This window comes from Streptomyces sp. NPDC090083 (genome assembly GCF_044747445.1).
Lineage (GTDB): Bacteria > Actinomycetota > Actinomycetes > Streptomycetales > Streptomycetaceae > Streptomyces.
In genome coordinates this window covers 115343-171619 of the sequence record NZ_JBIVED010000004.1, presented here as the reverse complement: position 1 = coordinate 171619, position 56277 = coordinate 115343, and the positions used below count along the sequence as shown (strand labels likewise).

The 56277-nt window shown below is 70.4% G+C and carries 50 protein-coding genes and 1 pseudogene (2 of these 51 only partly in view); 27 read left to right on the top strand and 24 right to left on the bottom strand.

From position 1 onward, the window contains the following. From ACIPTO_RS16150 to ACIPTO_RS16120, 7 genes are all read right to left on the bottom strand, one after another. A protein-coding gene (locus ACIPTO_RS16150; protein ID WP_401192322.1) for an ATP-binding protein crosses the window boundary here: on the bottom strand, positions 1 to 1774 show its 5' portion. It extends 1166 nt beyond the left edge of the window; 1774 of the gene's 2940 nt are visible here — the first part of the coding sequence; the start codon lies at positions 1772 to 1774; its stop codon lies off the left edge, out of view. A gap of 169 nt (positions 1775 to 1943) precedes the next feature. Further along, positions 1944 to 2519 carry a GAF domain-containing protein gene (locus ACIPTO_RS16145; protein ID WP_366326912.1) on the bottom strand — a complete coding sequence of 192 codons (576 nt, stop codon included), beginning with the start codon at positions 2517 to 2519 and terminating at the stop codon, positions 1944 to 1946. A 65-nt stretch (positions 2520 to 2584) separates the two neighbouring features. Beyond that, on the bottom strand, positions 2585 to 3427 hold the full coding sequence (locus ACIPTO_RS16140; RefSeq protein WP_401192319.1) for a S8 family peptidase: 843 nt from the start codon (positions 3425 to 3427) through the stop codon (positions 2585 to 2587). Further along, positions 3424 to 6462 (bottom strand): adenylate/guanylate cyclase domain-containing protein, encoded by a 3039-nt coding sequence (locus ACIPTO_RS16135; protein ID WP_401192316.1) that lies wholly within the window; start codon positions 6460 to 6462, stop codon positions 3424 to 3426. Before ACIPTO_RS16135 ends, ACIPTO_RS16140 begins: the two co-directional genes overlap by 4 nt. Before the next feature lie 28 nt (positions 6463 to 6490). Continuing rightward, positions 6491 to 6688, bottom strand: coding sequence for an aroma-sacti cluster domain-containing protein (locus tag ACIPTO_RS16130; protein ID WP_366326918.1), 198 nt, complete (start codon positions 6686 to 6688; stop codon positions 6491 to 6493). Continuing rightward, positions 6685 to 7383 (bottom strand): iron-containing redox enzyme family protein, encoded by a 699-nt coding sequence (locus tag ACIPTO_RS16125; RefSeq protein WP_401192313.1) that lies wholly within the window; start codon positions 7381 to 7383, stop codon positions 6685 to 6687. Before ACIPTO_RS16125 ends, ACIPTO_RS16130 begins: the two co-directional genes overlap by 4 nt. Continuing rightward, positions 7380 to 8459 (bottom strand): radical SAM protein, encoded by a 1080-nt coding sequence (locus ACIPTO_RS16120; RefSeq protein WP_401192310.1) that lies wholly within the window; start codon positions 8457 to 8459, stop codon positions 7380 to 7382. The genes ACIPTO_RS16125 and ACIPTO_RS16120 overlap by 4 nt, the downstream gene beginning before the upstream one ends. Positions 8460 to 8753: 294 nt before the next feature. Here ACIPTO_RS16120 and ACIPTO_RS16115 point away from each other — a divergent pair, with 294 nt between their 5' ends. From ACIPTO_RS16115 to lanKC (ACIPTO_RS16100), 4 genes are all read left to right on the top strand, one after another. Further along, the gene (locus ACIPTO_RS16115) at positions 8754 to 8918 is read left to right on the top strand and encodes a hypothetical protein (RefSeq protein ID WP_366326924.1); all 165 of its coding nucleotides are present in this window, start codon (positions 8754 to 8756) and stop codon (positions 8916 to 8918) included. A 35-nt stretch (positions 8919 to 8953) separates the two neighbouring features. Then, positions 8954 to 9085 (top strand): hypothetical protein, encoded by a 132-nt coding sequence (locus ACIPTO_RS16110; RefSeq protein WP_366326926.1) that lies wholly within the window; start codon positions 8954 to 8956, stop codon positions 9083 to 9085. Positions 9086 to 9345: 260 nt separating this feature from the next. After that, on the top strand, positions 9346 to 10623 hold the full coding sequence (locus tag ACIPTO_RS16105; protein WP_401192307.1) for an MFS transporter: 1278 nt from the start codon (positions 9346 to 9348) through the stop codon (positions 10621 to 10623). A gap of 133 nt (positions 10624 to 10756) precedes the next feature. Next, positions 10757 to 13300, top strand: a complete 2544-nt coding sequence (gene lanKC / locus ACIPTO_RS16100; protein ID WP_401192305.1) for a class III lanthionine synthetase LanKC — start codon at positions 10757 to 10759, stop codon at positions 13298 to 13300. A 29-nt stretch (positions 13301 to 13329) separates the two neighbouring features. Here lanKC (ACIPTO_RS16100) and ACIPTO_RS16095 read toward each other — a convergent pair whose 3' ends face one another. The 4 genes from ACIPTO_RS16095 to ACIPTO_RS16080 all read right to left on the bottom strand — a co-directional run bounded on the left by ACIPTO_RS16095 (position 13330) and on the right by ACIPTO_RS16080 (position 18352). After that, positions 13330 to 15138 carry a BTAD domain-containing putative transcriptional regulator gene (locus ACIPTO_RS16095; protein WP_401192302.1) on the bottom strand — a complete coding sequence of 603 codons (1809 nt, stop codon included), beginning with the start codon at positions 15136 to 15138 and terminating at the stop codon, positions 13330 to 13332. Positions 15139 to 15320: 182 nt separating this feature from the next. After that, on the bottom strand, positions 15321 to 15428 hold the full coding sequence (locus tag ACIPTO_RS16090; RefSeq protein WP_365830375.1) for a class III lanthipeptide: 108 nt from the start codon (positions 15426 to 15428) through the stop codon (positions 15321 to 15323). Between the two features lie 139 nt (positions 15429 to 15567). After that, positions 15568 to 18183, bottom strand: coding sequence for a class III lanthionine synthetase LanKC (gene lanKC / locus ACIPTO_RS16085; RefSeq protein WP_401192299.1), 2616 nt, complete (start codon positions 18181 to 18183; stop codon positions 15568 to 15570). Between the two features lie 37 nt (positions 18184 to 18220). Then, complete coding sequence (locus tag ACIPTO_RS16080) at positions 18221 to 18352, bottom strand: hypothetical protein (protein ID WP_401192297.1); 132 nt, start codon at positions 18350 to 18352, stop codon at positions 18221 to 18223. Positions 18353 to 18751: 399 nt separating this feature from the next. Between ACIPTO_RS16080 and ACIPTO_RS16075 the strand changes: the two genes are divergently transcribed. Beyond that, a complete protein-coding gene (locus ACIPTO_RS16075; protein ID WP_401192294.1) occupies positions 18752 to 19027 on the top strand; it encodes a hypothetical protein in 276 nt (91 codons plus the stop codon). Positions 19028 to 19243: 216 nt separating this feature from the next. Next, entirely contained in the window at positions 19244 to 19918 is a 675-nt protein-coding gene (locus ACIPTO_RS16070) for an SMI1/KNR4 family protein (protein ID WP_401192291.1), read from the top strand. Positions 19919 to 20099: 181 nt separating this feature from the next. Here the strand turns inward: ACIPTO_RS16070 and ACIPTO_RS16065 are convergent, their stop codons facing one another. Beyond that, complete coding sequence (locus tag ACIPTO_RS16065) at positions 20100 to 20996, bottom strand: helix-turn-helix transcriptional regulator (RefSeq protein WP_366327107.1); 897 nt, start codon at positions 20994 to 20996, stop codon at positions 20100 to 20102. 224 nt (positions 20997 to 21220) lie between these two features. Here ACIPTO_RS16065 and ACIPTO_RS16060 point away from each other — a divergent pair, with 224 nt between their 5' ends. The 4 genes from ACIPTO_RS16060 to ACIPTO_RS16045 all read left to right on the top strand — a co-directional run bounded on the left by ACIPTO_RS16060 (position 21221) and on the right by ACIPTO_RS16045 (position 24607). Further along, positions 21221 to 22198 carry an aldo/keto reductase gene (locus tag ACIPTO_RS16060; protein WP_401192288.1) on the top strand — a complete coding sequence of 326 codons (978 nt, stop codon included), beginning with the start codon at positions 21221 to 21223 and terminating at the stop codon, positions 22196 to 22198. Between the two features lie 49 nt (positions 22199 to 22247). Then, a complete protein-coding gene (locus tag ACIPTO_RS16055; protein WP_401192285.1) occupies positions 22248 to 23276 on the top strand; it encodes a zinc-binding dehydrogenase in 1029 nt (342 codons plus the stop codon). 39 nt (positions 23277 to 23315) lie between these two features. Continuing rightward, complete coding sequence (locus ACIPTO_RS16050; protein WP_366327071.1) at positions 23316 to 24167, top strand: aldo/keto reductase; 852 nt, start codon at positions 23316 to 23318, stop codon at positions 24165 to 24167. A gap of 218 nt (positions 24168 to 24385) precedes the next feature. After that, positions 24386 to 24607 carry a hypothetical protein gene (locus ACIPTO_RS16045; protein ID WP_401192283.1) on the top strand — a complete coding sequence of 74 codons (222 nt, stop codon included), beginning with the start codon at positions 24386 to 24388 and terminating at the stop codon, positions 24605 to 24607. A 210-nt stretch (positions 24608 to 24817) separates the two neighbouring features. Here the strand turns inward: ACIPTO_RS16045 and ACIPTO_RS16040 are convergent, their stop codons facing one another. Continuing rightward, positions 24818 to 25795, bottom strand: coding sequence for an Lrp/AsnC family transcriptional regulator (locus tag ACIPTO_RS16040; protein ID WP_401192280.1), 978 nt, complete (start codon positions 25793 to 25795; stop codon positions 24818 to 24820). A 131-nt stretch (positions 25796 to 25926) separates the two neighbouring features. Here ACIPTO_RS16040 and ACIPTO_RS16035 point away from each other — a divergent pair, with 131 nt between their 5' ends. The 11 genes from ACIPTO_RS16035 (at position 25927) to ACIPTO_RS15985 (ending at position 35002) form a co-directional block, all read left to right on the top strand. Beyond that, complete coding sequence (locus ACIPTO_RS16035; RefSeq protein ID WP_401192277.1) at positions 25927 to 26622, top strand: SDR family NAD(P)-dependent oxidoreductase; 696 nt, start codon at positions 25927 to 25929, stop codon at positions 26620 to 26622. 274 nt (positions 26623 to 26896) lie between these two features. Next, entirely contained in the window at positions 26897 to 27313 is a 417-nt protein-coding gene (locus ACIPTO_RS16030) for a hypothetical protein (protein WP_401192274.1), read from the top strand. Between the two features lie 32 nt (positions 27314 to 27345). Next, positions 27346 to 27588, top strand: a complete 243-nt coding sequence (locus ACIPTO_RS16025; RefSeq protein WP_401192272.1) for a hypothetical protein — start codon at positions 27346 to 27348, stop codon at positions 27586 to 27588. Between the two features lie 106 nt (positions 27589 to 27694). Further along, the gene (locus tag ACIPTO_RS16020) at positions 27695 to 27895 is read left to right on the top strand and encodes a hypothetical protein (protein ID WP_401192269.1); all 201 of its coding nucleotides are present in this window, start codon (positions 27695 to 27697) and stop codon (positions 27893 to 27895) included. Between the two features lie 258 nt (positions 27896 to 28153). Next, positions 28154 to 29071 (top strand): ribokinase, encoded by a 918-nt coding sequence (locus tag ACIPTO_RS16015; protein WP_401192267.1) that lies wholly within the window; start codon positions 28154 to 28156, stop codon positions 29069 to 29071. After that, positions 29068 to 30105 carry an ABC transporter permease gene (locus ACIPTO_RS16010; RefSeq protein WP_401192264.1) on the top strand — a complete coding sequence of 346 codons (1038 nt, stop codon included), beginning with the start codon at positions 29068 to 29070 and terminating at the stop codon, positions 30103 to 30105. The genes ACIPTO_RS16015 and ACIPTO_RS16010 overlap by 4 nt, the downstream gene beginning before the upstream one ends. Positions 30106 to 30267: 162 nt before the next feature. Then, positions 30268 to 31293, top strand: a complete 1026-nt coding sequence (locus ACIPTO_RS16005; RefSeq protein WP_401192261.1) for a substrate-binding domain-containing protein — start codon at positions 30268 to 30270, stop codon at positions 31291 to 31293. Then, positions 31293 to 32843 (top strand): sugar ABC transporter ATP-binding protein, encoded by a 1551-nt coding sequence (locus tag ACIPTO_RS16000; RefSeq protein ID WP_401192258.1) that lies wholly within the window; start codon positions 31293 to 31295, stop codon positions 32841 to 32843. The genes ACIPTO_RS16005 and ACIPTO_RS16000 overlap by 1 nt, the downstream gene beginning before the upstream one ends. A gap of 58 nt (positions 32844 to 32901) precedes the next feature. Continuing rightward, a complete protein-coding gene (gene rbsD / locus ACIPTO_RS15995) occupies positions 32902 to 33357 on the top strand; it encodes a D-ribose pyranase (protein ID WP_401192255.1) in 456 nt (151 codons plus the stop codon). A 63-nt stretch (positions 33358 to 33420) separates the two neighbouring features. Continuing rightward, a complete protein-coding gene (gene deoC, locus ACIPTO_RS15990; protein ID WP_366327093.1) occupies positions 33421 to 34134 on the top strand; it encodes a deoxyribose-phosphate aldolase in 714 nt (237 codons plus the stop codon). Between the two features lie 109 nt (positions 34135 to 34243). After that, the gene (locus ACIPTO_RS15985; protein ID WP_401192253.1) at positions 34244 to 35002 is read left to right on the top strand and encodes a GntR family transcriptional regulator; all 759 of its coding nucleotides are present in this window, start codon (positions 34244 to 34246) and stop codon (positions 35000 to 35002) included. 53 nt (positions 35003 to 35055) lie between these two features. On the opposite strand, the gene ACIPTO_RS15980 is transcribed toward ACIPTO_RS15985, so the two are convergent. From ACIPTO_RS15980 to ACIPTO_RS15955, 6 genes are all read right to left on the bottom strand, one after another. Continuing rightward, a complete protein-coding gene (locus ACIPTO_RS15980) occupies positions 35056 to 38511 on the bottom strand; it encodes an Ig domain-containing protein (RefSeq protein WP_401192250.1) in 3456 nt (1151 codons plus the stop codon). Positions 38512 to 38694: 183 nt separating this feature from the next. Beyond that, a complete protein-coding gene (locus tag ACIPTO_RS15975) occupies positions 38695 to 39600 on the bottom strand; it encodes a carbohydrate ABC transporter permease (RefSeq protein WP_401192248.1) in 906 nt (301 codons plus the stop codon). Continuing rightward, a complete protein-coding gene (locus ACIPTO_RS15970; RefSeq protein ID WP_401192245.1) occupies positions 39597 to 40484 on the bottom strand; it encodes a carbohydrate ABC transporter permease in 888 nt (295 codons plus the stop codon). Before ACIPTO_RS15970 ends, ACIPTO_RS15975 begins: the two co-directional genes overlap by 4 nt. 10 nt (positions 40485 to 40494) lie before the next feature. Then, complete coding sequence (locus ACIPTO_RS15965) at positions 40495 to 41829, bottom strand: ABC transporter substrate-binding protein (protein WP_401192242.1); 1335 nt, start codon at positions 41827 to 41829, stop codon at positions 40495 to 40497. 427 nt (positions 41830 to 42256) lie between these two features. Further along, positions 42257 to 43270 (bottom strand): hydroxyacid dehydrogenase, encoded by a 1014-nt coding sequence (locus ACIPTO_RS15960; RefSeq protein WP_401192240.1) that lies wholly within the window; start codon positions 43268 to 43270, stop codon positions 42257 to 42259. A gap of 183 nt (positions 43271 to 43453) precedes the next feature. Further along, on the bottom strand, positions 43454 to 44473 hold the full coding sequence (locus tag ACIPTO_RS15955) for a LacI family DNA-binding transcriptional regulator (RefSeq protein ID WP_401193619.1): 1020 nt from the start codon (positions 44471 to 44473) through the stop codon (positions 43454 to 43456). A 245-nt stretch (positions 44474 to 44718) separates the two neighbouring features. Between ACIPTO_RS15955 and ACIPTO_RS15950 the strand changes: the two genes are divergently transcribed. Beyond that, positions 44719 to 46560, top strand: coding sequence for a glycoside hydrolase family 36 protein (locus ACIPTO_RS15950; RefSeq protein ID WP_401192237.1), 1842 nt, complete (start codon positions 44719 to 44721; stop codon positions 46558 to 46560). 15 nt (positions 46561 to 46575) lie between these two features. Beyond that, positions 46576 to 46929, top strand: a complete 354-nt coding sequence (locus ACIPTO_RS15945) for a hypothetical protein (protein ID WP_401192234.1) — start codon at positions 46576 to 46578, stop codon at positions 46927 to 46929. A 52-nt stretch (positions 46930 to 46981) separates the two neighbouring features. Here the strand turns inward: ACIPTO_RS15945 and ACIPTO_RS15940 are convergent, their stop codons facing one another. Continuing rightward, entirely contained in the window at positions 46982 to 47611 is a 630-nt protein-coding gene (locus tag ACIPTO_RS15940; RefSeq protein ID WP_401192231.1) for an SMI1/KNR4 family protein, read from the bottom strand. Positions 47612 to 47900: 289 nt separating this feature from the next. On the opposite strand from ACIPTO_RS15940, the gene ACIPTO_RS15935 reads away from it, so the two are divergent. After that, positions 47901 to 48401 carry a hypothetical protein gene (locus ACIPTO_RS15935; protein ID WP_401192229.1) on the top strand — a complete coding sequence of 167 codons (501 nt, stop codon included), beginning with the start codon at positions 47901 to 47903 and terminating at the stop codon, positions 48399 to 48401. 279 nt (positions 48402 to 48680) lie between these two features. On the opposite strand, the gene ACIPTO_RS15930 is transcribed toward ACIPTO_RS15935, so the two are convergent. The 3 genes from ACIPTO_RS15930 to ACIPTO_RS15920 all read right to left on the bottom strand — a co-directional run bounded on the left by ACIPTO_RS15930 (position 48681) and on the right by ACIPTO_RS15920 (position 52737). Beyond that, the gene (locus tag ACIPTO_RS15930; protein ID WP_401193617.1) at positions 48681 to 49394 is read right to left on the bottom strand and encodes a DUF4142 domain-containing protein; all 714 of its coding nucleotides are present in this window, start codon (positions 49392 to 49394) and stop codon (positions 48681 to 48683) included. Between the two features lie 650 nt (positions 49395 to 50044). After that, positions 50045 to 51787 (bottom strand): endo-1,4-beta-xylanase, encoded by a 1743-nt coding sequence (locus tag ACIPTO_RS15925; RefSeq protein WP_401192226.1) that lies wholly within the window; start codon positions 51785 to 51787, stop codon positions 50045 to 50047. A gap of 383 nt (positions 51788 to 52170) precedes the next feature. Continuing rightward, positions 52171 to 52737, bottom strand: coding sequence for a DUF4232 domain-containing protein (locus tag ACIPTO_RS15920; RefSeq protein WP_401192224.1), 567 nt, complete (start codon positions 52735 to 52737; stop codon positions 52171 to 52173). A 608-nt stretch (positions 52738 to 53345) separates the two neighbouring features. Between ACIPTO_RS15920 and ACIPTO_RS15915 the strand changes: the two genes are divergently transcribed. Together ACIPTO_RS15915 and ACIPTO_RS15910 are read left to right on the top strand one after the other, a co-directional pair. Next, positions 53346 to 53690, top strand: coding sequence for a hypothetical protein (locus ACIPTO_RS15915; RefSeq protein WP_366325757.1), 345 nt, complete (start codon positions 53346 to 53348; stop codon positions 53688 to 53690). Between the two features lie 563 nt (positions 53691 to 54253). Further along, positions 54254 to 54634 (top strand): hypothetical protein, encoded by a 381-nt coding sequence (locus ACIPTO_RS15910; RefSeq protein ID WP_366325755.1) that lies wholly within the window; start codon positions 54254 to 54256, stop codon positions 54632 to 54634. Positions 54635 to 55079: 445 nt separating this feature from the next. Here the strand turns inward: ACIPTO_RS15910 and ACIPTO_RS15905 are convergent, their stop codons facing one another. Then, positions 55080 to 55865 carry a hypothetical protein gene (locus tag ACIPTO_RS15905; protein WP_401193614.1) on the bottom strand — a complete coding sequence of 262 codons (786 nt, stop codon included), beginning with the start codon at positions 55863 to 55865 and terminating at the stop codon, positions 55080 to 55082. A gap of 210 nt (positions 55866 to 56075) precedes the next feature. On the opposite strand from ACIPTO_RS15905, the pseudogene ACIPTO_RS15900 reads away from it, so the two are divergent. After that, positions 56076 to 56277 (top strand): annotated as a pseudogene (locus ACIPTO_RS15900) (hypothetical protein); its annotated part runs 23 nt beyond the window's last position; the annotation flags it as partial.

Sequence of the window (56277 nt, the reverse complement as noted above, 5' to 3'; positions counted from 1 at the left end):
AGGCCGCCATCGGCCCCGTCCGTCCGCTGTAGGCGGCGCCCAGGGCGCGGCAGGCCGCGACCGAGGTGAGGATCCCGCTGTCGACCGGCGGGGGAGTGAGGGCGAGGACGGTGTCGAGATGCCCGGCCGCCTCCTCGAAGTTCCCCTGCGCCATGCCCACGGTGGCGAGCTGGAGGCGCAGCGGATTGACCTCGGCCTCGGTCTTCGGCCAGCGGGCCAGCTCGTCGTCGAGCGCCCGCTTGGCGGCCTTCGGGCTGCCGAGGATCCGCTCGATCACCGACCGCAGCGCCACGACGGGGATGCGCTGGTCGAGCCGGTCCGCCGGGACGAGGTCCAGGGCCTGGGACAGGGCGTCCCGGCAGGAGGCGAGGTCGCCGGTCGTGCCGCAGGTGCGAGCCAGGCCGAGCAGCATCTCCCGCCGCTGCCGGGCCGCTTCGCCCGAGGGGTCCTGGGGGGAGAGCCGCAGTGCCGCACGCAGCCAGGCGGCGGCGGTGGCGGGCGCGGAGCGGGTGGTGAGGGCGGCGGCCTCGACGAGGACGCGCACGGCGTCGAGGTCGCCCGCCTGCGCCGAGCGGGCGACAAAGGGCGCGCGTTCCACCGCGCTCGCCCCGCTCCCGTGCAGCGCCTCGTCGGCCCGCGCGTTGGCGCCGAGGAACCAGCCCGGCGGGGTCTCACGGGACACGATCTCCCGGAGCAACGGGTGCCTGAACTGGAGTAGTTGGCGTGTTTCGTGGGGCGGGCCGCCCGGTCCGCAGGAGCGGACCAGGTCCATCCCCGCGAGGACGTCGAGGGCCTCCAGCGCGGGCCCGTGGCCGAGTCCCGCGACCTGGCCCAGCAGCATCGGGTCGAACGGGTCGCCCAGGACGGCCGCGGCACGCAGCGCGGAGAGTTCGTCACCGGTCAGCGACGCGATCTCGCGGGCCAGCGCCGCCCGTAAGGTGTCCGGCAGATCGGTCTGGCTCCCGGCCGCGCCGTCGCCGTCCAGGGTGAGTTCGGTGAGCACTTCGAGATAGAGCGGGTTGCCGCCGCTCACCGTGCAGAGCCGGTCGCGGCGGGCCGGCGGATGGGTGGCGCCGAGCAGACTGCGGCACGCCTGCCGGTCAAGGACCGACAGTGGCAGCCGCTCGACGCGGTAGTCCGCGACGGCGTACCGGAAGGACGCCCGCAGTCGGGCCGCCGCCTGCCGGGGTCTGAGCCCGCAGGCGAGGAGCAGCGGGGTGCCGGGTGGCTGCCGGAGGAGGTAGTGGAGCAGTTCCAGGGAGCCCTCGTCGGCCCAGTGCAGATCGTCGAGGCAGAGGAGGATGCCACGGTCCTGGCCGACCGCGGCCAGCAGGCGGCCCAGCGCGTGGTGCAGCCGGGAGCGGTCCACCTGGGCGAACCCGTGGCGTCCGGGTCCGGAGCCGCGCGGCTGCACCAGTTCCAGCAGCGCGGCCGTCTCCTCGTCGAGCGGACCGTGCCGGGAGTCCGTGAGGAGGCCGAAGCAGCTCCGGACGGGCCCGGCGAACACCCCGAAGGAGCGCTGCTGTTCGAACTCCGAAGCGCGGCCCGACAGGACCGTCAGCCCCTCCGCCGCCGCCAGATCGCCCAGTTCGGACAGCAGTCTGGTCTTGCCGAGTCCTGGATCGCCGGTGATCTCCACGACGGTGGAGCGCCCGTCCGCGCAGGCCGTGACGGCGGACCGCAGGACGGCCATCTCGTCCTCCCGGCCCACCAGCGGCCCCGAGCGGGTCCGGTGGGCCGCCGCGTGTGCCTGGTGCGCGCTCTGCTCGCTCATGGGCCTCCTCGGTTCTGGCTGCCGGGCACCGGACCGTCGGGTGAACCCGGTCTCCCTCCGGCCAGAACCGATCCTGCTGCGGAACGTGACCCACGGCGTCCGCAAAACTACGCAAGCCCGTACCGAACCTCGTTGCGTAAGGGCGCACCGGAACCCCGCCGGACCGGCCCTAGCCGAGCAGGCTCCCCAACTCGCCCAGCAGCCGTGTCGCCTCCGCGCGACGACGCGACGGCAGTCCCAAGTCGTCCTCCTCCGTGGCGAGTTGCTGCCGTACGACGAACCGCAGGGCGGTGGCAGCCTGCCGGGCGAACAGGGACAGCAGATCGAGTTCGGGCAGGCTGGAGCGGGCCTGCTCGGCGGGGTCGAGCACCTCCAGTACGCCCACGACCCGGCCGTCGTGGATCAGCGGGGCCGCCATGAGCGCGTTGGGCACATACGCGGTGGACTCCGCCAGGCCGCGGTCGAAGGAGGAGTTGGCGGTGAGATCGTCGACCACCATCGGCTCCCCGGAGACCGCCACCCACCCGGCGATGCCCCGGCCGGCCGGGAAGCGGCGGCCGATCAGGAAGTCCTGGCCCCGGCCGGACACGGCCTGGAAGACCAGTTCCCCGGCCTCCTCCTCCAACAGGAAGACCGAGCTGGCCTGGGCACCGAAGATCGCCCGGGCGACGTCGACGACGGACTGGAGCAGTTCGGACGCCAGCGGGTCACGGGACGCGGCGGCGGGTTGCAGGTCGAGGGACACGGCGACACCTTCGCTAGAGGACGGACAAGAGGTACGAGGGAGCAGTGCGGCAAGTGGCCTGTGGGTCAGGGCAGTTCGCCCTCGGCGGCGGGCGTGGGCCGGTCACGGACGTTGGCGGCGGAGGCGTAGAGCGCGCTCTTGAGCTGGAAGGGCGTCATCCGGGGGCTCGCCGACAGGAGCCGGGCGCACAGGCCGGTGATGTACGGGGTGGCGAAGCTGTTGCCGGTGGTGCGGATGGTGCTGCCGCCGAGCCAGCCGACCTCGACGTTCTGGCCGGGCGCGAAGAACTCCACCGGTGGGCGCGGGTTGTACAGATGCAGTCCGCTGTCGTCCTCGCCGTGGCTGCCCACCGAGATGACCGAGGCGAACCGCCAAGGGAAGCTCTCCACCGGGGAGTTGTGCGCGGCGGCGACGATGACCGACCCGTTGAAGTAGGCCTCGTCGGTCAGCGCGTGCAGATCCTCGGCGAAGCGCGTCCTGGTCGTCGACAGGCTCATGTTGATCAGGTCGAAGCCCTGGCGCACGGCCCAGCGCAGCCCTTCGAGGAGGATGTCCCCGGTGCCGGAGAACCGCTCGCCCAGCACCCGCACACTGTGCAGTTCACAGTCCGGCGCGACCTTGCGCACGATGCTCGCGCACGCCGTGCCGTGGCCGCACGGGTCGTCGGGCCCGGTCCGTTCGACCCTGAGCCCGTCCGCGTCCTTGACGACCACCCACGAACCGTCCACCGGCCCGATCCGGGGATGGCCGCCCTCGATGCCGGAGTCCACCACGCACACCCGTACGCCGTGACCGGTGGCCCCCGCCAGGGCGGCAGGCGCCGGGGTCTCGCCGGCCGCGACCGGGATGTCGTCGGGGCGTCTGCCCAGGAGGCCCCAGGTCAGGCCCTGGGGCGGCGCTGTCGTCATCGTCGCTCGTTTCCGTTCTCGGGTAGGAGTTCCTCGGCCCATCGCACGCCGGGCAGATGACCCTTGGCGGCGAAGACCGCCCGGGCCCGCGCCGCTGCCCGTCCGGCCCGCTCGGTGTGGCCGAGCAGGGCGAGTGCGTGCGCCCGGTCGAGCAGGGCGCCGCCGCGTACGACGGGCGAGTCGGTCTGTGCGGCGGCGCTGACCGCGCGGGCGGTCAGCCGCAGGGACTCCTCGTGCCGTCCCTCGGCAGCCGCGACCCGGCCGAGCAGGCCGTTGAGCTCGACCGCCTCGGCGTGCGGACACGCGTCCTCGCCCTCCATCCGGGCGAGCACGCCGGCCGCCTCGGCCACCTCCCCGCACTCCAGGTGCAGCCGGGCCGACTCCAGTGCCACGCTGTCGCGCAGCGCCGTGACGCCGAGCTCCGCCGCCGCGTCGGCCGCCGTGTCCAACAGGGCGCGGGCCCGCGCCAGTTGCCCCGCGAGCAGCTCCACGGTCGCGCCGAACAGCGGGAGGACGACCCGTGTCTCGGCGTAGCCCAGTTCGGCGGCCGGCCGTGCCGCCTCGGCCAGGCACGCGCGGGCGTCGGTCCACCGTTCCTGGAGCGCGGACAGTACGGCCAGCGGGCAGTTGAGGGTGATCCGCACGGCCCGCCGTCCGCCGCCGTGCTCGTCGAGGAGAGTGCGGCAGCGCGCCGAGGCCGCCGGCACGGGCACCGGGCCGCGCCACAGCGAGATGCCGGTCGCGCCCAGGGCGGCGGCCCGCTCCGGCTCGCCGTCGGCGCGGACTGCGTGCGCCAGCCCCCTGGTGAGCCATGCGTCGGCGGCTCCGTGCCGGCCCTGGGACTGGTGGCGCTGGGCGAGCCGCAGGCACGCGCGGGCCTGGCCCAACTCGTCCCCGGCCCGCTCGAACACGGTCAGCACGGCCGCCGCGGCCTCGGCGGGAGCCTCCTCCTCCGGGGCCACGGAGGCCAGCGCGAGCCGGGCGTGCGCGGCCTCCAACGGGTCGGCGGGGGAGGCCAGTACGTCCTTGAGCAGCGCATGGCCCTCCGCGGTCCGGCCGAGAGCGGCCCGCACCTCACCGAGCCGGCGGACCGCCGCAGCACCGCCGGGTTCCCCCGGCCGGTGCAGGGCCGCCGACCGGGTCAGCAGGTCGTCGGCCCAGGGCAGGTCGGACCGGGCCAGTGCCAGCGCCCCGGCCCGCCCGAGGGCCTCGGCGGCCCCCGCGCGCAGCGACTCCGCACCGGCATCGAGCCCGCCCAGCTCCCCCCGGTAGCCGTAGGCCCGCTCCAGATGACCGCCGACGGCCGCCGGCCCGGCGGACCGCACCGACGGCAGTACGGCGGCCCTCTCGTGCCCCTCGGCGCGGGCACGCTTGGACATGGAGGCGTACGTCACCTCCTGCACCAGCCCGCTGCTGAACCGGAACGAGGCCCGCGGCCCCGGCTCCACCAGCCGCCGCCCGCTCAGCCGCAGCAGCGCCGACCGGACCTCCGCACCGGTACCGCGGGGCCCGGTCAGCTCGTCCGCGGTGAACTCCCGGCCGATCACCGACGCCTGGTCCAGCACCCCGCGCTCACGCGGCTCCAGCGCGTCGATCCGGGCACCGAGCAACGCCTGAACGGTCGGCGGGAGTTCGTCCTCGGAGCCGGTGTCCGGCGCGGCAGCCAGCAGCTGTTCGAGGTGCAGCGGATTGCCGCCGGCCCGCTCCAGCAGCCGCCTCGGTGCCGCGTCCCGGTGGGCGGTCACCTCGGTCAGTCCCGCGGCCAGCAGCGCGGACTCGTCGTACGACAGACCCGCCAGCGCCAGCACCGAAGACGCGGCCAGGTCGCCCCTGGCGTCCAGGAGTTCGGGCCGGGCCAGCAGGACCACCAGGACCGCGTCCCGGTCCAGTTCGCGCACGAGCCGGTCCACCACGTCCAGCAGCAGCGGGCCGGCCCAGTGGCAGTCGTCGATCGCCAGCACCACCGGGCCGCGTGCGGACAGCGCGCCCAGGACGCCGACCAGGGCCGCACAGGTCTCCGCCACGGTCGGGTTCGGTGTCCCGTCGAGGAGCAGACCGGCGGAGAGCACCGCCAGGGCCTCGGTGACGCCCTGCGGCGCGGGCGCGGTCGCCAGGACCGATGTCACCGCATCGGCCAGCGGGCCCAGGCTGCCCCGGTCGCCGTAGGGGCGGCAGCGGCCGGTGCCGCTGAGCGGTGCGCGGGAGTGCAGCCACTCGCGCAGCAGGCGGGTCTTGCCGAGGCCGGCCTCGCCGTGCACCAGGACGCGGCGGGCGCCCCGGCCGTCCCTGACCGCCGCCAACGAGGCGTCCAGCGCGGCCAGTTCGGGATCCCGGCCGACGAAGCGCACGTCGAAGCGGCGCATCAGCTCCGGGTCGTCCTCGCCGAGCCCCAACAGCCGGTAGGCGGCGACGGGTTCGGCCTTGCCCTTGAGGGAGAGCGGCCCGACGGGTTCCGCGCGCACCGCGGCGCCGGCCGACCGCAGGGTGTCGGGGCCGATGAGGATCCGGCCCGGTCCCGCGTTCTGCTCCAGCCGGGCCGCCACGTTGACGGTCTCGCCCGAGACCAGCGCCTGGCGCGCCGAGGAGTCCGAACCCGACACCACCTGACCGGTGTTGACGCCGATCCGCACCTCCAGACGTACCCCGAGGGCGCTGTCGAGTTCGGTGTTGAGGCCGTCGAGCGCGGCCAGCATGCCCAGCGCGGCGGCGAGCGCGCGCCGGGCGTCGTCCTCGTGCACGACGGGAACGCCGAACACCGCCATCACCGCGTCCCCGATGAACTTCTCCACCGTCCCGCCGTGGAACTCGATCTGACGTCTCATCAGGTCGAAGTAGCGCAGGGTCACCGAGCGCAGCGTCTCCGGGTCGAGACCGCCCGACAGCGCGGTGGAGCCCACCAGATCGCAGAAGAGCACGGTGACGACCTTGCGGGACTCGGTCGCCTCGGCGGCCGGTCCGTCCGCGCACGGCGCCCCGCACGAGGGGCAGAAGCGCGCCCCGGACGGCAGAGCACGGCCGCAGGGTGAACAGTTCATGGTCCAGCTCCCTCCGCGGGCCCTGTTCTCAGAACAGGGCCCCGCCCGCGAACTCGCTGTGCGCCCGCACCTCGGGCTCCGCCTCGTCCAGCCGTCCCTTGATGTCCTCCAGCACGTCCAGCTCGTGCGGCGACAGCGCGCCGAGCACCTCCAACTGCTCCGGGGTGAGCGAGTCGACGGTGAATCCCGCCGCGCGCAGCCGGTCGAGTGCGTGGTCGTCGGTCACAGGGAGCCTCCTGGGGCGGTGGCGAGATACGAGAACAGACGGGTGATCCCGTCCGCCGTACGAAGGGCGCTGACCGCCAGCGCGGTCCGGTGCGCGGAGGTCAGGGGCAGCGAGTCGAGGAGGGCGTCCAGGTCGGCCAGATGCCCGCCGTCCAGCTCCGCGTGGGCGCGGACGGTACGGAACGCGGCGGCCGGCAGGCCCGTGCGCGCGGCGAGCCGGTCCGCCAGCCAGGGCGTGGGGGCGTTGCCCTCCAGCACCCGGATGTAGCCGAGCAGCGCGACGGGGTGATGGTGCTCGATCCAGTAGTACTGCGCGCCCGCCAGCTCCGCGACGACGGGCGAGGGCAGCCGGCCGGCCGCCCGTTCCGGGTCGCCGCCGGCCGCGGCGAGGTCTTCGAGCAGCCACGCGTCATGGCCGCGCTCCTCCTCGATGTGCCGCTCCAGATACGACCCGAGCGGTCCCGCCACGGGATCGCCGGATGCCGTCCGCGCGCACCGGAGCGCCGCCCGTTCCATCAACGGCACCGAGGCCCGTATCAGCGCGTGCATCTCGTGCAGGTACGCGAGGTAACGGCTGCGCGGGAAGGCCGCCCCGGGACGCCAGAGCGCGGCGAAGGCGGCACCCAACGCCGGTGCGGCGAGGGCGAGTTTGATGTCCAGGGCGGCGGAGGGAGTCGTCGCGCGGACCGGGGTCATCGCGTGCTCCCCGTCCGGGCGGGCAGCGCCACCAGGTCCGCGTAGCGCGAGCAGCCGTAGCGGCGCAGCAGTGCCACCGGCCCCGCGTCGGCCTGCATGCGTGCGGCCTCGCGGTCCAGGAGTTCACCGGCCGGGCCCGCGGCGTCCCGCAGCGCGCCCTCGGTCACGGCGGGGTGCGCGGACAGCTCCCGGCATCCGGCGCAGTAGCCGGGGCCGTCCGCCGCGGGGGCGTACCGGGCGCGCAGATGGTCCGGGCCGACGGCACGCACCATCCGCAGCAGCGGAGAGGAGAGCGAACGGCGGCGCACGGTCGGCCAGTCGTCGTCGGCGATGTGTCCCAGCCGCAGATGCGGCGGGACGGGCCTGAGGTCCACCACACGCTGGTTGCAGCAGGCCAGCACCGTGCCGTCGAAGGCCACCACCGGCCATGCGGCCATCGCGCACGGTGACACCCGGCCCGGGTCCGGACGGTGGGCGGTCGCGGTGGCCCAGGAGGCCGCGCGTCCCACCGCGCGCACCTCGTTGACCAGCATGGGCACCCGGTCCGCGAACTCCCTGCGGATGTGCGCGGTCACGTCCGCCAGATACGGGTCGACCGGACCGGTGCCGGTGAGATGGAAGCTGACGGGCGTGCCCGCGTCCAGCACCTGGTGCAGCGCGCGGAAGACGCTCCGGCGCGGCACCTCCCGCTCGTGGTGGGCGTCCAGACTCGCCGAGAAGTGGTCGACCGCGCCGATGGCCCGCAGCACGGGCCCGGGTATCCGGTCGGGGCGCGCGAAGAACATCCCGCTCAGCAGCACGCTCCGGGTGCCGGCCGTCCCGGCCCGGACCGCCAGTTCACTCACCAGCGCCGGCCGCAGAAGGGGTTCACCGCCGGTCAGCAGCATCACGTCGGGCCGGTCGCCGGAGGTGAACGACCCGACGAAGTCCAGCAGTCGCGCCGCGCCGGGCTCCTCACCCGTCGACGTGGACGAGGTCGAGCAGTGCGCGCAGCTCAGCGGACACCGCCGGGTGAGCGTGATCAGCAGGCCCGCACACGGGACGGGCCGCAGCCCGATGAACTCGGCCAGTTCCACGAAGCCCCCCCGCTCGCCCTGCGCACCGCCCGTGTGCGGTCGCCCAGGAGCATGCTGTCCGGGCCCGTGCGGGGAACGGCACACTGACGGACCAGGACCGGTATATCCGCTGGCAGCCGCACTTCCGCGCCGCCGAAGGGCCCGGCCCGCGGCTCGGAAACCCCCGTTGACCTGGCCGCATACCGCTCCCATGGCGCTCGTCGGCCGGTGCTGGACCCCGCCCGCCTAGCTTTCGTGACGTCGGGCCGGAAGCCTCCGCCCGCATCCCGTCACCGGACTCCCTGGGAGAACACCATGGCTGAGAACATCGACCCCACCACCGACGAGACCGAGATCACGGAGACCGAGGCCGCCGAGGTCGAGGCGCACGGCGTCCCGGGCCTGCAGGGGCTCGGCAAGGACATGGACAAGTCCGAGAGCTCCTGCATCAGCACGGTCAGCTCCATCGAAGAGCGCTGACCGACCTCCTTCACGGAACCCTCCGGGAGAACACCATGATCAAGAACATCGAGCCCGTCGAGGTCGAGGTGCTGAGCGTGCTGGACCTCCAGACGCTCGGCAAGGACGTCTCGGCGCCCGAGGGAAACTGCGTCAGTCTGGCGAGCACGGTCGTCGAAGAGCGCTGACCGAGGACGCGGTCCGGGGTGGTGGCGCCGGTACGACCGGCGCGACCACCCCGGCCGGTCCGGCAGCGCCGACCGGCCCCCGGGACCGGGGCGCGAAGCCCGGCCCCCTCGCGGACACCCGCACCCGTGTCGGCATGACCGGCCTCGGCGACCACCGCCGACCGAAGCCCGGTTCCGGGGTGGTCGCGCCGATCCGCTCGGCGCGACCACCCCGGTCCGTCCCGTCCCACACCCGGTGGACCAGAACCTGGAGGGGCCTCATGCACGGCTCGCAACCCGGCGCCGCCACCGGCGCCGGCACGGTCAAGCTCAGCGGAATCAGGGACTTCCGGTTCCTGTGGATCAGCGGCCTGCTGGCCGGTCTGGGTTCGCAGATGTCGGCGATCGCGCTGCCCCTGCTGGTGCTGCGTCAGACCGGCTCCCCGGTGCAGGCCGGGGCAGTGGGCACGGTCTCGGTCGGAGCCCTGCTCGTCACCATGCTGCCCGGGGGCGCGCTGGCCGACACGGTCGAGCGGCGCCGGCTCATGCGCCTGTGCGACATCGGCAGCACCCTCGTGGTCGGCAGCCTGGCGCTGGCCGTCCTGCTCGGCCGCACCCCCTTCGTCCTCGTCCTGCTGGTCGCAGCGGTCGGCGCGGTCATCAACAGCTTCTACGGACCCGCCGCGTTGGGCCTGCTGCGCGCGGTGGTCTCCCGTGAGCACCTCGGCGCCGCCTCCTCCCGGATGCAGGCCAGAGCCGCCGCCGCGCGGCTGGTCGGCCCGATGGCGGGCGGTGCGCTGTACGCGGTGCATCCCGCGCTTCCGTTCGCCGGCGAGGCCGTCTTCCTGCTGCTGTCCACCACCTGCCTCGCCTTCGTCCGCACCCGGTCGGCCCCCGACCCCGCGGCCCGATCCGCCTTCTCCAGAACGGAGTTCGCGGCCGGTGTCTCCTTCCTGTGGCGGCGGCCCTATCTGCGGACGGTGCTGCTGGTCTTCGGCCTGGGCGTGAACGGCGCGTTTGGCGCGATGATGTTCGTCGCGCTGGCGGTCACCTCGCACAGCGGCAGCTCCGGCCTGGGCAGCGGCACCGTCGTCTCCCTGACCGCCGTCGGCTCGCTCCTGGGCGCCTTGCTCGCCCCGCGTGTCCCCTCGCGATGGCGCTCCGCGACCCTCATCGCCCTGACCTGCTGGGTGTGCGGCATCGACGCCTTGTTGCTGACTATCAATCAGAGTCCTTTGTACGTAGGCGTGTTGTGTGCCGCCTGTGTCGCGATGGCCGCCGTCGCCGGCATCGGCTTCCTGACCTCCCTGCTGGAGTCGGCCCCGCAGCACATGGTCGGCCGGGTACAGAGCGCCGCCGGATTCATCTCCTCGCTCGTCCAGCCGCTCGGCCCGCTCGCCGGAGGCGCCCTGCTGGCCGCCCACGGTGCGCGAACGGCCTACACCGCGCTGGGAGCGGTGTTCCTGGTCTGCGCGCTCGTCCTGACCTGCGCGCCGTCGGTCCGCCGGACCGACGCCGTACCGGTCGTCGCCCCGACCGAGGCGCTGAGCGCCGAGTAGACGCTCCGCCGAAGGGCCGGGACACCCCGGCTGCCGGCCGCGGCACCGGCCCGGCCGGTCAAGCAGTGCCCCGTGCCCCCTTCGGAGCGCTTCACCTCGCCCCCTTCGACGACGACCGCCGGGAGAACCCACCATGGCCGAAGCACGCCAGTCCCTGACCTACTGCGCCGCCGACCGCGACTTCTTCGAGACGCCCGCCCGGCTCCCGGATGACGGCACCCGTTACCCGCTCGCGTGCGGCGAGGCGCCCGAGGGCTGGAGCCGTGCCACGCGGGGGCTGTGGAGCGTACTGACCCCGGACGGCGTCCGGTTGCCCGAGCAGGGCTGGAAGATCCATCTGTCGGCGACCCCGCGCGTGGCGGACATGACGCTGGACCGGGCCGCCGCCGTACTGCTGCGCCGCCGCGTCCCCTTCAAGTTCCTGCGCAGCCGCGAGGCACTGCTGCTGATGGCCGACAAGAACATGGCACGGGGCAGCAGCGGCAAGTTCGTCACCGTGTACCCCGCCGACGAGACCGAGTTGGCGGCGGTCCTGGCCGAACTCCGGTCCGCCGTCGACGGGTTGCCGGGCCCGCACATCCTCAGCGACCTGCGGATCGGCCGGGGCCCGGTGCACGTCCGCTACGGGGCGTTCGTGGAACGCTGGTGCGCCGACGAGGACGGGCGACAGGTCCCCGCACTGCGCGACCCCTCCGGCACCCTTGTGCCCGACGTACGCTCGCCGGTCTTCACCCTGCCCGACTGGGTGACCCCGCCCGCGTTCCTGGACGAGCCGCTCGCGGCCCTGCGCGCGGCCGGCTTCGGCGACTTCCCCTACCGGGTCGTCAAGGCACTGCACTTCACCAACGCCGGCGGCATCTACCTCGCCCGCCACCGGGTCGGCGGGCAGACGGTGGTGCTGCGCGAGGCCCGGCCCTTCGCCGGACTCGACGGCACCGCCGCCGACGGCGTCGAGCGGCTGCACCGCGAGTACCGCGCGCTGACGGCCCTGCGCGGACTGGACTGCGTCCCCGAGGTGTACGGCCTGCACACCGCGTGGGAACACCACTTCCTCGCCGAGGAGTACATCGAGGGCCAGACCCTGCTGGACGCGGTGCTCAACCGCTATCCCGCCGTCGGCCGCGACACCGGCGAGGAGGCGACACGCGCCTACGCCCGCTGGGCCGGCACCGTCATCGACAACCTCGGCAGGGCGCTGGACGCCGTCCATGAACGCGGGCTGCGCTTCCGCGACGTGCACCCCCTGAACATCATCGTGCGGAGCGACGACTCCGTGGCCCTCGTGGACTTCGAGTACGCCGCCGACCTCGACGCGTCGGACGGCATGCGCGTCGGAGCCCGCGGCTTCGCGGCCCCGGCCGGCACGGCACCCCGTGACGTGGACGCCTACGGCCTCTGGGCCACCTGGCTGTTCACGCTGCTGCCCATGATGGAGATGGCGGACTTCGCCCCGGACAAGGCGCCCCTGCTCGAAGCGGTCGCCAGGGAACGCTTCGGCCTCTCACCCACCGAGGGCCCGCGCCGCCCCGACACGGCGCCGGCGCGGCCGGCCGCCCCCGCGACGACCGCCACGCACGCCGACGACGTCTTCGCCCCCGCCGAGTGGCCCGCGCTGCGCGACCGGCTCGCCGAGGGCATCCACGCCTGTGCCACCCCCGACCGGGAGGACCGTCTCTTCCCCGCCGACTGGGAGGTCTTCCACACCGGCGGCCACACCCTCGCCCACGGCGCCGCAGGTGTGCTCCTGGCCCTGCACCGGGCAGGCACCGCCGTACCCGACACCTACGTCGACTGGCTGATCGCGGCGGCCCGGCGGACCCGCCCCGAAGCGGCCGGCGGCCTGTACGACGGCCTGTACGGCGTGGCCGTCGTACTCGACGAACTCGGCCGCCCCGAGGCGGCTGCGGAGATCCTCGAACGGGCCCGTGCGGCCGGCGACCCGCACCGGGCCGGGCTCTTCGGCGGCCTGGCCGGAATCGCCCTCACGCTCTGCCACTTCGCCGTACGCACCGGGGACACGGCCCTGCTCGACGAGGCCGCGCACATCGCCGACCGCCTGGAGACGCTACGGCGCGACAGCTCGGCACCCGGACTCCGCCTGCCGGACCACGCGGGCCTCATGCACGGCCTCGGCGGCCCGGCGCTCCTCCAGCTCCGCCTGCATCACGTGACCGGTGAGAAGCACCGTCTGGACGCGGCACGGGCCGCTCTGGAGTGGGACATCCGGCAGTGCGTCACGATGGCCGACGAGACCGTGCAGGCCAAGCAGGGCCACCGGCATCTGCCCTACCTGGACCAAGGCAGCACCGGAATCGCCCTCGTGGCACGCGAGTACCTCACCCGCGCCGACGACCCCGCGCTCGCGGCCTTCGTCTCCGCCGCCACACCGTGCGGCGCCGCCCCGTTCGTGCGCGAACCGGGCCTGTTCCACGGCCGGGCGGGCCTGGTCGCCTCGTTCGCCCTGCTCGCTCCGGCGGACGAGGAGGAGCAACTGCTCGCCGCGGTACGGAACTTCTCCTGGCACGCGCTGCGCAAGGGCGAGGGGATGTACGTCCCCGGCGCCGGACTGCTGCGGCTGTCCGCCGACCTCGCGACCGGCTCGGCCGGCGTACTCCTCGCCCTGCACACGGTGTTCGAGGGCAAGGGCGACCTGGGCACACTGCTGCCGCTGACCTGACGGGGCCTCCGCCCGGGAGGCCCGCGGCCTCAGACGCCTGCCGCCTCCCGGGCGTAGAGATGCGTCAGATACGGCAGCGAGTACGCGGCGGTGTGCGCGGTGACCTCGCTGTCGGGCAGGACCACCGCGCCCGCCTCGATCATCAGCTCCAACTCCCGCTGCGCGCCCCGCCGGTCGCCGCCCAGCGCCGTGGCGGCCTCCGCCGCGGTGAACCAGCCGGACAGCGGCAGTCGCGCGAGGCGGCGCAGCGCGCCCCGGTGCCGGTCGGCCAACTGCGCCCATTCGTCGGCCACATGGGAGCGCACCTGGAGATCACCGACGGCCAGTTCGTCCAGGAGCGCCTCGGGATCGGCGAGCCGCTCCGCGTACTCGGCGAGCGGCAGATGCTGGAGCACGGCCAGTTTGAGACCCGCCGCCCGTACCGTCAGCGGCAGCGCGCCGCACGCGGCCACCACGCGTGCCGCCGCGGCCCGGTCGCACAGCATGCGACCGGTGCCGATCAGCCTGCCCAGCAGCTCCAGCGCCTCGGCCGTCGACAGCGGCGGCACCCGCACCCGGTGGGCCGGGGCCAGCCCCGCCAGTTGGGTACGGGCCGTGACGAGGACCGTGCTCCGGCCGGGGCCCGGCAGCAGCGGCCTGACCGCGGCCTCATGAGGCGCGTCGTCCAGCACCACGAGCACCCTGCGGTCGGCCAGCCAGTCCCGCCACTGCGCGGCGGCCAGCTCCGGGTCGGCGGGCGGGGCCCCGACCGGACCGGTGTACGCCAGCAGCTCCGTGGTCACCGACCCCAACGACCTGGCCCTGCCGTCCTGTTGCCGCAGTCCTACGAAGATCCGGCCGCCCGGGAACTCGCCCTCCAGCCGGTGGGCGGCCCGCACGGCCAGCGTGGTCTTGCCGACCCCGGCCGGGCCGACCAGGACGTGGGCGGCGCCGCCGACCCCGGTGGCCGTCTCCAGCAACTGGGCCAGGGTGTCCCCGCGACCGGTGAAGTCCGGTATGTCGGCGGGCAGTCCGACCGGTGCGGCGGAGCGGGTCGCCGGGGTGGGAGCGGCCCCCTCGTCGGCGAGGACCGTGCGGTACAGCGACTCCAGGGCCGGACTCGGGGACAGCCCCAACTCCCGTGACAGATGCTGCCGCAGCTCGTCGTAGGCGGCCATCGCCTCCCCTCGGCGGCCCGATCGGTGCAGGGCCGTCATCTGGGCGGCCCGCAGCCGCTCCCGCAGCGGATGCTCGTCCACCAGCTCGCCGACCGCGTCCGCGACCTCACCGGGCCGGCCCGCCGCCAACGAGGCCTCGGCCCAGTCCTCGCAGACACCCAGATGCCGGAGGGTCAGCCGGTCGGCCTCCGCCTCCAGCACCTCGGAGCAGCCGAGTCCGGGCAGCGGCGGCCCGTTCCACAGGGTCCGGGCCTCGTGCAGCAGCCGCGCCGCGCGCGCCGCGTCGCCGTCGGCGAGAGCCTCTCGCCCGGCCCGGGCCAGCGCCAGAAAGTCGAGGGAGTCCAGCTCCGAGGCGGCCACGCGGAGCACGTAGCCGCCGCAGTGCAGGGAGATCCGGTCACCCGTGCCCGCCAGGGCCAGCGTCTTGCGGAGTGCCGAGACATAGAGCTGAAGGTTCTTGCGGGCCGTGCGCGGCGGATCGTCGTCCCACACCGCCTTGGTCAACAACGCCACCGAGACAGGGGAGTTGGCGTGGCACAGCAGTGCTGCCAGGACGACACGCTGCTTGAGCGGGCCGAGCGGGAGGGCGTGCCCGTCCACCTCGGCGGAGAGCGGCCCGAGGACGGAGAACCGCAGCGGGGAGGTCACGGTGGTCGGGTTCGGGGGAGTGGTGTGCACCATGCGTTCCTGTCTCACGGGACGTGGGACAGGCTCCGGGCCGCGCAGGAACCGCGCGGCCCGGAGCCTGTCCGGGAGGCCGTGGACGACTGTGCCCCGATCCACGATCCCCAGCATCGGGGAAAACCCGACACCGCAACGGGGGGGACCCCAGGGCCCGACACCCTGCGATCCCCCCGCCGTCGTCACGCCGTGTGGATGCTCCAGCCGCTCCAACTGGCGCTGATGCAGAAGGCGGCGGTCTCGGTCTCCGTGTCGGTGTCCAGGGTCTGCAACGCGAGGATCTGGGTCATCAGGGGTCTCCTGTCCGATGGGTGCGATGAGTTGGATGGGTCCGGTGAGTTCGATGAGCGTCGGTGAGTTGGATGAGTTCGGTGAGTTGGATTGCTTCGAGGGGTTCGATGGGTTCGATGGTGCAGAGGGTCGTACGGACTACCCGCCCGGCGGACGACACCTGGTCGCTTCGCCGGGCGCCGTGGACCCGGCGGCGGGGCCCAGGGTGAACAGCTCGTCACCTGGGCCGTGCAGGACCCGGCGGAGTGCCAGCAGCACCCCGGCCGCGCCGCTCGACAGATCGGCACTGAACCGCTGCGCCCCCGACCCGAGGAAGCGAACTCCCCGGGTGTACGGCACGGCGTACTTGAGCAGACCGGTGGCGGCCCGCACGGCGGCCCCGCGAGCGTCGGCGCCGCCGTCGCTGTCGGCCCGGTCGGCGAGGAACCAGGCCAGCCCGGCGAGCCCCTGATACAGCCCGGCCTCGTTCGTCCAGCACGACACGGACGTCCCCGCCGCCACCAACGGGAGGGCCGCAGCGAGGCGTTCGTCGGCGCAGGAGGCCACGTACCGGGTGAGAACCGTGCCCACGCCGGCCGCTCCGACGGCGAGATAGGGCATGGCTCGTTTCAGGACCGCGTTGTCGGCGAAGGACAGGGTGCCGTCGTCCATGGGGATCGCACGGTCCAACTCCTCGTGCAGCAACCGCAGTCCGGCCGCGCGGTAGCGGTCCTCGCCGGTCTCGTCCGCCAAGTGGTGCAGGAAGAGGGCCAGTCCGGAACGGCCGTGGAACAGTCCGCGGGCATCGTCGCCGCCGAGCGCGGGCACGAGGTCCGAGGTGGCGAGGAGCGCGTCCCCGGCGGCGACGGCCCGCTCCAGGTGGTGCGCGTCGGCGGTGTGCCGGTGCAGGGCGAGCCAGGTCATGCCGACGCCGGCCCGGCCGCCCGCCAGGGTGGCGCAGGACGCGGTGAGAGGGTGGCCGTCGGCGTGCCGGGCGAGGTCGACGGCCTCGTCCAAGCGGCCGAGCGAGGCCAGGACGCGGGAGATCCCCGCGGTGCCGGTGTCGAGCCCCGGGGGCAGTTCGTCCCGACGGGTCAGCGCGTCGTGACGCAACCGCTTCTCCACCGCCTCCGGGACGGGCACTTCGGCCTGGTGCAGGGCGTGCACCACGCCCGCGGTGCCGTACGCCACACACACGGTGTTGGTGCGGAACGCCTGCGGTGAGGGAGGGAAGACCCAGTCCGGCCGGCCGGGGTCGGCACTCTCCAGCAGCCCGGCCACCACGTCGTCGGCGAGCCGGGCGACACAGCCCAGCGGATCCGCCGCCACCTCGGCCGGAGAGAACAGTGCCGGGCAAGTCGAGCTGTCTGTCAGGTAGTTGGAGACGGCCCGCGCCCACAGGTCGGCCGGGGGTGCGGCATCCGCCAGGTCGTGCCGGAGCAACGTGATCCCGGCGGGGGCCAGTTCGGCCGTCTCGTGGAAGGGCGCGAGGAAGGCGAGGGCGAGCGCGGCCGTGCCGTACCGGTCCGTCAACAGCGGATCGTCACTCGCTTTCCGCAGCGCGGCGGGTGGCGTGAAGCCCGTGGTGCCCATGGGCGCCGGAGGCCCGTCCAGTGCCGAGACCGCCTCGAAGTCGACGAGTCGGGCCATGCCCGACGGCGTGACGACGACATTGCCGAGACTGATGTCCCCGAACCGGTGCCCCAGAGCGTGCAGTTGGTCCAGGGCCGCGTCCACGTCGCCCAGGAGCCCGCGGCAGACCGCGAAGAAATCCGCGCAGCCGGCCGCCGTACGGCCGTGCCGCATGAGCGGGGACGTACGGCTCAGCCAGGCGCGCAGCGCATCCCCCTCGACGTACTCGGTGACGAGGAAGTCGTGCTCCCACTCGGTGAAGTGCTCCAGCGGCTGCGGGCAGACACCGGGAGCCGCCGCGTGCACGGCGGTCAGCACCTCGTACTCGTGCCGCAACCGCTCCTGCGCGCTCGTGCCGTCCCAGATGAGGCCGTTGTGGGCACGCGCCTCCTTGATGAACACACGGCGGCCGGTGCGGGTGTCCCGCCCCTGGTACGTCCCTCCCGCGTTGCTCGGCTGCAACGCGGCGAGGATCTCGTAGTCCCGGATACGGATCGCTCCCGCGTGCGGCACGGGCTCCTCCGCGACGAAGGGGTCGGTGATCCCGGCGGGCAGCACGAAGAAGGGCCGCCGCTCGTCCGGCACGTCACGCCCCGAGGCGTCCCGGACCAGCCCCTGCCGGGTGCCGTCCGGGAGCAGCCTGCTCCGGGGGCCGAACGCGCCGTAGCGGTAGTGGACGGTCTTCGAGTCGCCGAAGCGGCGGTCCGAGAGGATGTACGGTCCGTCCTCGTCGCGCAGCGCGTCGGAGAGCAGCCCGAGCAGCCGTCGCGCGGTGTCGGTGTCCGGCGGGTAGACCGCGCAGAACTTGCCCGCCTGCGCGCGGTGGGCGTGCTTGTGGTGCACGACGAGGAAGAAGGTCCGGGCGGACAGGTGCTTGAACGGCACGTCCTCCGCGAAGCAGACCCGTGCCACCTGGTCGAGGACCTGCTGGGCCCGGTCGAGGCGCGCCGACACATGGATTTTCCAGCCCTGCTCGGGACGGCGGGCGTCCGGCCGGCTCCAGACCGTCCAGACGTCCTGCGGTACGGACCGCCAGCCGGGGGCCGGACGGCTCGGGGTGAAGCGCGGGCCGGGGTCGGCCGTCGTCGCGAGCGGAGCGTAGAACTCCGCGTCCGCGAAGGTCTCCGTGAAGGCGTCGAGCACGGGATCCCTCCTCAGGGCCTGCGGTGGGAGCCGAGGGTCACATGGTGCGGACGGTGATCGTGCTCCCGGAAACGCTGAAGCAGGGGAACGCGCCCGCCTCCTGCTCCGAGTCCAGTTCCTGAAGAGCGAGAATCCGGGCCATCTCGGCCGACTGGGGTGCCTCGTTCATCTGAATCACCTGTGTCTTCCCTGGTGTTGTCGCGTGGTGTCCCGTGTGGTGTCGCGTGACGGCTCGGCAGGGCGGGCGGCGCCGGATCCTGTCGGCCGGGGTCGACGGTAGGAAACCCCGGTTCAGAGTTCTGCTGCGACCGGTATGCGACGGGTACTTCCGCCGGTCGGGGAGCGTGCCGGGGGCGCGAGCGCAGGCGTCGACTGGTCCTCAGATGCTTATGGCGTTGATCAGGGCCCGGGTGACATCGGCGCCGGACGCGGTGAGTCGGACGTGCCTCCTGCGTTCCCGTGGCCGTCCCGAGTGAGGATGCGGGCCGTAGCCGTGGCCGAGATGAGGAACTGAGCCGCCTGAAAGTGTGCGACAAGGCCAATCCAGCCGCTGAGTAGGGTGGTGGCCATGGCCAAGGGAATGGGCCGGTGGCCCAAGGCGGATCCGGACAGCGGCGTCGAGGACGCGACACTGCTCATCCTGGAGTGGCTCGGCGAGCAGGGTGTAGGTGCCATGATCCGGGTCGATGCGGAGCGGATGCGTGACGATCAGCCAGCGTGGACATTCGCAGCCTCTGGCGGGCCTATTGACGGTGGCATGAGGGCCGATGGGGCCTCGGCCGCCGAGTGCATGGGCAGGGCCTTGCTCGCGTTGCGAGAAGTCGGGCTGGTCGTTCCCTTCTGAAGCCGTGTTCCGCGTCCGCGCCGGTCGCGTTCGGTGGTGCTTTCGGGGCGTCTGGAGATCTCCTTGACGTCTGAGGTTGTGCTACGTGGCCATCCCCGCCTCCCTTCATGTGGCCGGTGTGCGTGATGTGCCGAGGGACTTGGGGTGCCGGGCTGTTCCCGCGGTCGTAGCGAGGACTGCTGCCCGGGTGTCAGTGGCGGCACGTACGGTCTGCGCATGACGGATGAGTGGTGGGCGGGCGTACGCCGGCGAGTTGAGGCGGCCGGTGCAGGCCCTGCGGCCAGCAGGGTTTTCGGTGCGCGGGGGCACAAGTGGGTCCTGGAGGATCCGCTTGCCCAGGGCGAGCTTGCCGAGCTAGAGGCTCAGACAGGCGTGCAACTGCCAGAGGAATACCGGGCCTTCCTGCTCCACGTGGGTGCGGGCGGCGCCGGCCCCGCGTATGGCCTGTTCCCGGTTCGGCGCGTGCAGGGCCGTTGGCGTTGGGAGGGCGACGGCGCGGACCTGGCCGACCTGTCGAGGCTTGCCGAGCCGTTTCCTGACCAGGGTCCGGACCCGGAGCTGCTCAACGACGCTCTTGCCCAACGTCCCGAGGAAGAGGACTTCGAGGACATCGAGGATTTCGACGACGCCATCGAAGCGTGGGACGAACGGTGGGAGGCCGTCATGTTCGCCCCGGAGCGCACCGCCGGCGCGATCGTGGTCTCCCACTTGGGCTGCGCCCAAAGAGAGTGGCTGATCATCAACGGCAGCCACCGCGGCACGATCTGGTCCGACTGCCGGGTGGACGACGTCGACCTCGCCCCGCTCCTCGACGACGACGGTGCGCCAGTGACGTTCGCCCGCTGGTACACCGCCTGGCTGGAAAAAGCCGAGCTCACGGCCTTGTCGTAGGTCACCGTCCTGTCGTAGGTCACCGTCCTGAGGCGTGTGGTCGACGCCAACGGCATCGGCCAGACACAGCCCCCACAAGTTCGCCTCGCACCACGGCTGCCCCGCTAGAGAAGCCCCCTTCAAGGGATTGCCGCCCGTTGTCGATCTTGCTTCGCATAGGACTGCTCGTGAGAGCAACCGGTCAGGGCGATGTGTGCGGGATTTCCTGGCCGGGCGCGGCCACGGGCGCGGTCATGTCGAGCAGCAGCATGGCGTCGTGGTCGGGTGTGCCGGGTTCGGCGGTGTAGACGCCGATGCGCTGGCCGGGGGTGCCTTCCAGGTGCATGGACTGGGAGGTGAGCGTCATCGTGCCGACGCGGGGGTGCTGGAAGGTTTTCTGCGCGGGTTTGCGGCCGGTGACCTCGTAGCGTTCCCACAGCCGGGCGAAGTCGGGGCTCTTGAGCAGGAGTTCGCCGACGAGGTTGGTCAGGTCAGGGGCATCGGGGGCGGTGCCGGCGACAGCGCGCAGCCGGGCGACGCAGCCGGTGATCTGGCGGTCCCAGTCGCCGAAGAGATCCCGCGCGGCCGGGTGGAGGAAGAGGTAGCGGGCCAGGTTGCGATGTTTGACCGGCCAGTCCTCCAGGCCCGCGTACAGGGCGAGGCCGCCGGGGTTCCAGGCGAGCATGTCCATGCTGCGGCTGATGACGTATGCGGGGTTCGGGCGCAGTGATTCCAGCAGCAGCTTGAGATGGGGGCGCACGGAGCGGCTGGGCGCGGGCGGCGGCTCGGAGACGTAGCGGGCAGCGCGGGCGGCGAGCTCGCGCAGGTGCTGGTGTTCCTGGTCGTCCATGCGCAGGGCGCGGGCGAGGGAGTCGAGGACGGCCGGGCTGGGGCGGGTCTCCTTGCCGCGTTCCAGACGCACGTAGTAGTCGATGCTGATGCCGGCGAGGGTGGCCAGCTCCTCGCGGCGCAGACCGGGGGTGCGGCGGATGCCGGCCCCGATGGTGAGGCCGACGTGTTCGGGACTGGTCTGGGTGCGGCGGGCCCGCAGGAAACGACCCAGCTCGGCGCCCTCGCTGTGCGCGTTCGTCGATGCCATTGCCATGCCTCCAGTCTCACCCGCCGGGCACTCGTCTCGCGGGCGGGAGGGGGCCCTGTCGTTACCCCTGAAGAGCCCGCCCTGCCACACGGCAGCAATCCGGGCGAAGGTGAATGAGGAAGACGCCTGACCCTCTCACCGCAGCCAGGACCGCGACGGGCACGACCTGCCGGGCGGGGTGAGAGTGAGAGACCAGGCGAGACGCATGACCGGAAGAGGGCGCGATGCGGTACATCAAGCTGCGTGACCTTGAGGTTTCCCGGATCGGGCTGGGCGCGATGGGCATGTCCCACGGCTACACCGGCTCGGGCACCGACGACGCGGAGTCGATCAGGACGGTGCACCGAGCCCTGGAACTCGGGGTCACGCTGATCGACACCGCCGAGATCTACGGCCCCTACACCAACGAGGAGCTGCTCGGCCGGGCGCTGAAGGGTCGCCGGGACCAGGTGGTGCTGGCCACCAAGTTCGGCCTGGTCTCACACGCTGGGGAAGGCGCGTGGAACCTCGACTCCGGCCCCGCCAACATCCGCACCGCGGTCGAGGGCTCCCTGAAGCGGCTGGGCACCGACCACATCGACCTGTACTACCAGCACCGCGTCGATCCGAACACACCGATCGAAGAGACCGTTGGCGCCGTCGGCGAGCTGATCACCGAGGGCAAGGTCCGCGCCTTCGGGCTCTCCGAGGCCGGTCCGGACACCATCCGCCGGGCCCATGCCGTCCAGCCCGTCACCGCGGTCCAGTCCGAGTACTCCCTGTTCACTCGCGGGATCGAGGAACGCGTGCTGCCCGTCCTGCGGGAGCTGAACATCGGCCTGGTGCCGTTCTCCCCGCTGGGCCGCGGCTTCCTGACCGGCACCGTGCGCTCCACCGACCAGTTCGACGAGAACGACTTCCGCCGCGACAACCCGCGCTTCACGGGCGAGAACTTCCGGCACAACCTGGCGCTCGCCGACGAGGTCAAGGCCCTGGCCGACGAGGCTGGTGCCACGCCCGGTCAGGTGGCGCTGGCCTGGCTGCTCGCCCAGGGCGACGACATCGCCCCGATCCCCGGCACCAAGCGTGTCAGCCGGGTCGAGGAGAACACCGCAGCCGACACGGTCACGCTGACCCCCGAGCAGCTCGACCGGCTCTGCAGCCTGCCGCCCGCCGCCGGCGACACCCACACCGAGGCACAGGCCCGCATGCTCGAACGCTGAACTTCGTCGTACCGACCTCAGCACGATCCTCGTTTGGAGTAGCACCCTCATGCGTGCAGCAATGATGTACGGAGCCGGCGACGTCCGCGTCGAGGCCCGGCCCGACCCGAAGATCGCCCGGCCGACCGACGCGGTGGTGCGCACGCTGGCCGCGTGCGTGTGCGGCAGCGACCTGTGGCCCTACGCCTCCATGCCCGCCACCGACACAGGTCGCCCCATGGGCCACGAGTTCCTCGGAGTCGTCGAGGAGACCGGACCGGAGGTGACCGGCCTGAAGGCCGGTGACCTGGTCGTCGCCCCATTCACGTACAGCGACAACACCTGCGACTACTGCGCCAAGGGTCTGCACATCTCGTGCCGCAACGGTGGCCGGTACGGCTTCGACGGTGTGGACGGCGGGCAGGGTGAAGCCGTTCGCGTCCCGTACGCGGACGGCACCCTGGTGAAGCTGCCGGTGGGCGCCGACTCCACCCTGGTGCCGTCCCTGCTGGCGCTGTCCGATGTGATGACCACCGGCCACCACGGCGCCGTCACCGCCGGCGTCGGCCGCGGTGACGCGGTGCTGGTGGTCGGAGACGGCGCGGTCGGCCTGTGCGCCGTGATCGCCGCCAAGCGGCTCGGTGCCGAGCGGATCGTGCTCGCCGGCCGCCACGAAGCCCGCACCGGCCTGGGCCGCGAGTTCGGCGCCACGGACGTGGTCGCCGAGCGCGGCGAGGAGGGCATCGCCCGGATCCGCGAGCTGACCGGCGGGGTGGACAAGGTGATCGAGGCCGTCGGGACCCGCCAGGCCCTCGACACCGCGCTCGGCGCAATCCTGGACGGCGGCACCATCAGCCGCCTGGGCGTCCCCCAGTACGAGCAGGGTCCGATCGGCCCGGCGGAGTTCATGCGCAACATCACCCTGACCGGCGGCGCCAGCCCCGCCCGTGCCTACATCGAGCTGCTGCTGCCCGACGTCCTGGAGGGGACGATCGCCCCCGGCCGTGTCTTCGACCGGACCTTCTCCCTCGACCAGACACCTGACGCCTACCCGGCGATGGCCGACCGCCAGGTCCTCAAGGCCCTCATCCGCCCCTGACCAGCCACTCCCACCCGCACGGCGAAGGACATCCCGCTCATGCAGACCGTCACCCTCAACAACGGCGTCGAGATGCCGCTCCTCGGCTTCGGCGTCTACCAGATCCCCGCCGAGGACACCGAGCGCGCCGTCTCCGGAGCCCTGTCCGCCGGCTACCGCCTGCTGGACACCGCCGCCGCCTACGGCAACGAGGAAGCCGTCGGCCGCGCCATCAAGTCCAGCGGCATCGCGCGCGAGGAGCTCTTCGTCACCACCAAGCTGTGGGTCCAGGACGCGCCCGCGCAGGACAACACCCGCCGTGCGTTCGAGACCTCCCTGACCAAGCTGGGCCTGGACCACCTCGACCTGTACCTGATGCACCAGCCCTTCGGCGACGTCTACGGTCAATGGCGCGCCATGGAGGCCCTCAACCGCGAGGGCGCGGCGAAGGCGATCGGCGTCGCCAACTTCTACCCCGATCGCTTGATCGACCTGATCCTCAACAACGAGATCACCCCGCAGGTCAACCAGATCGAGACCCACCCCTTCTTCCAGCGCGCCGACTACCAGAACCTCATGCGCGAGCACGGCGTACAGATCCAGTCCTGGGGCGGCTTCGCCGAAGGCAGGAACGACCTGTTCACCAACCCCCTGCTCGCCGAGATCGGCAAGGAACACCACAAGTCCGTCGCACAGATCGTCCTGCGCTGGCTCACCCAGCGCGGCGTCATCGCCATCCCCAAGTCCGTGCGCGCCGAGCGCATGGCCGAGAACATCGACGTCTTCGACTTCCGGCTCACCGACGAACAGATGGCCCGGATCGCCACCCTCGACACCGGCAGCTCCCTCTTCTTCGACCACCACGACCCCGAGATGGTCACCTGGCTTGCCAAGCGCCGTCTGGACGGCTGAGCGGGACCCGGCAAGGTCATCGCCCTCTACCGCCAGCACCCGCCCGGGCGGCATCCTGGATCCTGCGCCGAAGCCGCCGACAATCCACAGGAGGGGCTGGTCGTGAACTGCCCGAAGTGCGGGGCCCAGGCCCACCAGGCCGACGACGGCTCCTGATACTGCCAGACCTGCGGCCCGATCTCCCGACACGCCCCCGAGCCCCGGATAAGGTCGGCTTCATGACCGCGAGCAAGCAGCCCGTCCAGCCGCAGCCGACCCGCGAGGCTGCTGCGGCAGCTGCCGCGTTCCTCGAAGGGCAGCGCATCACCACCACCGGCTGCCGGCAGTGCGGCACGGAGATCTCCGGAGTCAACGGACGCTACGCCTGCTCCTGCTGCGGATGGGTCAACAACTGGGCAGAGGGAGACAGCGAACTGCCGGGCACCGACGCACCGTCGTAGGGCCTGGACGTCGGCGGCCGAAGGGCTCGGGGCAGCGCTCGACAGGCCGCCGTTGTCGAGCTCGAAGAGACGCACTTTGCCGGTCTCCCCTTGAGGAGAGTCCCGTCGTCAGCAGTCTGCGTACCAGGGGGTTGATGGCGGTGGGCTGAAGATTCATTCGCGGGACGCGAACGTTCCGGCGTCGCGACCTGAACCGGCCGTAGGGCGGGATCAGGCGGGGATGAGGCGGTTGTCGTGGAGGCGGGTGCCGCCCTGTTTGAGGCGGTGGAGGACCGGGACGATCTCGGCCTGGTGGACGCCGGGGAGGGCGCCGATTCGGGTGGTGACGTAGGCGTAGAGGTCGGAGTCGGTGCGGCAGGTGGTGGTGACCAGGAGGTTGGCGGTGCCGGTGACGGAGGCCGCGAAGGTCGCCTCGGGGTGCAGGGACGCCTCGGCGCCGGTGGCCGCGAGGCGGCTGGGGGCGACGGTCAGCCACAGGTAGGCCGAGGTGTGGTAGCCGAACTGGGCGGGGGAGAGGTCGGTCTTGACCTGGAGCGTGCCGGTGGACAGCAGGGCCTCCAGGCGGGTGGAGACGCGGGACTGGGGCCATCCGGTGGCGCGGGCCAGCGCGGCGACGCCTGCGCGGCCGTCACGGGCGAGTTCGGCGAGCAGGGGTGCGTCGTCGGGGTGGAGCGGGTGCGGGGGCGATGTGGGGTCGGGGCGCGTGCCCGCCCTGAGGGCTGCCGTCTGGTCGGGGGTGAGCGGGTCGTCCAGGGTGAGCCAGCGGGTGCCGCTGCCGGTGTGGACGTGCAGGACGGTGAAGGCGGTGAAGGCCAGGACCTGGCTGGTGCGGGGGAGGCGCCGCAGGACGGAGCCGCCGCCCTGGTCGGCGGCGCCCCTGGCGAGGCAGATGATCTCCGAGCCGCCGGAGGTGATGCTGACCCAGGACACGTCGTCACGGGTGGCGAGTGCTGCGGCCAGCGAGGAGGCGGTGTCCGGACGGCACTGCATCCGGACGAACCAGGACCGCTGGCCGGTGGCGCGGGTGTCGGGGCGTACCTGCACCTGCAACGCCCCGGCCTCCCTCAGGCGCTGGAGGCGGCGCGCGACCGTCTGCTCGGAGACTTCCAGGACGTCGGCGATGCGGCGCAGCGAGGCACGACCGTCCTGGAGCAGACAGTGGACGAGCTGCCGGTCGGTGCGATCCATGGTGGATTTATATCCGATACCCGGCATCACAGGTGGAGGATCGAAGATCCGATTCGGAGAGCTGTGGAGCTTTCTTCGATCATTCGGGATCTACGTGGGTTTCGAGGCGGACCGGATCCGATGCTGGAGGCATGACCATTTCATTGATCACCGGGGCCAACAAGGGTCTCGGGCAGGAGACCGCCCGCCGCCTGATCGAGCTGGGGCACACCGTTTACGTCGGCGCACGCGACCCGGAGCGCGGCAGGGACGCCGCCGACCGGCTCGGCGCCCGGTTCGTACGGATCGACGTCACCGACCAGGCCGCGGTGGACGCCGCAGCGGAGACGATCCGCCAGGCCGAGGGCCGGCTCGACGTGCTGGTGAACAACGCCGGCATCTCCGGTGCGTTCGTTCCCGCGCCCCGGATCGGGGCCGAGGAGATGCAGCGCGTCTACGACACCAACGTGTTCGGCGTCGTTCGCGTCACCGAGGCGTTCATCCCGCTGCTGGAGGCGTCGGACCATCCGGTGATCGTGAACATCGGCAGCGGCACCGGGTCGATGGGCATCGTCACCGACCCGGCGCGAATGGAGTTCAAGCTCCCCGCCCTGTCCTACGGGTCGTCGAAGGCGGCCGTCTCCATGCTCACCATCCAATACGCGAAGGCGCTGCCCCGCTTCAAGGTCAACGTCGTCGAGCCCGGCTTCACCGCCACCGACCTCAACGGCCACCGCGGCCACCAGACCGTCGCCGAGGGCGCCGAGGCGATCGTCGCCATGGCCACGGTCGGCCCGGACGGCCCGACCGGCACCTTCCAGGACCGCGACGGTTCCGTCCCGTGGTGATCCCTGACAGCGGCTGGCGCAATGAGCTGCTTCAGCGCGGCCACTGATCGGGCGGCGCCGACGGCGTGTGCAACGCATGAGGCTCCCGTGCCGTTGGGGGAGGCGTTCGAAGTCTCAACCCACAGGCACAGGAGCCGCGTCAGGGCCTTCCGGCGATTCGCACGTCCACACCCCCCGCGTTGTCCGGCAGCACTGACTTGGCGGCCCACTGACCAGATTGGGCGCCAGGAATCCGGTTGGGCCCGCCCGCGGGCGCTGCGTACCCTGTCCGACCATGTGCTACCACGCGTTCAACGGCGCCTTCCGGCACTACGTGTGCACCGCGTGCCGACTCTCCTTCAAAGGCAGCACCTGGCCGATCCGGAAGCGCGTCTGTCCCGGCTGTCGTGAACAACTCGTCTTCGCCGGCTACGACTTCGCCGCGCCCCGGCGACGCGACGTGAAGGCATGGTCCGTCGTCGCGACCGTGCTCGCGGAGGGGCTGACCTACGATCACCGCCCTGGTTGCGGCTGCTCGCGGCTTCCCTCCTTCCGGCCGCGGACTCGGGCTCAGGTGCGTGTCCGGCGCCGCGCAGCCGAGCGTCTGGACCTGCCTCTGTCGGTGACCCTCGCTCGCCGCGACGCCTTCACCGCGGAGAGCCGCGACGAGCAACAGCCCTCTCCGTCGGGCGCGAAGCGCGATACGACCTGAGCTACGCCAAGGCCGGTATCCCCGTGATCGTCGTGGGTAGATCCCCCGGCGCGGTGCCCGGTCTGGACGCCAGGGGCGACCGCGACCGCCAGCCGGTGATCGCAGACCTGCTCAAGCAGCACTCCGTGCACATGGTCAAGGACGAGGCGGCGGTCCCCGCCCTCCTCACCGACCGCGACCTCCAGCCAGCCGCACAGCCCGCCGCTCCCGGCCCGGTCGTCTCCGTTCACCGATCCGACGCGGACGACACCGACTTCTACTGGCTGTACATCTAGGGCTCGCTGTACAACCAGGGCTCGGTCACCGACAACACCGAACCGGCCACCCTCTTCGGCCCCAACACCTCGGCGAAGCCCGCAGTGGCAGCAGCGGGCGTGTGTCGTGCACTCCCCGCGGCACCTGACCGCCGGTACGCAGGTCACCCGGATCGCGGCCGGTCTCGGCTGCGACGGCCCGGCGGCGTTCACCCCCGCCATCCGCGCCCTGCTGGGCCGCCAGCCGAGCGACTGTCTGACCGGGTCCAACGCGCTGCCTGCCGGAGTCGGACCCGCTCACTCCCGTAGATCTGTGTCCGGTGCGTGAACGCACAGAGTCGGACGTGCATGCCTGAAAGGCCGTCATCAGCTTGTCGGCTAGGGGGTGTTGAGCCCGGAACAGGGTTCCACTCTCGGCGCGGCGGTCGCTCCTTGGGCCGGGCCGTCATGTTTCCCTTGCGCGTTATGGCCTGAAGTGGGTCCACGACGTCCCAAAAATCACTTCCCGCACAACCGTTGACTATGGACATCCCTGTACCTACGCTCTCGCTTGTCCATGGTTGTCCATACACAAAGCGGTGTGTCGATGAAGATCGCGGTAGTCGGAAGTTACGGAGCCGGGCTGACCATGCGGGTCCCCCGGGCACCCTCCGCGGGGGAGACGGTGTCCGGCGGGACCTTCGATCCGGGACCCGGCGGCAAGGGCAGCAACCAGGCCGTCGCCGCCGCCCGGCTCGGTGCCGAGGTCGCACTCCTCACCGCCGTCGGTGACGACGACTTCGGGCGTGCGGCACGGGAGCTGTGGCGCACGGAAGGGGTTGGCGCCGAGCACGTGGTGACCGCGTCGGCCCCCACCATGGTCGGGTTCATCCTGGTCGAACCGTCCGGGGAGAACCGCATCGCCATCGCTCCCGGCGCCCTCGACGCACTGGACGCCGCCGCGGTGGAGCGCTTCCGCGCCGAGATCTCCGCCGCCGACATCCTGGTCGTCTCGATGGAGATCCCGCAGGAGGCCGTGACTGCGGCCCTGCGCACCGGCCGCGAGACCGGCACCCGCACCCTCCTCAACCCGGCGCCGGCTCGGCCGCTGCCCGAGGAGTGCTGGCCGCTGATCGACGTGATCACCCCGAACCAGACGGAGGCACCCGTCCTTCTGGGGCTCGGTGAGGAGCACGGACTCGGTGACGAGGACCTGGTCCGGGCCCTGCGGGAACGGACGGGCGGGATCGCGGTCCTCACCCGGGGCGGCCAGGGAGCGCTCGTCGCCGAGGAGTCCGGCGTCACCTCCGTACCGCCGTATCCACCGACCGCCGTCGTCGACACCACCGGCGCGGGCGACTCCTTCACCGCCGCCCTGGCCGTCGCACTGGCCGACGGGCTGACCGCCGCGAAGGCGGCCGCGTTCGCCGCGGCGTCGGGCGCCCACACCGTCTCCGTCGCCGGGGTCATCCCCGCCCTTCCCACCAGAGACCAGCTCAACGCCCGGATCGGGAGCGCCTCGTGACTCTGACCACCTCCACCTCACCCGCCCCGGCGGCGTCACCGGGCCCGGAGTCCACCCGGCAGGTCCCCTCGGCGCTGCGCAGACTCCTGCACGCCCGCGAGGCCGGTGTGTTCGCCGCGCTGGTGCTGCTCTTCCTGTTGGGCACGGTGCTCTCACCGACCTTCGCCCAGTCCGACAACCTGCTCTCCGTGGGCCAGCAGATCGCGCAGATCGGCATCATGGCCGTCGGCGTGACCTTCGTGATCCTCAACGGCGAGATCGACCTCTCCGTCGGCTCCACCTACGCCCTGTCCGCCATCTCCACCGGCATGCTCATCTCGGACGGCTGGAGCTGGCCCGCCGCGATGCTCGTCGGACTGGCAGTGGGCGTCCTGGCCGGGCTCGTCAACGGCCTGGCCGTCGTCGTCCTCGGAGTCCCCTCCTTCATCGTCACCCTGGGCACGCTCAGTGTCTTCCGCGGGATCGCCCTGCTCATCTCCGACGGGGCCCCGATCTCGCTGAGTTCGTCACGGCCGGGCGTGGCCGAGTTCAATCTCCTGGGCCAGGGACGGCTGTTCGGTGTCGTACCGATGCAGTTCGTGTTCTTCGCCGCCGTCGCCGCCATCGGCGTGGTGCTGCTGGCCCGCTCCCGGTTCGGCTTCAACACCTATGCGGTGGGCGGCAATCAGGAGGCGGCCCGGCTGGTCGGCGTCAACGTCAAGCGGGTCAAGCTCGCCGCGTTCGTACTCTCCGGCTTCACCGCGGGCCTCGCGGGCGTCCTCGGCCTGTCCTTCCTCTCCTACGTGCAGGGTGTGACGGGCCAGGGCCTGGAACTCACCGTCATCTCGGCCGTCATCATCGGAGGGGCCGCGCTCTTCGGCGGCTCGGGCACGATGTGGGGCACCGTCATCGGTGTCGCCTTCATCGGCCTGCTCCAGAACATCCTCAACATCAAGGGCATCTCGTCCTTCTGGCAGACCGTCGTCACCGGTCTCGTCATCGTGGCCGCCGTCGCGGCCGACACCTGGCAGCGCAAGCGCAAGAGCCGCGCCTGACCGGTGCCGCCCGCGTCCCACCGCTCACCGCAAGCCTCCGCGCACCCCACGCCGCACCGCACGGGCAGTCCCGGCCGCCGAGCCGCGCCGCCGCCCGCCCGCGACCTCGCACGTCCCTTCCCCGGTCCCCGCCTCACCGACGGACACGACAAAGGAGTCACCATGTCCCCGCGTACTCTCCTCAGATCGCTCGCCGCCGCCACGGCCGCCGTCGCCGCGCTCGCCCTCACCGGGTGCGGTGCCGTCACCGCCGCGGACTCGGGCGGTTCCTCCGACGGCTCCTTCAAGCTCGCCTCGTACATCCAGCAGCGGATCGACGACGACAAGCCGATGCGCATCAAGCTGAGCTACCACGACCCCTCGCTCGCCTTCGCCACCCCGATCTCCGCGGGCATGAAGCGCGCCGGCAAGGAACTGGGCGCCGACGTCGCCCTCATCGGCCCCACCGGCGGTGACGCGGCCAAGCAGGTCTCCGAGATACAGACCCTCATCCAGCAGAAGGCCGTCGACGGACTCGCCGTCTCCTCCGCGTCGAGCGACGCCCTCAAGCCGGTGATCAGCCAGGCCTACAAGGCGGGCATCCCGATCATCTCCTTCAACACCGACAACCCCGACTCGCAGCAGATGGGCTTCGTCGGCCAGGACCTCAAGGGCTCGGGCAAGGCCCAGGCCGAGGAACTGCGCAAGCAGCTCAAGGGCGATGTCGCGGGCAAGTCCGTCGTGGTGTTCTCCGTGGACACCGGCGCGGGTTGGTCGCACGACCGGTTCTCCGGGTTCGAGGCCGGGATGAAGGGCAGCGGCCTCAAGATCGTCGGTCCCGTCAACGTGGGCAACGAGCCCAACGCCGCCTACAACACCGTCGAGTCGACCATGTCCGGCCAGTCCGGGGTCGTCGCCGTCGCCGGTCTGGACTGCTGTTCCACCACCGCCGCCGCCAAGTGGGTCGCCCAGTCCGGGCACGCGGACAGCATCGCCATGGGCGGCTTCGACCTGCTGACCCAGACCGCCGAGTATGTCGACAAGGGCGTCCTGGACTTCACCATCAGCCAGAACCCGTCCGAGCAGGGCTACAAGGCCGTGCAGGTGCTCCACGACTTCCTCGTCAAGGGGACCAAGATCACCGGGGTCGACACGGGCGCCCAGTTCATCACCCGCGCCAACCTCGCCGACGCCACGGTGGAGGACTGATGTCCGCCAGCCCCCGCGACCCCTCCTCCAAGGCGGCTCCCGACGCCGCCCCCGCGGTCTCCGTCCGTGGCCTGTCCCGCAGTTTCGGCCCGGTGCGTGCCCTGCGCGACGTCTCCTTCGACGTCCCCGCCGGTGAGATCACGGCACTGCTGGGCGAGAACGGGGCCGGCAAGTCGACCCTGCTGAAGATCCTGGCCGGTCTCCAGCCGCCCAGCGACGGCGCGGTGCGTGTCTTCGGCGAGGAGGTCACGTCCTTCGAGCCCAGCACGATGCTCGGCCGTCACGGTGTGGCGATCGTCCCGCAGGAACTGTCGTTGCTGCCCGACCGGACCGTGGCGGAGAACGTCCTCAGCGGGGTGGAACCCGGCAGCCGCTGGTTCCCCTCCCGGCGCCGGATGGCGGAGCGCACCGCCGAACTGCTCGCCGGACTCGACCTGGACCTCGATCCGAACGCCTCCGTACGCACCCTGGACCTCGCCACCCAGCAGCTCATCGTGGTGGCCCGGTCCGTGACCCGGGGCTGCCGGGTGCTGATCCTGGACGAGCCGACGGCGATGCTCACCCCCGCGGAGGCCGACCGCCTGTTCGCCCTGATGGACAAGCTGAAGGCCGCCGGGACGACCATGCTCTACGTCTCCCACCGCATGCCCGAGGTCTTCCGCCTCGCCGACCACATCCAGGTACTGCGCGACGGCATGCACGTCGCCGCCTGGCGCAGCGCCGACACCACTCCCGAGCAGGCCGTCGCCGCGATGGTCGGCCGCGAACTGGGCCAGTTCACCCGCCGTGAACCGGCGCCCGCCGGCACTCTCGGCGAACCCGTGCTGAGAGTAAGGGAGTTGAGCGGACGCCGACACACGGGCATCTCCTTCGACCTGCGCCCCGGCGAGATCCTCGGCGTGGCCGGACTGCCCGACTCCGGCCGGGTGGAACTGCTCCACAACCTCTTCGGCGGCCAGCGCGGCACCGGCGGCAGCGTCGAACTGCTGGGCCGCGCCTACGACCGGCGCAACCCGATCGCCAGTGTCGAGCGCCGGCTCGCGTTCGTCCCCGGCGAGCGCCGTGCCCAGGGCCTCCTGACCACCATGAGCGTCGGCGAGAACGTCGGCGCGCTCACCACGAAGACCTTCAGCCGGTTCGGCCTGCTGCGCCGTAGGGCCTTCGACACCGCGGCCGGCGAACAGGCCGGGCGGCTGAAGGTGAAGACGGCCACCATGGGCCAGCCCATCACCAGCCTGTCCGGCGGCAACCAGCAGAAGGCCGTGCTGGGCCGCTGGCTGGCCATCGATCCCGGGGTGCTCATCCTCGACGAGCCGACCCGAGGCGTCGACATCGGCGCCAAGGCGGAGATCTACGCCCGGCTGTTCGCCCTCGCCGACGAGGGACTGGCCATCCTCTGCTCCTCCTCCGACCTACCCGAACTCCTCACCCTCACCGACCGGATCGCCGTCATGAGCGAAGGCCGCCTGGTGGCCACCGTGGACACCGCGACGGCCACCGAGGAATCCGTCATGGCCCTGGCCACCGGAACGAAGCGGGCCGCCGCCTGACCGTCCTCCCCTTCCGCACCGCCGCCGGCCACCACGACCCACGAAAGAGAACCCACCCATGAAGCGCTCCGGCATCCTCAACGCCGAACTGAGCGGCGCCCTCGCCACCCTCGGCCACACCGACCTGCTGCTGGTCGTCGACGCGGGCTTCCCCGTACCGCGCGAGGCACACCGCGTCGACCTCGCTCTCGCCGAGAACCTGCCCGACCTGCGGACCGTGCTCGGCCTCATCGCCGACGAACTGGTCGTGGAGGGCGTGGTACGGGCCGAGGACGTCCCCACCCACAACCCCCGCCTCGACGACTGGCTGCTCGACCACTTCGCCGGCGCCGAGTTCACCACCCGTCCGCACGCCGACATGCTCGGCGAACTCGCCCACCGGGCCAAGGTCGTCGTCCGCACCGGGGCCTTCGAGCCCTGGGGCAACATCGGCCTGTTCTGCGGGGTCGACGTGCCCCGCTGGTTCGGCGGCGAGGGCGTCGTCGTACCCGACCACTACGCGTCCAGGCTCTGAGCCATCACGATCCGCACGGTCCGCCACCGGCCCAGCCGTATCCACTATGAGGGAGATCACCCCGTGTCCGAAACCACCGTCGTCGACGCCGAACTCAGCCTGACCCCGGCCGAGTTGGCGCCCTACATCCAGCACACCAGGATCGACCCGGACGCGACGCTCGACGAGATGGTCGCCCATGCCCGCGAGGCCGTCACGCACGGCTTCAACGCCGCGATGGTCCCCGCCTCCTGGCTGCCCGTCGTCGTCTCCGAACTGCGCGGCACCGGCGTCCAGGTCGCCTCCGCCCTGGACTTCCCGACCGTCGGCGTCATGACCAGCTCCGGGAAGGCCGCCGAAGCCGCCGAGATAGCCCGCCTCGGCGCCGACCAGCTCGACATCGGCGTCCAGATCGGCTGGCTCAAGAGCGGACGCTACGACGACTTCCGCGAGGACATCGCGGGTGTCGTCCGCGCCTGTGGCCTGCCCGTCAAGGTCATGCTCGAACTGCCCCTGCTGACCGACGCCGAGAAGGAGGCCGCCGTCGAGCTGTCCATGGAGGCGGGCGTCGCATTCCTGAAGAACGCCAGCAGCGGCCAGATCGAGACGGCGAACCCGGCGAGCGTGGGCTACCTTGTCGAGCGGGCGCGCGACGGGGTCCGGGTGAAGGCATCCGGCTCCATCAAGACGTACCGGCAAGGCCTGGCCCTCCTGCGGGCCGGAGCATCTCTGCTCGGCACCAGCGCCGGTCTGTCGATCATCACCGACACCGGGGACGATACGACGACCAGCTACTGACCCGCCCAGCCCCCGTGCTCCGGCCGCACTCCGCGGCCGGAGCACGGTACCGCCCGTGCCGGAGCCGCAAGAGTTCTCCGGCACGACCCTACAAGGAGACGCGACGACAGTGACGGCCGACGAACGGGGCCTTCCGCACATCCAGCGTGATGTCCCCACGGCGATCCATGCCCAGATCTCGGAACACATCCGACTGCGGATCGCCGGCGGCGAGTGGCCCGCGCACTACCGCCTCAAGAGCGAACCGGAACTGGCCCAGGAGTTCGGCGTCAGCCGCGGCACCCTGCGACGCGCCCTGACCACGCTCATCGAGGAGGGGCTGCTGCGGCAGGTCCGCGGCCGCGGCACCTTCGTCACCTCCACGACGATCGAGCCGGCCATCGCCCAGAAACTCAGCACGCTCTCCGAGGACTTCGCCCGTCAGGGCATCGTCACCGCCACCACCGTGCGGGACTGCTCCCTGATCGTCCCGCCCCGGCCTGTCGCCGCCCTCCTGGACCTCACCCCCAACACCCCTGTCCTGAGCCTGCGCCGTGTGCGGAGCACCGACCAGGGGCCCGTGGCGCTCCTGTCCAACTTCGTCCGCTCCGACCTCACACCCGGCATCGAAGAGGTGGACTTCACCTCGTCCAGCCTCTTCGGCGTCCTGGAGGGCACCTACGGCCTGAAGATCGCCACCGCACGCCGGACCTTCAGCGCGGAAGCCGCCACCGCCGAGGTCGCCGAAGCGCTCTCCCTTGAGGAGGGCGCCCCCGTGCAGTACCTCCAGCAGGTCACCTACCTCGCGGACGACCGCCCGGTGGAGTACTCCGACGTGTGGATCCACAGCGGCCGCCTCCGCGTCACCTCCCTTCTGGTCCGCCGGTAGGAACCATCCACCGCGCCCTCCAGAGAACGAAGAGCCTGGGCACGGCGAAAGCCTCAGCTTGTGCCGGGTGCTCTGTAGGTGCCGAAGAAGCGCAGTTCGGCGACGCCGATGATGTTCGTGTTGGACAGACGGATGTAGCGGTACGGCACCGGGGCGGTGCTGGTGTCGGTACGGGCCAGGTTCTGCCACGGGAGGATCGTCTGGGCCTTGCCGGTGACGGCTGTCCAGGTGGTGAGGTCGTGAGAGCCGAGGAGCTGGAGTCCGGCGGCGCGGGAGGTGCCGTAGGAGTCCTGGCGGACGATCAGGTCGGCGCGGTCGAGGGCGAGTGAGCCGCCCTCGCGGAAGTCCCACACGATGTAGTACTGGCCGTTCACCGCGCGGGTGTCGGTGTACGTGGTGAGCTTCGCGTCGAACAGCAGCGCGGTGGCGGCGGCCTTGGAGGACTCGGACGTGCCGGTGAGGCTCACCAGGTCCGCCTTGGTCATCACGTCGTTCACGATGTTCTGTTCGTTGGAGAGGTAGAGGTACGAGTCGTCGGTCGTCGCGTACACGGTCGCGCCCCTGGCGCCGGCCGTCGTCGTGTAGTCCGCGCTGAAGCGGAGGTTGCGGCCGGAGGCGATGTCGTCGGGCAGGACGACGTGCGCGCGGAACGTGGTGTCGCCGTCCTGGCTGACCTCGGCCTGCTGACCCTCGATGGTCACCGTGACCCCGGTGACGGCCTCCTTCGCGGTGAGCGTGAGGGTGACCGTGTCTCCGTCGACGGCTCGGCCCGCGAGCGCGTTGCTCGACGAGAGGAGCACTGTCGAGATCGTGTCGACGGCCTCGTGACGGTCGCCGTGGACCCGGAGTTCGCTGAAGGACGAGATGCCGGGGTAGGCGGGGTCGGTGGGGACGCCCGGGTCGTCGACCTGGACCTTGAGATAGCGGTACTGCTCGTCGCGCAGTGCTTCGGCGACGGCGATGGTCTCCATGGCGAAGTCGTCGTCCGTGGTGTCGGTGGTCTCGGTGACGGTCAGCTTCGTCCAGGTGACCTTGTCGTTGGAGCCGTAGACGTTGGCGCCCTGCGAGCGGTTGGCGAAGTTGTAGCGCGCTCGGAGGCCGAAGGCGGTCGCGGTGAAGCGGTAGCCGACACCGAAGTCGAGGACGAACGGGGCCCGCAGGTCGCCGCTGGTGGTGTTGAAGTCGCCGTCGGTCATGTTCGCGATGGCGGCGGCGGTGAGGGTCGGCGAGGTGACGAGGGCCGGATAGGCGAGGGTGCTGTCGTCGGCCAGACGCGGGGAGAGGAGCTGGAGCTTCGTCACCGCCGTCTGGAGTGTCAGCAGGTTCGCGAGGAACGTCTCGTCGTCCGCGCTCTCGATCGACGCCTTGACGGAGTCGGCCAGGGGCTGGAAGACGGCGAGGGACGCGGTGGTGTAGGTGGCGGTGGTGTCGTAGGCGTCCAGGGCGAGTCGGTAGGCGGACGCGCGGTCGGCGGCCACCGGCAAGGTCACGTCGAGGACGGTGTCGACCGTGCCGTCCGTGGCGACGACATGGAAGGCGTGGGTGCCGGTCTGGGCGGCGCTCGGGGTCCAAGTGAGCGTGCCCGTGGCCGAGTTGAGCGTCGCGCCGCTCGGTAGTCCCTCGGCCTCGTAGGTGACGGTGTCCGAGGTGTTCGGGTCGCTCGCGGCGAGAGAACGGGACAGCGCCGCGCCCTTGAGCCCGATGATCGTCGTGGCACTGCCTTGCGGGAAGAGCGGCGGGGAGAGCTGGCTGACCGCGAGGAGGTTGACGTGGTCGAGATCGACGGTCCCGTGCGACGGGCCCTTGATCCGGTAGTAGGCGATGTAGTTGCCGACGACACTGGCCGGTACGACGGACGCCTGGAGGTTGTACGTGAGGTAGCGCCACTCGCCATGCGTGTCGGGCACAGTGAGCGTGCAATAGGGCGTGCCGGCGAGGTCCCGGCCGATCTCCAGGGTCGCGGAGGCGGTGGTGCGGACGCGCACACCGACCGGGTAGTACTTCGAGGTGTCGCCGTACATCAGCTGCCGGATCGCGACGACGCTGCCTTGTTTCGACGGCCGGACCCGCACGAACGCGTGCCCGTCCTCCGCCCGCACCTTGGAACGGCCGTCCAGCAGAACGCTCTTGGTCGCGAACGGTACGTTCGGGCCGGTGGGCTCGGGCGGGCTCTGCCCGGCGACAGCCCGGGGCAGCGACAGCCAGTACTCGGGGTTGGGCTGGATTCCACCCCAGAAGTTCGTGAGCGAGCTGCCGTAGTAGTAGGTCGGTCCCTCGGCGCTGCGGTGCGTCTCAGCGAGGCCGGGTGCCTCTTTGCGGAGGTTGACGGGCTGGTCGTAGGTGTAGACGTGGTACAGCTCGTCGAGCGGGTTGAACAGGCGTCCCCGGTAGGCGTCGGAGACCTTGCCCGGGCCGCCTGTGGTGTCGATCCAGGGGATCGTGTGGCCCAGCATGTAGCGGTAGAAGGGGTCTGAGCCGGTCAGGAGCCGGTTGTCGAGGAAGCGGTACGGGCTCACGGCGTTGCGGGCCGTGGAGACGGTGCCCTTAACCGGGTCGACCCGGGTGCCCTGCACCGTGAGGATGCGGGCCAGGCCCGTGGCCGCGTACACGCCGTCCTCCGCGTGCGCCTGGTCGCGCCCCATCTCCTGGTGCTGGACGAAGGAACGGCCGTACGTGTTGAGCGGGTCGTGCTTGTCGATCCGCGGGTAGAGCGAGGCGATCGCGCCGTTCTGCTCGGGGCGCGTGGTCGTCGAGTTGACGGTGTACCACTCGACGCCCTCGCGGTAGCGGGCGAGGTTGTCGGTGAAGATGTAGCCCGCCAGGGCACCGACGAGCGGGTACAAGTGCTGGTTGTAGTAGTAGGTGTTCTTGTGCAGGAACGTCTCCGTCATCGGGACGATCAGGTTCGCCGTCAGATCCGCGGTGTCGGAGTCGTGCCAGGCGATGTCGTAGTCGGTGTACCCCGTGTCGAAGTCGGTGGCACGGAAGAGCTCCGCTCCGGCCAGCAACCGGTAGAGAGGGACACCGGAGTGGATCTGGGCGTCGGCGTAGTAGGCGTACTTGTCCGGCGCCATGTGGCTCCAGATCCGGATGATCTTCATGCCGTTGGCGCGGTAGACCGGGTCGCCGGTCATGAAGTACAGGATCGCCTGGGTGAGCACACCCCAGGAGTCCTCGATGAGCTTCGACTCCGTGCCCTGGGAGGCGAAGGTGTCGGTGCCCGGCAGGTCCGGAACGCTGCCCAGGTTCTTCGACTGGAGAGCCGTGGAGGCGTACGACGTCTGCCGCATCGCCGCGTAGTAACTCACCCACGGCTCACGGCCGGCGAGCACCTGAGCGCGGGCCTGGCGCAGGTTGGCGGCCGAGACACCGATACCGGGGTGGACGAACCCGTTGGAGCCGCGCCACGTACGCAATGCGGGCAGGCCGTCGGCGGGTGACGAATCGTCGGCGAAGGCGCGACCTGCCGCTGCCGCGGGCAGTCCCAGCGCCGCTGTTCCGGCAGCCATGACGCCAAGGACCGTGCGACGGGAGGGGAGTTGGACAGGCGACTGCTCTTGGGGTCTCTCGGACATGCTGCGGCTCCGCGGTGGGTTGGAGACAGGGAGGAAGGCGACTTCCGACCGGGCGAAGGTGTGGTGTCGGTGTCGGTACCGGGGCGCGTGCACCACGCGCTTATCGGGGCCCAGGTGTCACTTGAGGGCTCCCAGGGTGACGCCGGTGCGCCAGTAGCGTCGCATCGCGATCATCATCACGGCCATGGGGATGATGGAGAGGAGTGCGCCGGTCAGGACCAGGCCGGTGAGGTCGACGCCGGATTCGAGGCGTTTGCCGGTCCAGTTGTAGAGGCCGATGGTGAGGGTCCAGTTGGTCTCGCCGCGCAGGACGGTCAGGGGGAGGAAGAAGGCGTTCCAGGTGTTGACGAAGGCGAGCAGGAAGACGGTCGCTGCGCCGGTGGTCATCATGCGCAGGACGATGCTGAGGAAGATCCGCAGTTCGCCGGCGCCGTCCAGTCGTGCGGCTTCGAGGAGTTCGAAGGGGATGGTGGCCTCGGTGTAGACCTTGGCGAGGTAGACGCTGAAGGGGTTGATCAGGCAGGGGATCAGCATGGCCCAGGGGGTGTCGACCAGGCCGATGGTCGAGAACATCAGGTAGAGCGGCAGGGTCAGCAGGGCGATGGGGATGAGGAAGGAGCCGATCACGCAGGCGAAGACCGTGCTGCGGCCGGGGAAGTCGAAGCGGGCGAGGCCGTAGCCGGTGGCGAGGGCGATGAGGGTGCCGCCGAGGGAGCCGATACCGGCGTAGAGGAGGGAGTTGGCGGTCCAGCGCAGGAAGATGCCGTGGTCGTAGGTGAAGACCTGGCGGATGTTCTGCCAGAGGTGCATGCCGGAGAACCAGAGGCCGTTGCTCTGGTAGAGGGCTGTGCGGTTCTTGGTGGCGGCGACGATCAGCCACCACACGGGGAAGAGGCTGTAGGCGCTGGCCAGGGCGAGGCCGGCGAGGAGGAAGCGCTGGCCGCCGCGTGAACGGGCCGCCGGATCGGGTGTGTTGAGGCGGCGGAGCTGGCGGGTGCTGCGGCGTTCTTCGGTGAGGGTCATCCGTGGGCCTCCTTCGCGGTGAGCCGGTAGAAGAGGAAGGAGGCGAGGCCGAGGAGGAGGGCGAGGAGGACGGAGAGGGCTGCCGCGTAGTGGTAGTTGCCGGCGTTGAAGGCCTGGTTGTAGATGACCATGATCGGTGTGAAGCTGTCGTCGACGGTCTGCGGGGTGACGTTGCGGAACAGGGCGGGTTCGTTGAAGATCTGCAGCATCTGGATGATGGAGAGCATCCCGGTCAGCACCAACGCGCCGCGTATGTAGGGGATTTTGATGCTGGTCGCGATGCGGGTCTCGGAGGCGCCGTCCAGCCGGGCCGCTTCGAACAGCTCGCGGGGGACGCCCTGGAGCGCGGCGTGGATGATGACCATGTTGTAGCCGATGCCGTGCCAGGTCAGCAGGTTGCCGATGGACGGCCACACCATCGACGGGGCGAAGAAGTTCCAGGACAGCCCGAAGACTCTGCCCAGCGGGGTCAGCGGTCCGACGTCCGGGCTGTACAGGTTGATCCACACGATGGCCGCGACCACCCCGGGGATCATGTACGGCACCAGGAGAAGGATCCGGAAGCGGCCCGCCGCCCTGGCGGACAGTGCGTCGAGGAACAGGGCCAGGAGCAGGCTGGCGAGCAGCATCAGCGGGATCTGCACGCAGGCGAACACCACCACGCGCAGGACCGCGTTCATGAACGCCGCGTCGGTCAGGCCCTGCTGGTAGTTGTGCAGGCCGGAGAACGTGTCGGTGCTGCCGCCCAGGCCGAGTCCGGAGGACTGCGCACGGTACAGGGACTGGTAGAGGGCGTAGCCGATCGGGATCAGGTAGAGGAAGACGAAGCCGAGTTGGAAGGGCACCGTGAACGCGGCGCCCTTCCAGCGCTGGGAGCGGATCATCGGTGCCGCCTCAGCCCTTGACGCTGATACCGCGGGACTTCAGGTCCTGGACCGTCCATTCCTGCATGTGCGCCAGCAGATCGGTGACCTTCTCCTGCTTGCCGACCACCTTGCCCCACTGGGTCTGCAACTCGGTGAACATCGCGGTCCAGTCCGGGCCGAACACCCAGTCCGACGTCACGGTGCCGAGGCTGTCGGTGACGACCTTCTTGGCAGGTTCGTAGTTCGTGCCCAGCAGCTTCTGCGAGATGGCCTCATCGACGTAGGAACTGCTGTCGGCCAGCGCCGGCATCACCCCGCTGCCGGTGGTGGGGCTCGCCATCGTCTTCACAGCACTGTTGTCGGTCGACAGCCACAACGCGGCCTCGGCGGCCTGCTGTTGGTGTGCGCACTGCTCGGTCACCAAGTTCATTCCGCCACTCTGGTTCGTCCCGGCGGGCGTCTTGGCCGCCTCGCCCGCGAACGTCGGCCAGGGCGACAGCGCCCAGTCGCCGAAGGAGTCGGTGAAGTTCTGCACCATGCCGGACATCTGCCAGGTGGAGATCTGCCGGGTCGCGGTGCCGCCGTTGTCGAAGTTGCGCTGCACGGCCGCGTAGTCGGCGAACGACAGCGTGGAGTTGAGGTCGTCGTCGATGATGTCCTGGATCACCTGGGCGGCCTTGAGGCTGCCCGCGTCCTGGAAGTCGACCTTCCAGGCGTCGCCGTCGATCGCGTACCAATGGGCGCCCGCCTGCATCGCAAGCACTTCGAGGGTGCTGGGGTCCTCACCGGCATAGTTGGTGATCTTGATGCCGTGCTTCGTGAGGACCTTGCCCGCGGCGATGAACTCGTCCCACGTCGTCGGCGCCTTGAGGCCGTACTTCTTGAAGACGTCGGTACGGTAGATCGTGAACGCCGGTGCGGAGCTGGTCGGAACGCCGTAGATCTTGCCCTGCACCTGGACACCGGCCCAGGAACCGGCGTTGAACTTGCTCTTGCTGGGCTCGACGTACTTTGTGATGTCGGCGAGCGCGCCCTGCGAGACCCAACTCGTCACGTACTCCGCCGTGTTCTGCACCAGGCAGGGGGCACTCTTGGCCTTGAGCGCGTTGCTCAGCTGCTTCTGGATGGTCAACTGGTCGGTGACCTTGGTGTACTTGAGCTTGACGTCCTTGTGCGCGGCGTTGAACTCCTTGACCAGGGCCTCCTGGCCGTTGGCCCAGCCCCAGAACTGAAGGGTGACCGGGCCGGAGGAGGTCGAGCCGCCGGAACCGCCCGACCCGCCGCAGGCGGTGAGCAGACCGGCCAGGGCGGCACCCGCGACGGCGGCGTGCAGAACTCTTCCACGAGGGCTGTTGGGCTTCATCGACCATGATCCTTCGGACTGTGCGCGCCCTTGAACGAACAAGGGGACCGCGAGAATTGGGGGAGGGGCTGGAGCGGAATGCGGCTCGGAACGGGCCGTACGCGACCGGAAGACCGCGGTCGTCGTAGTGGGCGAGCCACCCGGCAAGCGGTGTAGTAATCGGTTGCTATGGAAGCTAAGTCACACTGGCGCCGCCCATCAAGGGGTGAAGTCCAAAAAGTTACGGCGACTTGTCCGGTGTGTTAGCGCTGGCAGCTCGGTCCGTGAGCTGGATCCGCGAGGTTTTCGCAGATGGTGGCCACCTGAAGCGTCCAGCGGCCGTCAGGAATGCCCTGGTGAGGGCTGACGGATTCACTGGGGGTGGTGTGGGCGAGGTGGACCGTCTCGTCGTAAACGATTACTGCGCTCAGTGTCCTGCGCTGCGGTCTCAAGCCACCCGTGCGAGGTCTGTGCGGTGCACCTCGTGTGCCAGGGGCAGGCCGGCGGCCACGCGTTCCAGTTCCTCGACGACTATGCGCCCGAGCCGCCCCAGTTCGTTACCGAGAGAGCCGGCGATGTGCGGCGTGAGGACCACGTTGGGCAGTGTGTACAACGGCGAGCCCGCGGGCAGGGGTTCGGGCTCGGTGACGTCGAGCACCGCTTGGAGCCGGCCTCGTACCAGCTCTTCGGTGAGCGCTTGGTGGTCGACCAGGGCGCCCCGGGAGGTGTTGATCAGCACGCCCCCGTCACGGATCAGGGCGAGACGGGTCCGGTCGAGCATGTGACGGGTCTCGGGGATGTCGGGGGCGTGCAGGCTGACGATGTCGCTCTGGCGCAGCAGATCGTCCAAGGGGAGGAGCCTGGCGCCCAGTTCGACGGCCTCGGTCGCCTCGACATACGGGTCGTACAGCAACACCTCGAAGTCGAACGGGCGCAGCAGCTCCAGGAGTCGTCGGCCTACCCGGGAGGCGCCGATGACGCCGATCCGGCGGCCGACGTTCCCGACGGCCGCTGTGTCGGCGGGGGTCGGGTAGACATGGGAGCGGCGGAACCGCTCGCGCAGGGCGAAGGTGTCCTTCCCTGCGAGCAGGATCATCGCCAGCGTGTACTCGGCGACCGGGACGGCGTTGCCGGTGACGGCGCTGGAGACGGTGACACCGTGGTCCCACAGTGCCCCGCCCACGAGTGAGCGTACGGAGCCGGCGGCGTGCAGCACCGTGTGCAGCCGGGGCGTGCGGGTGAGGGTGTCCGCACCGAGGTGAGGGGAGCCCCAACCGGTGATCAGGATGTCGGCATCGGCCAACGCCGCCTCGGCAGCGGGGTCGGTGAAGTCGCGTACGACGAGCGCGGGCTCGATCCGGGCGGACGACCTGAGTCGGTTCATGAGCGATGTCGGGAACAGGAGCGGAAGGTGTACCGGATCCAGGGCGAACACGGCCTTGGGCGACTGGGCGCTGAGCATGGGTCTCCTGATGTGCGTGCGACGCATAGAAAACGTTTGCTGCACACCGTAGGCACGCCCGTGAGAGCTGGTCAATCGGTAGGAAGTGACGAATGACGCCGGGGCGTTCGGCCTCCGGCGTGGGTCGGTGCGGAACTCGGCACCGAGCCGAGCAGGTCTCTAAGCGGGGGACGGACGCGCCCGCTACCAGTCGAGGCGCTTCACCGACTGACGGATGACCAACTGGGTGCCGAGCACGACGTCGTCGTCGGTGAGGGTGTCCCCGCGCGCCAGGGCCATGCGTACGGCGGTACGGCCGAGTTCCTCGTAGGGCACTCGGACCGTGGTGAGCGACGGCGTCAGGTCGCTGGCGAAGGGGACGTCGTCGAAGCCCACGACGGAGATGTCTCCCGGTACGTCGAGACCCGCCTCGCGCAGTGCGGCCAGGGCGCCGAGCGCGACCATGTCCGAGGCGGCGAACACCGCCGTGAACTCCAGGCCGGTGCGGAGCGCGTCCCGCGTCCGGACAAAGCCCGAGGCTCGGGTGTAGGTCCCGGTGGTGTCCAACTCCTCGACATGCTCGGCGCCGTGCGCGCGCAGGGCGTCCCGGTATCCGGCCCGGCGCTCGTCGGAACTGCTCAACCCGCTCTCGCCCCCGAGGAACAGCACCCGCCGATGTCCGTAGGCGAGCAGATGCGAGGTGGCCTGGAAGGCGCCGCCCCGGTTGTCGTAGTCCACGACGGTCACCGGGAGCCCGTCCTTCGGTGCCGGGCGACCGACCAGCACGAGCCGCGAACCGGCGGCGTCGAGTGCCTTCGCGTATCCGGCCATGCGCCGTACGTACGCCTCGTCGGGGACGACGCCGCCCACCAGAAGGACGGCCGCCGCGTGCTGCTCGCGCATGAGCTGGACCAGGTCGTCCTCGCGCGCCGAGTCGTCGTGCGTGGCGCACACCAGGCTCAACCTGCCCCGGTCCGCGGCTTCTTGTTCCACTCCGGCGGCGACATGGGCGAGCGAGGGGCCGGTGATGTCCTTCATGACCAGGGCGACCGGACCGGCGACCCCACCCGAGAGTGCCTTGGCGTGCACGTTGATCACGTAGTGCAGGGACTCGACCGCCGCCATGACCCGGGCCCTGGCCTCGTCCGACACCGGGTAGTTGCCGGCCAGCGCGCGGGAAACGGTTGCCACTGAGACGCCTGCCTTGACGGCGACGTCCCGAATCGTGCTGGGGCGCTCCTTGGAAGCCTGCTGCGGCTCGGTCCGCTTGCGTTTCTGCCCCGTGCGAGTGGTTGACCGATCGCTTTTCCGGTTGTCCGTCACGGTCCGACGTTACTGCATGGCGGGTGTCTTGCCGTGCGGCGGGAGGCAGGGCTAGCGTAACGAATCCAGTAACCGTTTACTTTCCTCGTCGACATGCCCTGTTCTGCCTCCTACTTCCTACCCCTACTCCACGGCCGGAGCGCTCCATGTCCCTCACCTTTCTGCGCTGGGGCAGCGACGAGTTGTCGCTGCTCATCTCCCTCGACCCGGCCGGCCCCCCACGTCTGTTGGCCGTGGGCGAGGTCTCCGGTCTGCCCGATCCCGAGCGAGAGGCCGAGATGTGTGCGCGGCTCGCGCGGCGGGCGTTGCCGCTGGTCGAGATACAGACCGCGGGCGGTGGAAGGTTGGGCACATCCGGCAAGCGGCACGTCGACGGTGCGCTTTCCCGGACCCTGCGCTGTGTCGGTCATGAAGAGGACGTGGGCGACGGCGGGGCGCGGGGAGAGCCGGTGCGAACGTTGCGCGTCCGGATGGCGGACGAGGCGACCGGCCTACGGGTGACTGCGGTGTACCGGCTACGTCCCGGCCTGCCTGTCCTGCACGCCGAGGCGCTCGTCCGGAACGCGGGCGACGCGCCGGTGACGCTGGAGTACGTGTCCTCCTTCGCCGTGTCCAACCTCGCCAGGCAACTCCCTGCCGACGAGCGGTGGGAGGACGGACTGTCACTCTGGCTCGCCGCCAACCCGTGGAGCGGAGAGTTCCGTTGGTCGCGCGCGACCCTGGCCGATCGGGGGCTGTACGACGTCGGGATGGTCGCGTTCGGCCAGACCGGTTCGAAGAACCGGGTCGCCGTCACCAGCACCGGCTCATGGTCCTCGTCCGAACACCTGCCGATGGGCTGTCTGGAGGAGACGGCGACCGGCCGCGCCCTGTGCTGGCAGATCGAGCACAACGGTTCCTGGCACGCCGAACTCGGCGACCGCTACGACGACTTGTACCTCACCCTGTCCGGCCCCAGCGACCGCGAACACCAGTGGCGCCGCCGTCTCGCCCCCGGCGACTCCTTCCGTACGGTCCCGGCCGCGCTGGCCGTCGTGCCGGAAGGCGGTCTGGAGGCGGCGGTCGGCGCGCTGACAGCACACCGGCGCGCCACCCGCCGATCCCACCCCGACCTCGACCAACTCCCCGTCGTCTTCAACGACTTCATGAACAGCCTGATGGGCGAACCCAGTACCAAGGCGCTGCTGCCCCTGATCGACGCCGCCGCGACTGCTGGGGCCGAGGTGTTCTGTATCGACGCGGGCTGGTTCGACGACGAACCGCCTGGCACGGTCGGGCCGGGGGGAGTGCCGGGCTGGTGGGACGCGGTGGGGGAGTGGCAGGAGTCGCCGACCCGGTTCCCGGACGGGATCGGCGAGGTGATCGGCCGGATCCGCGAAGCGGGGATGGTGCCCGGACTGTGGCTGGAGCCAGAGGTCGTGGGAGTGCGGGCAATGGCCGCGACCGAGCTGCCGGACGAGGCTTTCTTCCGGCGGGATGGCATCCGCTTGGTGGAGTGGGGCCGGCATCAGCTCGACCTGCGGCACCCGGCCGCCCGGACGCACCTCGACAGCGTCGTGGACCGGTTGGTGCGTGATTACGGCGTCGGATACCTCAAACTCGACTACAACATCGACATCGGCGCGGGGACCGACGGACCGACGGGCAGTGACAGCCCCGGTGACGGGCTGCTCGGCCACAACCGCGCGTATCTCGACTGGCTCGACGGTGTTCTCGACCGCCATCCCGGCCTGGTCCTGGAGAGCTGCGCGGCCGGCGGCAGCCGCACCGACCACGCCACCCTCTCCCGGCTGCCCATCCACTCGGTCACCGACCAGCAGGACTTCCGGTTGATCCCCGCGACCGCCGCCGCCGCGCCCACCGCCGTCACGCCGGAACAGGGCGCGATCTGGGCATACCCGCAAGCCGAGCACACCGACGCCGATCTCGGCATGGTGTTGGTGTCGGCCATGCTCGGACGGATACATCTCAGCGGACGCCCCGATTAGTTGACAGACCATCAAATGAACCTCGTACGCGAGGCGTTGATCACCTACAAGAGCTACCGCCACCTCCTGCCCGACACCCGCCCGCACTGGCCGCTGGGCCTGCCGGGCTGGCGCGACGGCTGGCTCGCCCTGGCGCTGGTCGCGCGGAACGGGACGATACTGCTCTCCCTGTGGCGCCGGGGCGGGGCACCTCCGGCGGTAACGGTCCCACTGCCCGGAGCCGTCGCGGACGCGCGGCCGTATGTGCTGTTCGAGGCCGGGGCGCAGGCGGGCGTCGAATGGGACGAGGGTGGTCGGGCGCTACGGGTGGACCTGCCGGTCGAGGAGTCCGCGGTATTGATCGCGGTTGAAGGGGCAGGGCACGGTTGATCCGCTTGTCCGTCTGCACGCGACAGCAGGCTGTGTTGCAGCACCTTAGGGATCAGGACCACACCACCAGCTCGTCCTGGACTGACGCCCGATACCCACGTGTCAGAGCACTGTTTCCCTGTCCGTTCAGCGCACTGTTTCCCTGTCCGTGTTCCAGAACGTCTGCCACGCCGGTCAGCAGTTGTTCCAGCGATGAGGCGTAAACCTTGGCGTACGCGGTCTCACGGTAGGCCAGCACGGGGATGCTTCGGTCGGTCTGCCCGGCGTCCAGGATCACCCCGTAGTGGCCATCCGCCGCGGCCAGCACCGGAATCCATGACGGCTTCCACCAGTCCTCGTCGCCGATGTCGTGGGCGATGCGGAGGTGGTCCCGATACCGGTTGATGATGCTTTGGGAGTCGAGGAATACCTCACCGCCGGGGAACATGTTGGAGTCCACGTGGGGGATGAGCTGGAAGCCTCCGGGGATCGCGATTCTGGAGTCCTTGGTGGTGCTGCCGTTGTTCAGGCGCAGCCACGTTTCCAGGGGATCCGGTATGTGGAATCCCAGGGAGTCGTTCAGGTGGTGGATGTCGGCGTCTGTGGCCGGGGGGTTGAGTGCTCGTGCGCTGGCCGGTGCGTTCCGCTCCAGCCATCGGACGATCCTGGTCCACGATGAGGTGACGTCGTATGCGTAGGACATGAAGCTATTTTCAGACCCGGGTTTGTTGATGATGATCTCTGAGAACGGCTCTGACCGGAGTTCCGTGACCGATCTTGAGTCTGGTGTCGTGCCAGGGTGAGGTAGAGCGCCGGGAAGGAGGGAGCCTCGGTGCCTGGGCGGGGTCGGGGTGAACAGATTGGTGGCAGCAGAGTCTCAAGGCGCTGTGAAGAGGCCGGCGCGGGTCGACTGAGAGCTGATGCCCCTGGAAGGTGTCGGGTCGCTGCGATTCGGCATGCCTATCACTGAGGTCGCCGCGATGCTGCCGGGCATGGCCGAACTGCGCCGGTTCCGGGCCGACCCATCGTTTTGGGAAAACCTGGGTGTGGAGTTCGGTACTGAGTGTGCGGAGCCCGCCGTTTACGCTTACTTCGCCGAGGGCCTGCTGTTCTGCGTCGCGGTCGATGCAGTGCACGGCCCACAAGTGACGCTCTGGGGAAGAGATTTAATCGCTTGCGTTCCGGCCGACCTGGAGCGGTTCCTCCTGCATGCTCACGATTGTGAGGTGCTGAACGTGAGGTACGTTCCGCGGGGAAACCTTGGAGCTGAGGGGCTCGGCTTGGTCGTACGGGTACAAGAGGCCGCCGGAAACGTCGTGACCCGGCCGGTCATGGTGGCCCGGGTTTGGGCCGACCGCTGCACTGACGACTGGGAAGGCGCGATCCCGGAATGCGAGTGGGTGGGCCGTCAGTGGACGTACCCCGGTCATTCAGCGCATTGGCCCCCGCCTGGCTATGCGCCGAACTGGGGTGACTGGCAGCCCCCGTTCTAGCTCTGTCAGCTCTCCAACAGCAAGCCAGGGGGTGACGGCCTGACGCCTTGCGTCCGGGATACCGGAACCTGCGCGCGCTGGGGCAGTAGCGGTTCCAGACGGTCCAACAGCTCATCTGCCACGATCCACGGAGATGTCTTCATACTCAGCCGAAGACCCAACTCCCGCCCCAGACATGGCGGTCAGGACCGATCCACCTCCTTGTGTCAGCCGTTGTCAGCGCTGTTACGGTCCCTCAGTTTTTGGGTGAGGTCGGGCGCTGAGCTGTTTCAGTCCTGTTCAGCTGATCGCAGCGATGTCTGCCGGAGTTGAGGTGGCGCCAGGTGGCGGGGTGAGGACGGTCATGGGCTGGCCGAGGGTTGGCGGGGGTGGGGTCAGGGCGGACGAGGGGAGATCGGGCGGGGTGGTCTGTCGCAGGAGGGTCTGGTCGAAGTTGACCAGGCCTGTTTTTTCCATGACGGTGATGTGGTCGAGCACCGTGTCGTTGGCCTGGTCGGCGAGGGCGCGGACGAGTGTGTTCTTGGTGGTGGAGCGGATTTTCGCCACCGTGTTGAAGATGGATCCGTGTGTCATTCGCAGGATGTTGGCAAAGTCCGAATCGAACTGCTCGCGGGTGTCTGTCGTCAGTGAGGTAACGAAGCCCTGTTGCTGGGGGCTTGCGACGTTGGGCAGCATGATGTTCAGCATTGGCGCTATCTTGCGGCAGGTGGTGTCCAGTGCGGAGTGCCCGTCGATAAGGTGCCGGCTTGCAGTGATGACGGCTGTTGTAGTGCCTTTCTGCAGGCCGAGCTGGCCGACCGGGTATTCCCACAACCCGGCCGCGCGGACCTTCACGACGAAGTCCCGGTCCGATTCGGTCAGAGGGCCCCACGCCGTTTGCGCAATGATGGTGTCGTGCGAGGCGGGGGCAGCGCTGGCACCCGGTGTGCCCGGGTAGACGAAGGCCGCGACCGCAAGACTCACGGCGCCGCCGACAATGAAGGCTCCCGTCATGTTCCACGAGAAACGCACTGGGTCTCCTGCAGGTCGTAGGTCCGTCCGGGGACGGGTGCAACCAGCGGTACGCACGTAGCGCGCATGTGACTCGACGAGTCTGGCAAAAAATCTGCGGATTCTGGCTGAAGTTGTGCCAACGGAAAGTGCCAGGTAACTAGAAGGCGGCAATGGGCGGCGTGTGACGGGTGGAGGCAACCTGGGAGGCCGACGCCGCTCGCAGCTGTCGTCCGGGGAGCAGGGATCCGGGGGTCCCAGACAGGGGGCTTGTGCGGTTGGCCCTTCCACGGCCGGTGGTCCGGCGCTGTGTTGGTGCTGTCGTGGTCGGTGTGGCGCTGACCTCGGCTTCGGGGTGCACGGTTCCCGTTGGTGCCGTTGCTGGCATCTCCGTGAGGGCTGACGGTCGTCTGCTCGGTGTGATGATGGTGGCTTCGACCGGCCGAAACGAGGCTGTACACCTCTCGGTGGATCTCCGCGGACAGTCGGTTTCGTAAAGCGCTACTCCTACCTGCGTTGAATCCCAGGTGGCATCGCTCTCGTGCGACCGTGGCCTGCTCAACTTCGCCGCCCTCAAATGTCTTTGGCGGAACAAGACGCTCTCTGACTCTCACTGCCATCGACACCAAGCCGAGAGATCGCACCTTCATTGTTCACGTCTCGTCAAAGGTCTCGAGCAGGCGCTCGTACGCCACCTTCGGCCGCAAGGCCGCGTCCCACGGGAGGGAGTCGGTCGTGCGCGGAGGATAGATCTTGGTGTCGGCGGTGGAACCGTACCGGTCGGTGAATCCCCATGTGGAGAACGATGTGCAGTTCGGCTCCTCCAGGCAGACCCGCAGTTTGTCCGCCATCTCATCAGCCTGGGTCTGCCGCCCGTACTCCTCGTCTTCGCCTATGGGGACGTCCATCTCCGACACCCGCGCCTGAACCCCGAGTTCCGCCAGATCACGTACATGGCTGCGGAAGGTCTCCGGGTCGATGCGGTCGCTGGGTGCGTACTCATGGTTCTGGAAACCCACGCCGTCGATCGGTACGCCGCGTTCCTTGAGCCGTTCGACCAGATCGTAAAGGGCGTCCCACCGCTCGCCTTCCTCCTCGACGCCGTACTCGTTGAGGAACAGCCGTGCTTTTGGATCGGCCCGGTGAGCGGCCCTGAACGCCTCGTCGATGTACTCCTCGCCCATGGCCTCGAACCACGGGCTCTGCTCGGAGCGCAGACCGAGATCCCCGTTGGTGTAGCTCTTCTCGTCGTCGGACATGGGCTCGTTGACCACATCCCATTCCGCGACTTTTCCCTTGAAGTGCCCGGCGACCATGGCGATGTGCCGGAGCATTGTCCGGCGCACATCCTCGGGGTCGTCGTTCTCCCGCATCCAGTCGGGCAGGGCCTCGTGCCAGACGAGGGTGTGCGCATGCACCTTCATGCCGTTTGCGCGGGCGAAGCGTATGAGCAGGTCCGCGTCGCGGAAGTCGTAGACGCCCCGGCGCGGGTGGAGGAACTGTGGTTTGAACGCGTTCTCAGGAGTGAGCATCGAGAACTGGCTCCCCGCGAGCGCCCGGTAGCGTGAGTCGGTGAGCAGCGGGTTCTCGGCCAGGGCGGTGCCGACGTCGAACGGCCGCCCCACGTCTGCGGCCCGCGCACGCAGCGAGTCGTGGGACTGCTCCTGGCGTAGCTGCGGCGCCTTGATCACGCGGAGGGAGTCACCGCTCTCCGGCCTCGCGGTCAGTTGTGTCAGACGCCATCCCTCGCGCCGCTCGTCCTCGCCCGCGTCCGCCTCCAGACCGAACCAGACGGTGCCCTCGGCGAACACCCCTGGGTCCTGCACGGTTCCCAGCTGCCGACCGTCGGCTTTCACGCGGAACGTGTTACCGATGCTCGATATGGCGAGCTCCACCGTGCCGGAGCAGCCGCAGTCGAAATCCTTGGAGACGGCAGGCTCATCGCCCTCGCCGTCCCATATCTGTACCTTCACTTGTCCGTCGCCGGTCACGCCGACGCGGAGTGAGGGGCGCTCCTGCCGCCATTCGTCGTAGATGACCGGTACCTGTCCGTACAGCCGCAGCCATGAGCCGCCGTCGTGGTCACCCACCCCGGACATGCGCGCGGTGACGGTGAAGTCGCCATCGGACCTGAGATGCGGGCCGGCCAGGTTCAGCGGAGGGTTGGGCTGGCCGCCGGAGGAGTCCTGCTCCACGATGCGCCGATCCAATGCGCTGACCCGCAGGATGCCGTTCCGCTCGGTGGTGCCCGGCATCTGCGTCCAGTCGTGGTTCCGCAGCAGGTCTTGGTCGTTTCCGCCGCCCGCGCCTTCGTCATGCCCCGTACAGCCGGCCGCCACCGCCATGACGAGCACCACGGCGGTCAGTCGCTGCCACGTCCCCCCACCGAGGTCCACGGTCCCTCCCACTCTCTCGTACGAGACGGGATCAACGTCTCGAAGCCGGGCCACAGTTCATCACGCATGGGTACGGCGGCCTTGAGCGGTAGGCACAAGTTCGTGTGGCGGAGGTCGGCGGTGGTAACTCCGGCGAACTGGTCGGCGTTGGTCGGCTGTGCGTGAGTCGGCGTGCTCTGCCAACTGTCCCGCGCCACTGGATCTCCATCGTTTGCCATCGGGCTTTGACGGAGGTGGGTTTGTGTCATCGGGGGTTGGCCGGCGACTCGGTGCACCGAGGGTGCGCCGAGTCGCCGACCTGAAGTGATGCACCGTTCCTTGTAAGCAAGTGAGTCAGGCTTCGCAATCGTCATGCAGGCCGCTCTATGTGTGAGGACAGTTAGTCAGGAAGGCTTGACCGACGAGACCGGAGTGACGGTCACCTTGTTGTCGCACTCGGCCCACCACCCGTCGTTCAGTGCGACCTGGTGCTTCCCGGAGCGCGGCAGCCCGATAACCATGGTCGGGAAAGCCTTCGGGGCCTTGCCCGACACGCAGTAGCCGTCGCCCTCTCCCTGGACCTGGACGAAGGTCAGCTTCACCCACGCTTTGCCGTGCGGCCGGACCGTCACGGTGGCCGCACGGCCGGTGGGGGTGACCTTGAGTGGGGTGTTGTGGGAGGGGGAGCCGTTGCCGGCGCCCGCGACCGTCGGGTGACCCTTCAGGACGCACGTTTTCCTGGAGACGTTGGCGAACTGCACGACCGCCGCCCCGGTCCCGGTCCCCACGGGCCGGTGAGCGGCTTGCCATGCGCTGACCTGGAGTGCGGAGGCCGTGCAGGCGGGCGCGGTGGCTGTCGTGGCGCTGGCCGCCATGGCGGCGCCGGGCAGGGTGACGATCACCGCCGCCGCTACGGCCGTGACCGCTGTCGTAGCCAGAGCCGCCCTGCGAATGCCGTTGCTGTGACGCATGTTGTCGTCCCCCTGAGTCGTCGCGTCCGCGGGTTTCGGTCGTTGTTGCCCCGCGGTACGCGTGATCGTTGTACGTGAATGCAGAGCGGGCGGGAGAGCATCAGGGTTCCGTGCGGCAACTACTTGTGACGTGATGGTGACGACGGGTTGCGCCTGACGGATGACCGTCAGGGCAGACAGAAACGCCTTCAGCGAGCTGCAAACGCTGGCCCGTCCCCGTCCCCGTCCCCATCCCCGTGCCTGTCCCGGTTGCCGGATCAAGCGCCGGGCGCTGCTGTGAGGCACCGGAAGGCTGTCGTGCGCCGGGGCGGCAGCGCGAGGCGAGAGGTTGAGCGCGCCTGACTCTGTTCGGTCTCGCAGCGGCTGTTGAAGCCCTGGTGCGGCTTCTCGCGGAGATGGGCGGTATCGCGCGGCGCGGCTCATTCTGGTGCGCCGCACGCGTTGGCGGTCAACGAGACCGCTGTCGCGATCACCGACACACAGCCCGAACACGCCCGCCCATCCTGCGTACCGCTCCGGCCCCGTAGCCGGCGCTGGCGCCCGTGGTGCGGCCTGTGCCGCCGGGGACCGACTCGCTGGCGGCCTGGTCGACGTAGGTGGTACATAACGTGCCCGGTGCGGCGCGTACACGGTCCTCGGTCCGTGCCGATGTCGTGCTGCGCGCCCCGAAGGCCGGACTGCCGGTCCTCTCGGTCGAAGTCGACCCCGGCACTCGGATGGGGAAACAGGCGCCGAAGAACCAGATGAACACCGTAATGAACCTGACCCGCATGAACTGCTCGGGCCGGTACGAGGACGTGGGCAGGGACTTCGGAGAGGAACGCGGGGACGGTTACTACGACTTCGCCGACGCGATCCCGCTGCTGGTCACCACTCTGGCCGTGTTGAGGGTGCACGGTCCGCTTGGTGCGGCGCGGCGCTGCGGCCAATGGGAGCCCTCGCCGACGCCCTAGCCAACACCCAGGGTTGTAATGTCTGGCACCAGCGCGACGAAGAGCACCGACGCCTGCGCGACGCACGGGACGGACAACAGCGGGAAGTGGCCCGCGCCACGACATGGGGCCAGCACCTCGTCGCCGAGGCGACGCCCCCGCTCTTGGCCGTCCCGCCCGCTGTCATGGCGGCGCCGTGTGAGCGTTGCGGCCAGCTCCTCACGTCTGCGCATGGCATCGAGGCTCCCGAGCCGGACGGACGTCACTGCGCCACTTACCGGACCGACCTCGCACTCCAGCCCCCCCCGACAGCACTCCTGAAGGCTCTGTTCGGGGGCGTGCCGTACATAGCCCGGGACGGGGCCCAGCGGCTGACTCGTTGTTTTTCTTCTGACTCCGGTCGGTTGTCCCGTCCGGCCAACGGGTTGACCAATGTCAGCGAGATCCCAGCTTGCACTGGGTTTCCCGGCCGATCCCAAGCGGGCAACGGGAAACCCGTCGACCCTGGAGGTCCCCCGGGACATGCTGATCCCGTCAGCATGAAGACGGCCTGCGGTGACGCAGGAGACCTACCAGGGGGAAACATGCGCAAGAGCATCAAAGGTGCCGCTGCCGTCGCGGTGGCGACCGCTGCCGCGGCCGTGTTGAGCGTCGGCACGGCGGAGGCGAAGCCCGCCGCGGACTCCTGGGGCACCTGCCCTGGCGGAGCCGTGTGCATCTTCCCGGAAGGTGTGAACCCGGGCAGCAGCCAGACCAGCCCCACCAACACGTACTGGAGCTATGGGGCCCACAACCTCAGCGGCCAGTACGGCTGGCACTGGGTCTACAACAACCAGACCGGCGGCGCCCACGCCCACCTCTGCAAGGGCTACAACGGCGTCAACTGCGACTTCGACATGCGACCCGGCGTGGCCTACTGGGTCGACCTGGGCCCCGTGAACTCCATCAATCTCGACCGCCCGTAACACTCGAAGCCCCGGGGCCGGTATCGCTCACAGCGGTATCGGCCCCGCCGCGTGGCGCGATGCTGCGGAATCCCTCTCCGGGAGCCGGGAGCCGGGAGCCGGACCGTAGGGGCAATGAGGCAGAGCACGGACACCTGCCGGGGGAGCGGGCCGCGTACATGCTGGGAAACGGACAGCCCACCGTACGCGCCGCCCGAATCCCACCACTGCCGGGTCGCTGACCGAGCTGCGCGTCGGATGGAGGGCATCGGCGATCCGGGCGTTCGGCGTCGACCTCTTCTCCGGGCTTGCCGTGAGTGCGCGGGCGGCAACCAGGTGGTGTGGGCCCGGGTGCGGCCAGTGGTCGACGTCGTCCTGGTGGCCGTGGACACCGTGTCGAGCACGGCCGGATGATGACCGCCGATCTGCGCACCCGCAGCATGCGGCGCTGCGGCGCCCCGGTCCGTCACCTCACGTCGACGAAGTCGCCTGCGGCCGTGGCCGGGCCGGTGGTGGCGGTGCCGGTGAAGACGAAGCGGAAGTAGCCGTCGGTCTTCGCCTTGGTGGTGGTCTTCAGCGAGCCGCCGGATCCGCTGGTGACGGTCTTCAGCGTGGTGTAGACGGAGCTGCCCTTCTTGCGGAACTGGAGCTGAACCGGCCGGTCCTGGTAGCCGGTGTGGCTGCCGCTCTCCCAGTTGGCGCGGGTCAGCTTCCCGGTCACCGTGATCGTCCTGCCCTTCTTCACCGGCTCGGGCGAGGCGTTGACGGCCACCTTGGCCGACCGCTTGATGTCGGCCGTGCCGACGACGTCGGTCTCCGTCCAGTCGTCGCTGGTGTCCTGCGCCCCGGCGAGCACCTTCCAGGCACCGGCGAGGGCGTTGTGGTCGACGTCCCGTACGGCGTCCACGGTGAAACTCACTCTGCAGGTGGAGGTGGTTGGGTCGGCCGCCGAGACCACGCAGGTACCCATCGGCGGGTACTGCGGCAGGATGCCGTCCGCGTCGTCGGTGTTGGGGCCGTGCCACAGATAGGCCCAGGACGCGGTGATGCCCTCCGGGTCCTGGGCCGTCCACGTGATCGTGACGGTTTTTCTGGTGGTCGGGCCGAGCACGATGTCCTTGCCGCCGTTGACCACGACATGCGAGAACGTGGTGCTGCCGGCGGCAGTCGGGTCCGCCGCGTGTGCGGTGGCCGGAAGCACAGACACGGAAAGGGTGGCCGTCAGGAAAGTGACGGCGACGGTCGGGCGCATGCGCATGAAGTCCCCCTCGGGACGCCGGGTTCGCCGTTTCCCCGTGTACGACGGAACCTGATGGTGTGTCATCGGTGGCTAGACCCGCGAGGTGTGCTCCCGGTTGCCCTGCCGGCGATACGCGTAACGCGTTGTGGGTTCCCGGGCACCCCCATACGGGCACGAGCCATGCCTCTACGTCTTCGCATGCGCCGAGGGCTGCCAGCAGCAATGTGCGCGCGTGACAAGGCCGCGATCAGCGCTCTTCGTACCCTCCTTGCCGCGCTCGACAACGCCGAGGCGGTGCCCGTGGAGGAGACCGCGCCGCGCGGCTTGGCCCTTGGGCAGTCGCCGGTCGGTGCCGGCGTCACCGAAGCGGCCCGGCGTGAACTGGGCGAGGACGACGTGGTCGGGGTCGTGAAAGCGGTAACGG

Bases quoted from the DNA above. Each gene is read 5' to 3' on its own strand.
- ACIPTO_RS16140 (WP_401192319.1), bottom strand. From the start codon at position 3,427: ATGACGACAGCGCCGCCCCAGGGCCTGACCTGGGGCCTCCTGGGCAGA.
- ACIPTO_RS16135 (WP_401192316.1), bottom strand. From the start codon at position 6,462: ATGAACTGTTCACCCTGCGGCCGTGCTCTGCCGTCCGGGGCGCGCTTC.
- ACIPTO_RS16125 (WP_401192313.1), bottom strand. From the start codon at position 7,383: ATGACCCCGGTCCGCGCGACGACTCCCTCCGCCGCCCTGGACATCAAA.
- ACIPTO_RS16115 (WP_366326924.1), top strand. From the start codon at position 8,754: ATGGCTGAGAACATCGACCCCACCACCGACGAGACCGAGATCACGGAG.
- ACIPTO_RS16110 (WP_366326926.1), top strand. From the start codon at position 8,954: ATGATCAAGAACATCGAGCCCGTCGAGGTCGAGGTGCTGAGCGTGCTG.
- ACIPTO_RS16105 (WP_401192307.1), top strand. From the start codon at position 9,346: ATGCACGGCTCGCAACCCGGCGCCGCCACCGGCGCCGGCACGGTCAAG.
- lanKC (WP_401192305.1), top strand. From the start codon at position 10,757: ATGGCCGAAGCACGCCAGTCCCTGACCTACTGCGCCGCCGACCGCGAC.
- ACIPTO_RS16095 (WP_401192302.1), bottom strand. From the start codon at position 15,138: ATGGTGCACACCACTCCCCCGAACCCGACCACCGTGACCTCCCCGCTG.
- ACIPTO_RS16090 (WP_365830375.1), bottom strand. From the start codon at position 15,428: ATGACCCAGATCCTCGCGTTGCAGACCCTGGACACCGACACGGAGACC.
- ACIPTO_RS16080 (WP_401192297.1), bottom strand. From the start codon at position 18,352: ATGAACGAGGCACCCCAGTCGGCCGAGATGGCCCGGATTCTCGCTCTT.
- ACIPTO_RS16075 (WP_401192294.1), top strand. From the start codon at position 18,752: ATGGCCAAGGGAATGGGCCGGTGGCCCAAGGCGGATCCGGACAGCGGC.
- ACIPTO_RS16070 (WP_401192291.1), top strand. From the start codon at position 19,244: ATGACGGATGAGTGGTGGGCGGGCGTACGCCGGCGAGTTGAGGCGGCC.
- ACIPTO_RS16065 (WP_366327107.1), bottom strand. From the start codon at position 20,996: ATGGCATCGACGAACGCGCACAGCGAGGGCGCCGAGCTGGGTCGTTTC.
- ACIPTO_RS16060 (WP_401192288.1), top strand. From the start codon at position 21,221: ATGCGGTACATCAAGCTGCGTGACCTTGAGGTTTCCCGGATCGGGCTG.
- ACIPTO_RS16055 (WP_401192285.1), top strand. From the start codon at position 22,248: ATGCGTGCAGCAATGATGTACGGAGCCGGCGACGTCCGCGTCGAGGCC.
- ACIPTO_RS16050 (WP_366327071.1), top strand. From the start codon at position 23,316: ATGCAGACCGTCACCCTCAACAACGGCGTCGAGATGCCGCTCCTCGGC.
- ACIPTO_RS16045 (WP_401192283.1), top strand. From the start codon at position 24,386: ATGACCGCGAGCAAGCAGCCCGTCCAGCCGCAGCCGACCCGCGAGGCT.
- ACIPTO_RS16040 (WP_401192280.1), bottom strand. From the start codon at position 25,795: ATGGATCGCACCGACCGGCAGCTCGTCCACTGTCTGCTCCAGGACGGT.
- ACIPTO_RS16035 (WP_401192277.1), top strand. From the start codon at position 25,927: ATGACCATTTCATTGATCACCGGGGCCAACAAGGGTCTCGGGCAGGAG.
- ACIPTO_RS16030 (WP_401192274.1), top strand. From the start codon at position 26,897: ATGTGCTACCACGCGTTCAACGGCGCCTTCCGGCACTACGTGTGCACC.
- ACIPTO_RS16015 (WP_401192267.1), top strand. From the start codon at position 28,154: ATGAAGATCGCGGTAGTCGGAAGTTACGGAGCCGGGCTGACCATGCGG.
- ACIPTO_RS16005 (WP_401192261.1), top strand. From the start codon at position 30,268: ATGTCCCCGCGTACTCTCCTCAGATCGCTCGCCGCCGCCACGGCCGCC.
- ACIPTO_RS16000 (WP_401192258.1), top strand. From the start codon at position 31,293: ATGTCCGCCAGCCCCCGCGACCCCTCCTCCAAGGCGGCTCCCGACGCC.
- rbsD (WP_401192255.1), top strand. From the start codon at position 32,902: ATGAAGCGCTCCGGCATCCTCAACGCCGAACTGAGCGGCGCCCTCGCC.
- ACIPTO_RS15980 (WP_401192250.1), bottom strand. From the start codon at position 38,511: ATGGCTGCCGGAACAGCGGCGCTGGGACTGCCCGCGGCAGCGGCAGGT.
- ACIPTO_RS15975 (WP_401192248.1), bottom strand. From the start codon at position 39,600: ATGACCCTCACCGAAGAACGCCGCAGCACCCGCCAGCTCCGCCGCCTC.
- ACIPTO_RS15970 (WP_401192245.1), bottom strand. From the start codon at position 40,484: ATGATCCGCTCCCAGCGCTGGAAGGGCGCCGCGTTCACGGTGCCCTTC.
- ACIPTO_RS15965 (WP_401192242.1), bottom strand. From the start codon at position 41,829: ATGAAGCCCAACAGCCCTCGTGGAAGAGTTCTGCACGCCGCCGTCGCG.
- ACIPTO_RS15960 (WP_401192240.1), bottom strand. From the start codon at position 43,270: ATGCTCAGCGCCCAGTCGCCCAAGGCCGTGTTCGCCCTGGATCCGGTA.
- ACIPTO_RS15950 (WP_401192237.1), top strand. From the start codon at position 44,719: ATGTCCCTCACCTTTCTGCGCTGGGGCAGCGACGAGTTGTCGCTGCTC.
- ACIPTO_RS15945 (WP_401192234.1), top strand. From the start codon at position 46,576: ATGAACCTCGTACGCGAGGCGTTGATCACCTACAAGAGCTACCGCCAC.
- ACIPTO_RS15940 (WP_401192231.1), bottom strand. From the start codon at position 47,611: ATGTCCTACGCATACGACGTCACCTCATCGTGGACCAGGATCGTCCGA.
- ACIPTO_RS15935 (WP_401192229.1), top strand. From the start codon at position 47,901: ATGGCCGAACTGCGCCGGTTCCGGGCCGACCCATCGTTTTGGGAAAAC.
- ACIPTO_RS15930 (WP_401193617.1), bottom strand. From the start codon at position 49,394: ATGACGGGAGCCTTCATTGTCGGCGGCGCCGTGAGTCTTGCGGTCGCG.
- ACIPTO_RS15920 (WP_401192224.1), bottom strand. From the start codon at position 52,737: ATGCGTCACAGCAACGGCATTCGCAGGGCGGCTCTGGCTACGACAGCG.
- ACIPTO_RS15910 (WP_366325755.1), top strand. From the start codon at position 54,254: ATGCGCAAGAGCATCAAAGGTGCCGCTGCCGTCGCGGTGGCGACCGCT.
- ACIPTO_RS15905 (WP_401193614.1), bottom strand. From the start codon at position 55,865: ATGCGCCCGACCGTCGCCGTCACTTTCCTGACGGCCACCCTTTCCGTG.